This is a genomic window from Spirillospora sp. NPDC048911 (genome assembly GCF_043198015.1).
In the GTDB taxonomy this organism is placed as follows: domain Bacteria; phylum Actinomycetota; class Actinomycetes; order Streptosporangiales; family Streptosporangiaceae; genus Spirillospora.
This window is the reverse complement of record NZ_JBICUD010000007.1, coordinates 113,682-170,311: the sequence shown is the minus strand read 5'-3', so window position 1 is coordinate 170,311 and position 56,630 is coordinate 113,682. Positions and strand designations below refer to the sequence as shown.

At 69.6% G+C, this 56,630-nt stretch carries 51 protein-coding genes and 1 tRNA gene (2 of these 52 cut by a window edge); 30 read left to right on the top strand and 22 right to left on the bottom strand.

The genetic code is table 11. The features are described from left to right. The 3 genes in view from ACGFNU_RS30380 to ACGFNU_RS30370 are tightly spaced (at most 50 nt apart) and all read right to left on the bottom strand, a layout consistent with a single transcriptional unit that may run on beyond the window. A protein-coding gene (locus ACGFNU_RS30380; RefSeq protein WP_392599110.1) for a helix-turn-helix transcriptional regulator crosses the window boundary here: on the bottom strand, positions 1 to 1,694 show its 5' portion. The gene continues 1,159 nt to the left of window position 1, outside the view; the window shows 1,694 of its 2,853 coding nt (coding positions 1-1,694); the start codon lies at positions 1,692 to 1,694; its stop codon lies off the left edge, out of view. 50 nt (positions 1,695 to 1,744) lie between these two features. Further along, entirely contained in the window at positions 1,745 to 3,229 is a 1,485-nt protein-coding gene (locus ACGFNU_RS30375; protein WP_392599109.1) for a hypothetical protein, read from the bottom strand. Further along, positions 3,226 to 5,847, bottom strand: a complete 2,622-nt coding sequence (locus ACGFNU_RS30370; protein WP_392599107.1) for a hypothetical protein — start codon at positions 5,845 to 5,847, stop codon at positions 3,226 to 3,228. Before ACGFNU_RS30370 ends, ACGFNU_RS30375 begins: the two co-directional genes overlap by 4 nt. Positions 5,848 to 6,030: 183 nt before the next feature. Between ACGFNU_RS30370 and ACGFNU_RS30365 the strand changes: the two genes are divergently transcribed. Then, the gene (locus ACGFNU_RS30365; protein WP_392599105.1) at positions 6,031 to 7,266 is read left to right on the top strand and encodes an erythromycin esterase family protein; all 1,236 of its coding nucleotides are present in this window, start codon (positions 6,031 to 6,033) and stop codon (positions 7,264 to 7,266) included. Here ACGFNU_RS30365 and ACGFNU_RS30360 read toward each other — a convergent pair. Beyond that, a complete protein-coding gene (locus ACGFNU_RS30360; RefSeq protein WP_392599103.1) occupies positions 7,263 to 7,697 on the bottom strand; it encodes a nitroreductase family deazaflavin-dependent oxidoreductase in 435 nt (144 codons plus the stop codon). The genes ACGFNU_RS30365 and ACGFNU_RS30360 overlap by 4 nt on opposite strands. A gap of 143 nt (positions 7,698 to 7,840) precedes the next feature. Here ACGFNU_RS30360 and ACGFNU_RS30355 point away from each other — a divergent pair, with 143 nt between their 5' ends. Then, positions 7,841 to 8,182, top strand: coding sequence for an FAD binding domain-containing protein (locus ACGFNU_RS30355; protein WP_392599101.1), 342 nt, complete (start codon positions 7,841 to 7,843; stop codon positions 8,180 to 8,182). A gap of 245 nt (positions 8,183 to 8,427) precedes the next feature. Here ACGFNU_RS30355 and ACGFNU_RS30350 read toward each other — a convergent pair whose 3' ends face one another. From ACGFNU_RS30350 to ACGFNU_RS30310, 9 genes are all read right to left on the bottom strand, one after another. After that, positions 8,428 to 9,471, bottom strand: coding sequence for a DUF5937 family protein (locus ACGFNU_RS30350; protein ID WP_392599099.1), 1,044 nt, complete (start codon positions 9,469 to 9,471; stop codon positions 8,428 to 8,430). After that, positions 9,471 to 10,610 carry a M20 family metallopeptidase gene (locus ACGFNU_RS30345; protein ID WP_392599097.1) on the bottom strand — a complete coding sequence of 380 codons (1,140 nt, stop codon included), beginning with the start codon at positions 10,608 to 10,610 and terminating at the stop codon, positions 9,471 to 9,473. The genes ACGFNU_RS30350 and ACGFNU_RS30345 overlap by 1 nt, the downstream gene beginning before the upstream one ends. Positions 10,611 to 11,083: 473 nt before the next feature. Continuing rightward, entirely contained in the window at positions 11,084 to 11,248 is a 165-nt protein-coding gene (locus ACGFNU_RS30340; protein ID WP_392599095.1) for a hypothetical protein, read from the bottom strand. Positions 11,249 to 11,321: 73 nt separating this feature from the next. Beyond that, positions 11,322 to 12,107: a CPBP family intramembrane glutamic endopeptidase gene (locus ACGFNU_RS30335; RefSeq protein WP_392599093.1), complete on the bottom strand. Its 786-nt coding sequence runs from the start codon at positions 12,105 to 12,107 to the stop codon at positions 11,322 to 11,324. A 31-nt stretch (positions 12,108 to 12,138) separates the two neighbouring features. Beyond that, positions 12,139 to 12,735 carry a hypothetical protein gene (locus ACGFNU_RS30330; protein ID WP_392599091.1) on the bottom strand — a complete coding sequence of 199 codons (597 nt, stop codon included), beginning with the start codon at positions 12,733 to 12,735 and terminating at the stop codon, positions 12,139 to 12,141. After that, positions 12,732 to 13,658, bottom strand: a complete 927-nt coding sequence (locus tag ACGFNU_RS30325) for an ABC transporter ATP-binding protein (RefSeq protein WP_392599089.1) — start codon at positions 13,656 to 13,658, stop codon at positions 12,732 to 12,734. Before ACGFNU_RS30325 ends, ACGFNU_RS30330 begins: the two co-directional genes overlap by 4 nt. 120 nt (positions 13,659 to 13,778) lie before the next feature. Continuing rightward, positions 13,779 to 14,423 carry a response regulator gene (locus tag ACGFNU_RS30320; RefSeq protein ID WP_392599087.1) on the bottom strand — a complete coding sequence of 215 codons (645 nt, stop codon included), beginning with the start codon at positions 14,421 to 14,423 and terminating at the stop codon, positions 13,779 to 13,781. Next, entirely contained in the window at positions 14,414 to 16,153 is a 1,740-nt protein-coding gene (locus ACGFNU_RS30315; protein ID WP_392599085.1) for a sensor histidine kinase, read from the bottom strand. Before ACGFNU_RS30315 ends, ACGFNU_RS30320 begins: the two co-directional genes overlap by 10 nt. Before the next feature lie 135 nt (positions 16,154 to 16,288). Beyond that, positions 16,289 to 17,110: an IclR family transcriptional regulator gene (locus ACGFNU_RS30310; protein ID WP_392599083.1), complete on the bottom strand. Its 822-nt coding sequence runs from the start codon at positions 17,108 to 17,110 to the stop codon at positions 16,289 to 16,291. A gap of 166 nt (positions 17,111 to 17,276) precedes the next feature. On the opposite strand from ACGFNU_RS30310, the gene ACGFNU_RS30305 reads away from it, so the two are divergent. The 6 genes from ACGFNU_RS30305 to ACGFNU_RS30280 all read left to right on the top strand — a co-directional run bounded on the left by ACGFNU_RS30305 (position 17,277) and on the right by ACGFNU_RS30280 (position 23,641). Continuing rightward, the gene (locus ACGFNU_RS30305; protein ID WP_392599081.1) at positions 17,277 to 18,173 is read left to right on the top strand and encodes a U32 family peptidase; all 897 of its coding nucleotides are present in this window, start codon (positions 17,277 to 17,279) and stop codon (positions 18,171 to 18,173) included. A gap of 131 nt (positions 18,174 to 18,304) precedes the next feature. Further along, on the top strand, positions 18,305 to 19,543 hold the full coding sequence (locus tag ACGFNU_RS30300) for an aldose epimerase family protein (protein WP_392599080.1): 1,239 nt from the start codon (positions 18,305 to 18,307) through the stop codon (positions 19,541 to 19,543). Further along, positions 19,543 to 20,688, top strand: a complete 1,146-nt coding sequence (locus tag ACGFNU_RS30295; protein WP_392599078.1) for a sugar ABC transporter substrate-binding protein — start codon at positions 19,543 to 19,545, stop codon at positions 20,686 to 20,688. The genes ACGFNU_RS30300 and ACGFNU_RS30295 overlap by 1 nt, the downstream gene beginning before the upstream one ends. 7 nt (positions 20,689 to 20,695) lie before the next feature. Beyond that, positions 20,696 to 21,733, top strand: coding sequence for an ABC transporter permease (locus tag ACGFNU_RS30290; RefSeq protein ID WP_392599076.1), 1,038 nt, complete (start codon positions 20,696 to 20,698; stop codon positions 21,731 to 21,733). Further along, a complete protein-coding gene (locus ACGFNU_RS30285) occupies positions 21,730 to 22,575 on the top strand; it encodes an ATP-binding cassette domain-containing protein (RefSeq protein ID WP_392599074.1) in 846 nt (281 codons plus the stop codon). Before ACGFNU_RS30290 ends, ACGFNU_RS30285 begins: the two co-directional genes overlap by 4 nt. A gap of 16 nt (positions 22,576 to 22,591) precedes the next feature. After that, complete coding sequence (locus ACGFNU_RS30280) at positions 22,592 to 23,641, top strand: zinc-binding dehydrogenase (protein WP_392599072.1); 1,050 nt, start codon at positions 22,592 to 22,594, stop codon at positions 23,639 to 23,641. A gap of 9 nt (positions 23,642 to 23,650) precedes the next feature. Here the strand turns inward: ACGFNU_RS30280 and ACGFNU_RS30275 are convergent, their stop codons facing one another. Next, a complete protein-coding gene (locus tag ACGFNU_RS30275) occupies positions 23,651 to 24,190 on the bottom strand; it encodes a hypothetical protein (RefSeq protein WP_392599070.1) in 540 nt (179 codons plus the stop codon). A 133-nt stretch (positions 24,191 to 24,323) separates the two neighbouring features. After that, a complete protein-coding gene (locus ACGFNU_RS30270; RefSeq protein ID WP_392599068.1) occupies positions 24,324 to 25,064 on the bottom strand; it encodes a BTAD domain-containing putative transcriptional regulator in 741 nt (246 codons plus the stop codon). A gap of 284 nt (positions 25,065 to 25,348) precedes the next feature. On the opposite strand from ACGFNU_RS30270, the gene ACGFNU_RS30265 reads away from it, so the two are divergent. From ACGFNU_RS30265 to ACGFNU_RS30240, 6 genes are all read left to right on the top strand, one after another. Then, positions 25,349 to 26,542 (top strand): PP2C family protein-serine/threonine phosphatase, encoded by a 1,194-nt coding sequence (locus tag ACGFNU_RS30265; protein ID WP_392599067.1) that lies wholly within the window; start codon positions 25,349 to 25,351, stop codon positions 26,540 to 26,542. A gap of 670 nt (positions 26,543 to 27,212) precedes the next feature. Next, a complete protein-coding gene (locus ACGFNU_RS30260) occupies positions 27,213 to 27,581 on the top strand; it encodes a hypothetical protein (RefSeq protein ID WP_392599065.1) in 369 nt (122 codons plus the stop codon). Between the two features lie 60 nt (positions 27,582 to 27,641). After that, complete coding sequence (locus ACGFNU_RS30255) at positions 27,642 to 28,202, top strand: RNA polymerase sigma factor (protein WP_392599063.1); 561 nt, start codon at positions 27,642 to 27,644, stop codon at positions 28,200 to 28,202. After that, positions 28,195 to 29,100, top strand: coding sequence for a CU044_5270 family protein (locus ACGFNU_RS30250; RefSeq protein WP_392599061.1), 906 nt, complete (start codon positions 28,195 to 28,197; stop codon positions 29,098 to 29,100). Before ACGFNU_RS30255 ends, ACGFNU_RS30250 begins: the two co-directional genes overlap by 8 nt. A 93-nt stretch (positions 29,101 to 29,193) precedes the next feature. Next, positions 29,194 to 32,508 (top strand): S8 family serine peptidase, encoded by a 3,315-nt coding sequence (locus ACGFNU_RS30245; protein WP_392599059.1) that lies wholly within the window; start codon positions 29,194 to 29,196, stop codon positions 32,506 to 32,508. Positions 32,509 to 32,749: 241 nt separating this feature from the next. Beyond that, positions 32,750 to 33,913, top strand: a complete 1,164-nt coding sequence (locus tag ACGFNU_RS30240; RefSeq protein WP_392599057.1) for a lactonase family protein — start codon at positions 32,750 to 32,752, stop codon at positions 33,911 to 33,913. Positions 33,914 to 35,012: 1,099 nt separating this feature from the next. On the opposite strand, the gene ACGFNU_RS30235 is transcribed toward ACGFNU_RS30240, so the two are convergent. Together ACGFNU_RS30235 and ACGFNU_RS30230 are read right to left on the bottom strand one after the other, a co-directional pair. Further along, positions 35,013 to 36,002 carry an SUMF1/EgtB/PvdO family nonheme iron enzyme gene (locus ACGFNU_RS30235; RefSeq protein WP_392599055.1) on the bottom strand — a complete coding sequence of 330 codons (990 nt, stop codon included), beginning with the start codon at positions 36,000 to 36,002 and terminating at the stop codon, positions 35,013 to 35,015. Positions 36,003 to 36,033: 31 nt separating this feature from the next. Continuing rightward, positions 36,034 to 36,813 (bottom strand): aminotransferase class IV family protein, encoded by a 780-nt coding sequence (locus ACGFNU_RS30230; protein ID WP_392599053.1) that lies wholly within the window; start codon positions 36,811 to 36,813, stop codon positions 36,034 to 36,036. A 443-nt stretch (positions 36,814 to 37,256) separates the two neighbouring features. Here ACGFNU_RS30230 and ACGFNU_RS30225 point away from each other — a divergent pair, with 443 nt between their 5' ends. The 10 genes from ACGFNU_RS30225 to ACGFNU_RS30180 all read left to right on the top strand — a co-directional run bounded on the left by ACGFNU_RS30225 (position 37,257) and on the right by ACGFNU_RS30180 (position 44,915). Beyond that, on the top strand, positions 37,257 to 37,634 hold the full coding sequence (locus ACGFNU_RS30225; protein WP_392599051.1) for a hypothetical protein: 378 nt from the start codon (positions 37,257 to 37,259) through the stop codon (positions 37,632 to 37,634). A gap of 280 nt (positions 37,635 to 37,914) precedes the next feature. Further along, positions 37,915 to 38,262, top strand: a complete 348-nt coding sequence (locus ACGFNU_RS30220) for a hypothetical protein (RefSeq protein ID WP_392599050.1) — start codon at positions 37,915 to 37,917, stop codon at positions 38,260 to 38,262. A gap of 114 nt (positions 38,263 to 38,376) precedes the next feature. Then, positions 38,377 to 39,102, top strand: a complete 726-nt coding sequence (locus ACGFNU_RS30215; RefSeq protein WP_392599048.1) for a GntR family transcriptional regulator — start codon at positions 38,377 to 38,379, stop codon at positions 39,100 to 39,102. Between the two features lie 123 nt (positions 39,103 to 39,225). Continuing rightward, complete coding sequence (locus ACGFNU_RS30210; RefSeq protein WP_392599046.1) at positions 39,226 to 39,651, top strand: plasmid replication, integration and excision activator; 426 nt, start codon at positions 39,226 to 39,228, stop codon at positions 39,649 to 39,651. Next, positions 39,651 to 39,920, top strand: a complete 270-nt coding sequence (locus tag ACGFNU_RS30205; RefSeq protein WP_392599044.1) for a hypothetical protein — start codon at positions 39,651 to 39,653, stop codon at positions 39,918 to 39,920. The genes ACGFNU_RS30210 and ACGFNU_RS30205 overlap by 1 nt, the downstream gene beginning before the upstream one ends. A gap of 83 nt (positions 39,921 to 40,003) precedes the next feature. Continuing rightward, the gene (locus tag ACGFNU_RS30200) at positions 40,004 to 41,509 is read left to right on the top strand and encodes an FtsK/SpoIIIE domain-containing protein (protein WP_392599042.1); all 1,506 of its coding nucleotides are present in this window, start codon (positions 40,004 to 40,006) and stop codon (positions 41,507 to 41,509) included. Between the two features lie 145 nt (positions 41,510 to 41,654). Beyond that, complete coding sequence (locus ACGFNU_RS30195) at positions 41,655 to 41,876, top strand: KOW motif-containing protein (RefSeq protein ID WP_392599040.1); 222 nt, start codon at positions 41,655 to 41,657, stop codon at positions 41,874 to 41,876. Then, a complete protein-coding gene (locus tag ACGFNU_RS30190) occupies positions 41,873 to 43,522 on the top strand; it encodes a replication initiator (RefSeq protein ID WP_392599038.1) in 1,650 nt (549 codons plus the stop codon). Before ACGFNU_RS30195 ends, ACGFNU_RS30190 begins: the two co-directional genes overlap by 4 nt. Then, positions 43,519 to 43,749 carry an excisionase family DNA-binding protein gene (locus tag ACGFNU_RS30185; RefSeq protein ID WP_392599036.1) on the top strand — a complete coding sequence of 77 codons (231 nt, stop codon included), beginning with the start codon at positions 43,519 to 43,521 and terminating at the stop codon, positions 43,747 to 43,749. The genes ACGFNU_RS30190 and ACGFNU_RS30185 overlap by 4 nt, the downstream gene beginning before the upstream one ends. Before the next feature lie 80 nt (positions 43,750 to 43,829). Further along, positions 43,830 to 44,915 carry a tyrosine-type recombinase/integrase gene (locus ACGFNU_RS30180; RefSeq protein WP_392599034.1) on the top strand — a complete coding sequence of 362 codons (1,086 nt, stop codon included), beginning with the start codon at positions 43,830 to 43,832 and terminating at the stop codon, positions 44,913 to 44,915. Positions 44,916 to 44,971: 56 nt separating this feature from the next. On the opposite strand, the gene ACGFNU_RS30175 is transcribed toward ACGFNU_RS30180, so the two are convergent. The 4 genes from ACGFNU_RS30175 to ACGFNU_RS30160 form a co-directional block, all read right to left on the bottom strand. Continuing rightward, positions 44,972 to 45,042 (bottom strand) — tRNA-Gly (locus ACGFNU_RS30175). A 63-nt stretch (positions 45,043 to 45,105) separates the two neighbouring features. After that, positions 45,106 to 45,747, bottom strand: coding sequence for a family 16 glycoside hydrolase (locus ACGFNU_RS30170; RefSeq protein ID WP_392599032.1), 642 nt, complete (start codon positions 45,745 to 45,747; stop codon positions 45,106 to 45,108). A gap of 3 nt (positions 45,748 to 45,750) precedes the next feature. Further along, entirely contained in the window at positions 45,751 to 46,911 is a 1,161-nt protein-coding gene (wecB, locus tag ACGFNU_RS30165) for a non-hydrolyzing UDP-N-acetylglucosamine 2-epimerase (RefSeq protein WP_392599030.1), read from the bottom strand. A gap of 92 nt (positions 46,912 to 47,003) precedes the next feature. Beyond that, positions 47,004 to 48,299 (bottom strand): glycosyltransferase family 2 protein, encoded by a 1,296-nt coding sequence (locus tag ACGFNU_RS30160; protein WP_392599028.1) that lies wholly within the window; start codon positions 48,297 to 48,299, stop codon positions 47,004 to 47,006. Positions 48,300 to 48,853: 554 nt separating this feature from the next. Here ACGFNU_RS30160 and ACGFNU_RS30155 point away from each other — a divergent pair. Next, a complete protein-coding gene (locus tag ACGFNU_RS30155; protein WP_392599026.1) occupies positions 48,854 to 50,680 on the top strand; it encodes a DUF2334 domain-containing protein in 1,827 nt (608 codons plus the stop codon). A gap of 150 nt (positions 50,681 to 50,830) precedes the next feature. Here the strand turns inward: ACGFNU_RS30155 and ACGFNU_RS30150 are convergent, their stop codons facing one another. Continuing rightward, the gene (locus ACGFNU_RS30150) at positions 50,831 to 51,925 is read right to left on the bottom strand and encodes a glycoside hydrolase family 113 (protein WP_392599024.1); all 1,095 of its coding nucleotides are present in this window, start codon (positions 51,923 to 51,925) and stop codon (positions 50,831 to 50,833) included. 558 nt (positions 51,926 to 52,483) lie between these two features. Here ACGFNU_RS30150 and ACGFNU_RS30145 point away from each other — a divergent pair. The 5 genes from ACGFNU_RS30145 to ACGFNU_RS30125 form a co-directional block, all read left to right on the top strand. Further along, positions 52,484 to 52,744 carry an acyl carrier protein gene (locus ACGFNU_RS30145; protein WP_392599022.1) on the top strand — a complete coding sequence of 87 codons (261 nt, stop codon included), beginning with the start codon at positions 52,484 to 52,486 and terminating at the stop codon, positions 52,742 to 52,744. Next, positions 52,741 to 53,373, top strand: coding sequence for an SGNH/GDSL hydrolase family protein (locus ACGFNU_RS30140; protein ID WP_392599020.1), 633 nt, complete (start codon positions 52,741 to 52,743; stop codon positions 53,371 to 53,373). Before ACGFNU_RS30145 ends, ACGFNU_RS30140 begins: the two co-directional genes overlap by 4 nt. A gap of 182 nt (positions 53,374 to 53,555) precedes the next feature. After that, on the top strand, positions 53,556 to 54,539 hold the full coding sequence (locus ACGFNU_RS30135; RefSeq protein WP_392599018.1) for an SGNH/GDSL hydrolase family protein: 984 nt from the start codon (positions 53,556 to 53,558) through the stop codon (positions 54,537 to 54,539). A 124-nt stretch (positions 54,540 to 54,663) separates the two neighbouring features. Then, entirely contained in the window at positions 54,664 to 55,083 is a 420-nt protein-coding gene (locus ACGFNU_RS30130) for a nuclear transport factor 2 family protein (protein WP_392599016.1), read from the top strand. 27 nt (positions 55,084 to 55,110) lie between these two features. After that, a protein-coding gene (locus ACGFNU_RS30125) for an acyl-CoA dehydrogenase family protein (protein WP_392599014.1) crosses the window boundary here: on the top strand, positions 55,111 to 56,630 show its 5' portion. The gene runs 289 nt beyond the window's last position; only the first 1,520 of its 1,809 coding nucleotides appear in the window; the start codon lies at positions 55,111 to 55,113; the stop codon falls past the right edge of the window.

Sequence of the window (56,630 nt, the reverse complement as noted above, 5' to 3'; positions counted from 1 at the left end):
CAGGCGAGCGTCAGCAGCGCGCTGGCCTTGGCGAGCGGGTCGCCGACCTCCGTCGCGACGGCCAGTGCCTCTTCGGCGGCCGTCATCGCCTCCATGTTGGCCGTCCCCATGAACACGTACTGCGCGAACCCGGCGAGGGCGCGGGCCCGGGCGACGGTCGGCGGCTCGACCGGGATCAGCGAGATCGCGGTGCGCAGGTCGCCCAGCCACTCGCGGTGGCCGGCCCGGTGCTTCATCTGGCCGCGCCGTTCGAGCAGGAACGCCCGCCGGTGCGGGTCGTCGACCTCGCGGAGGGCGGCGCTGGCGAGCTTGATGCCGCGTTCGCTGTCGCCCGCCCAGTCGGCGGCCATGACGGCGTACTCGAGGATCTTGTCGTACGGCTCGCCGATCTTCGCGGCCGCGTCCGGGACCCGTTCCCACAGCTCCAGGACGCGTTCGAGCATGCGCAGGTCTTCGGCGTAGGCGGCGGCCCGGTCGGCCTCCTTCGCCGCCCGCCAGGCGCTGATCAGCGCCCATTCGACGTTGTGCGCGGCGTGCCAGTGGTAGGCCAGCTCGGCGGCGGCCCGGCCGGGCGGGACGAGCGAGGGGTCGGCTTCGAGCGCCTCGGCGTAGCGCGTGTGCAGCCGGGTGCGCTCGCCGGGAAGCAGGTCGTCGTGCAGCGCCTCGCGGATCAGCGCGTGCCGGAACGCGTAACCGTCGCCGTCGACGGCCAGCACGTTCCCCGCGACGGCGGGCCGCAGGTCGCGCGTCATCCCGACCTCGCCGAGGCCGCTGACCGCGGCGAGCAGCCGGTGCTCGATGCGGGCGCCACTGGCGCTGGCCACCCGCAGCAGCTCCTGGGTCTCGTCCGGCAGGCGCTGGACGCCCGCCAGCAGCAGGTCGCGCAGCGACTCGGGCAGCTCGCAGGCGATCTGCCCGTCGGCCTCCATGAGCGCCTCGACGAACAGCGGGTTGCCCTCGCTGCGGGCGTAGAACGCCTCGATCTGCTCGCCCGCGGGCTCGCCGCCGCGCAGCCGCCGCATCAGCTCGCCGACCTCGCGCCGCGACAGCCGGCCGAGCTCGTGCCGGCCGACCCGGTCGACGCGGTCGAGCTCGGCCAGCATCGGCCGGAGCGGATGCGAGCGGTGCAGCTCGTCCGACCGGTACGTCACCACGATCATCAGCGCGGCGACGGCGCCCAGGTTGCGCACGAGGAAGGCCAGCAGATCGCGGGACGACCGGTCGGCCCAGTGCGCGTCCTCGATGATCAGCACCACCGGGCCGCGCTCGGCCAGCCGGTCGACCAGGGTGAGCACCAGCTCGAACAGCCGTGCCTGGAACTGCCCGCTGCCGTCGTCGCCCGGCTCGCCGAACTCCGGCAGCAGCCGCGCCAGCCCGGCCGTCCGGCCGCCGACGAGCTCGGCGACGCCGTCCGCGCCGAGCTCCCGGACGAGCCGCCGCAGGACGGCCGTGAACGGCGCGAACGGGAACCCGTCGACGCCCAGCTCCAGGCAGCCGCCGGTGAGGAGCCGGGCGCCCTGGGCGCGGGCCCGCTCGCCGAACTCCCGCATCAGCCGCGTCTTGCCGACCCCGGCCTCGCCGCCGACGAGGACGGCGCGGGCGTGCCCGGCACGGACCTCGGCGAACGCGGCGTCGAGCTCGCCGAGCTCGGCACCCCGCCCGACCAGCACCGGACTCACCACATTGACGCTCACTCCTCAAATATGCCATCCGGCGCCGGCAGCTCGGCCCGCGACAATGATCATCAAGGCTCGGCCGGGCCGACGGCGAAGATGTCGGCGGCCCACTCGTCCAGGGCGACGTACAGGCCGGGCTCCATCAGCTCGTCGCCCGCCCGGTCGTACGTGACGTCCGTCATCAGGCTCCGCAGCCGCCATGTACGCCCGCCGAGGTCTCCCCAGGGCAGCGGAACGCGGGCCTGGGCGGGCGCGGCGGTGAAGTTCACGACCACCAGGTGCCGCGACCTGCCGGTGGCCCACGTCCACGCCAGGACACCGAGGTTGGAGCGGTTGTCGGGCCATCCGGTGGTCTCCAGCAGCCGCCAGTCCCCGGTCCGCATGCCGCTGTCGCGGACGGCGGCCAGCAGTCGCGTGTGGTACGTGCGGAGATCGACGTCCGGCGGCTCGTCCGGGCGCCGCCCCAGGAAGACCGGCACCCTGACACGGCGGCCGTCCAGTTGCCCCTCGTGCCAGAGCGGGGCTCCGGGCAGCGTCGCGACCACCACGGCCGCGGCGCGCTCCTGTTCCTGGCCGAACGTGGCGGCCGCGCGGGGCTCGTCGTGGTTCTCCAGGAACCGGACGAGCCTGCGCTGGTAGTCCAGGTCCGCGCGCAGATGATCACGTACGGCGCCGGGCTCCCCGGCCGCCAGCCGGTCGTACAGCCGCTTGTCGTAACAGAAATCGAACCCCTGCCCCTGCAACTGGAACTCCAGGTCCCAGTAGGCCTCCGCCATGAACGTCATGTGCGGATGGCGGCCGCGGACCTCGGTGAGGACGGCCGGCCAGAAGTCGTCCGGCGGCGGCGTCCCGGCCCGCGTGCCCCACGTGCGCGCGAAGACGTCGTTCATCATGAGCATGGCCATGTCGCAGCGGACGCCGTCGCACTGGTCGCCGATGTCCGACAGCACCTCGGCGGTGGCCGCACGGAGCTGCGGCGCGAAGGCGTTCAGCTGGACGACGTCCGGCCAGGGCGGGAAGAACGGGTCGCGGCCACGCGCGTACACGTGCCCGCCGAGCGCGATGTAGGCCGCCGGATCCCGGTCGTGGTCCGCCTGGTCACCCCGCACGAAGTAGTCGGGATGGTCGGGCAGCCACGGATGGTCTGGCGCGACATGGTTGGGCACGTAGTCGAGGTAGAGGCCGAGCCCGCGCCGGTCCAGCTCGGCCCTGGCGACCGCGAGCCCGTCCCGCCCGCCGAGGCGCTCGTCGGCGACGTACCGGCGCACGCAGTACGGGGATCCGGCGATGTCGTCGTCGGCGAGGTCGGGAAGCGCCGTCCGGAAACTGTCGAGCAGCCCCGGGTCGGTCAGCGCGATGCTGCGCCCGGCGGGGCTTCGCTCCCACACTCCCATCAGCCAGACCACGTCCGCGCCAGGGACGGCCAGCTCGTCCCAGGCCTCCTTGGGCAGATCACGGAGATCGAGGTAGGCGCCGTCACCGCCGAGGCGTCGCTTGACGTCGTTCAGCCAGACGAGGGTGTTGACCTCGTGGACGACCGGCGGCGCGTTCATGGCGTCCGCGCGTAGAGCAGCATGAACGTCCCGACCAGAGCGGTCCAGCCCGTCTGGTGGCTCGCGCCGATGCCCGCGCCGTTGTCGCCGTGGAAGTACTCGTGGAAGAGAACGAGGTCGCGCCAGTGCGGGTCGTTCTGGAAGACGTCCTGCCCGCCGTACACCGGCCGGCGGCCGTCCGGACCGCGCAAGAAGATCGCCGAGAGGCGCCGGGAGAGCTCCTCGCCCACCTCCAGGAGCGTCATCCGCCGGCCCGAGCCGGTGGGACACTCCACGGTGAATTCATCGCCGTAGTAGGCGTGGAGGTTGAGGAGCGCGCGGATGATGAGCGCGTTCATGGGCACCCACACCGGCCCGCGCCAGTTGCTGTTGCCGCCGAACATCTCGCTGTCGGACTCGGCAGGGAGGTAGGCCACGCGGTACACCTGCCCGTCCACCGGGAACTCGTAGGGGTGCTCGGCGTGGTGCCGGGAGAGCGACCGGACGCCGTACGGGCTCAGGAACTCCCCCTCGTCGAGCACCCGCGCCAGCACCCGCCGGAGCTTGTGCTCGTCCACCAGAGACAGCAGCCGCCGCCCTCCTACTCCGGGGGTCCCGGCGGCGGACATCCGTTCGGCGAGCTGCGGATGGCGCTCGGCGAACTCACGGATCTTGTCGAGCAGGTCGCGCCGCTCACCCTCGGGACGCGGCGTGAAGACGGTCGAGGCGCACAGCGGCAGCAGCCCGACGAGCGAGCGGACGCGCAGCCGCGTGGCGTCGCCGTCCGGCAGGCGCAGCACGTCGTAGAAGAACCCGTCGTCCTCGTCCCACATCTCGTCCTTGACGTCGCCGACGCGGTCGACGGACGCGGAGATCCACAGGAAGTGCTCGGCGAACTTGACCGCCATGTCCTCGTAGACCGGGTTGCCGTCCGACAGCTCCATCGCGATCTGCGTCATCGACTGCGCGTAGAACGCCATCCACGCGGTGCCGTCGGCCTGGTCGAGCTGCCCGCCGGTGGGCAGGTCGTGGCTGCGGTCGAAGACGCCGATGTTGTCCAGGCCGAGGAACCCGCCCTGGAAGGCGTTGTTGCCGTCGGGATCCTTGCGGTTGACCCACCAGGTGAAGTTGAGCAGGAGCTTCTGGAAGACGCGCTCCAGGAAGTCCCGGTCCGCGCGGCCGGTCCGCCGCAGTTCCTCGCTGTGGATGTAGTGGGCTGCCCACGCGTGGACGGGCGGGTTGACGTCGCTGAAGTTCCACTCGTACGCGGGGATCTGGCCGTTCGGGTGCAGGTAACGGTCACCGAGCAGTAGCTCGACCTGGTGCTTGGCCAGGTCGAGGTCCACGGTGGCCAGGGCGACCGCGTGGAAGGCCAGGTCCCAGGCGGCGAACCACGGGTACTCCCACTTGTCCGGCATCACGATGATGTCGCCGGCCATCATGTCGAACCACTCGCGGTTGCGGTGGTCTGAGGGCGTCCACGGGTCGAGGTGATGCTCGGCCAGCCAGGTTTCCACGTCGTAGAGGTAGTACTGCTTGCTCCACAGCAGTCCCGACATGGCTTGCCGCATCACGAGAGCCTCATCCTGGCTGAGGCCGCCGGAGAGTTCGGCGTAGAACTCGTCGGCCTCCGCTTTGCGCTCGCCGAGCACTTGATCGACGTTGCCGCTCTGTGCGGCGTCGGTGTTGCTGAGGCGCAGGTCGATGGTCGCCTGGCCGCCCCCTGGAACGGTCAGCCGATAGTGCGCGGCTGCCTTCGTGCCTGTGCGGGCTGGATTGACGGCCTCTTCATCGCCGTGGACGACGTAGCGGTCGAACGCGTCCTTGACGTAGGGCGAGGTGTTCTGCCTGCTGGAGACCCGCTGGTGATTGGTCTCGTTCTCCGTGAAGAGCAGCTCCGGCCGGCCTCCGCAGTAAAGACGGTAGGTGCCGAGTTCGCGGTGCTCGGCCTTGATGATGCCTGGCCCGTCCTCGCGCAACGTCGGCTTGTAGGCATCGCCGTGGCCGCCCCACGACCAGGTATTGCGGAACCACAACGTCGGGAGGACGTGGAGCACCGCCTCGTCGGGCCCACGGTTGGCCACGGTCACCCGTACGACCAGGTCGTCCGGGCCGGCCTTGGCGTACTCGGTGAAGACATCGAAGTACCGGCCGTCGTCGAAGACCCCGGTGTCGAGAAGCTCGTACTCGAACGCGAGCTTGTCGCGCTCATCATTGACCCGGACGAGTTTCTCGTAGGGATACTCGGCCTGCGGGTACTTGTAGAGGTACCGCATGTAGGAATGGGTCGGCGTGCTGTCGAGGTAGAAGTAGAGCTCCTTGACGTCCTCGCCGTGGTTGCCCTCCGGGTTGGTGAGCCCGAACGGGCGTTCCTTCAGGATGGCGTCCCGTTCGTTCCACAGCGCCAGCGACAGGCACAGCCGCTGCTTGTCGTCGCTGACGCCGCCGAGCCCGTCCTCGCCCCACCGGTAGGCGCGCGAACGGGCGTGGTCGTGCGGGAAGTGGTTCCACGCGTCGCCGTTGCCGCTGTAGTCCTCGCGGACCGTGCCCCACTGGCGTTCACTCAGATACGGGCCCCACCGCCGCCATGGCGCGTCCGGGGCCGCCGATTCGCGCAGCCGTTCTCGTTCAGCGTCCATGCCCTCAGCCTCCGCCCGCCGGGCCCGAAGTGCCCGCCCCCCGTCCGCAACCGGCCGCCGGTCGTGGGTCCCCCTCGGACCGGGCGCCCTCCGGACGCTCGGTCGGCTGTCGCAGCCACCCCCATGAGCAGGTGTTTCGGCTGGCAGAGGGGGTAGAGCTCCCCTTTGGGGGAGGTGGGGGGAATGGTGCTCGAGACGGCACTTCCGCTGGAGGAGGAGTCCGACCTGGGTCCGCTGCTGGACCGGATCGGGGACGCCCGCTGCGTGCTGCTCGGCGAGGCCAGTCACGGTACCCACGAGTACTACGCCTGGCGCGCCGCGCTGACCCGGCGTCTCATCACCGAGCACGGCTTCTCGTTCGTCGCGGTCGAGGGGGACTGGCCGGACTGCTGGGAGGTCGGCCGGAGCGTGACGGCGGGCGCGCGGGACCCGGGCGACGTGCTCGACGGTTACCGGCGATGGCCCACCTGGATGTGGGCCAACCAGGAGACGGTGAACTTCTGCCGCTGGCTGCGCGAGCACAATGCCGGACGTTCGGACGGGGCTGGCTTCTATGGCCTGGACGTCTACAGCCTGTGGGAATCCCTGCGCGCCGTCGTCGGCTACCTGTCTGTCCACAGGCCCGACCACGTGAATACGGCCCTGGCCGCTTACCGCTGCTTCGAGCCCTACGACGAGGACCCGCAGGCGTACGCCTTCGCCCCTGCCGACTGCACCGACGAAGTGCTGGACATCCTGACCCGCCTGCGCCGAACGACATCGGCCACTCACCATGACCTGGACGCCCTGCAGAACGCGGAGGTCGCGGCCGGAGCCGAGCGCTACTACCGCGCCATGCTCGGCGGCGGCCCGCAGTCGTGGAACATCCGCGACGTCCACATGGCCGACACCCTGGACCGCCTGCTGGACTTCCACGGCGATCGTTCCCGGGCGGTCGTGTGGGCGCACAACACCCATGTGGGCGACGCCCGCGCCACCACGATGGCGGACGCCGGGATGGTCAACCTCGGCCAGCTCGTCCGGGACCGGCACGGCCGCGACCGGACGGTCATCGTCGGCTTCGCCGGCGGCTCGGGAGAGGTGGTCGCCGCCTCCCGCTGGGGCGCCACGATGGAGGTCATGCCCGTCCCAGGACCCCGCCAAGGTTCCCTGGAGGCGCTGCTCCACCGGGACGCGCCCGAGCATTCCCTGTACATCTTCAGCGACAGCCCCGGCGACTCCTGGCTGACGTCCACCCTCGGGCACCGGGCGATCGGAGTGGTGTACGACCCCAGGCGCGACTACCGCAACTACGTCCCTACCAGGCTCGGCGACCGCTACGACGCCCTCTGCTGGTTCCGCCGTACATCAGCGCTTGAGCCGCTCCACATGGAGGCCGCTCGCAACGGCGAGCTGGAAACGCTCCCTTCCGGGGTCTAGGACTCCAGCTTGAAGACCGGATGCTGGGCGGCCTCGGCGGCGAAGTCCTCCAGCGAGGCGTCCTTGTCCACGTCGAAGTAGGGGCCGACGGTCCGTGGATGTTCGGCCAGATACCGCTTGAGGATCGGCGCCGCCTCCGCGGGCTCCAGTTCGGTGACGGCGAGCGACTCGCTCTTGCTGCCCTTGCTCAACGTCACGCGCCCGGCCGCCCGGGCGTTCCGCGCCCAGCCATTCGGCCCGTACGGGGCGATCAGCCAGCGGCCCTCGGCGTCCTCAAGCGGAGCGACCGGAGTCGTGCGGGCGATCCCCGTCTTGCGCCCCGGAACGGTGAGCAGGTATATCCCGGGCGGCCCGACACCCTTGCTCAGCATGAACGTCATGACGCGGTCGCGAAGACGCCCGGAGAATGTCGACCGGTAAGTGCGAGCCATGATCCGACCTCACCTTCATCGCTTTCCCCCATCGTCCGCCCCGACCGCACCCCCACACAAGATCGGCCCCAATTCCCTCACCTGACTTCTGGGGAGCAATTGAGTGCGGGGTGTTTGGCCTGGTCGGGGGGCAGGACGGTGGTGTGGAGTTCGTGCGGGCCACCGACTGGCGGCGGGCGCTGGAGGTCAAGGCCGGGGGAGCCGGGGTGCTGCCGGTGGCCGGGGGCACCGACGTCATGGTGGAGGAATTGGGCGGGCTACTGCCTGGGCTGGCGCAGGCGGCGCGGACGGTGGGGTCCCGGCAGATTCGCAACCGGGGCACTCTCGGGGGCAATTTGGGTACCGCCGCCAATAAGGGCGTCTGCCATCCGTTGCTGTTGGCTTGTGACGCGCGTATCGAAGTGGCCTCGGTCAGCGGTGTGCGGATGATTGCGGCTGAGCATTTTCTATCGGCCTGGCGAGCGCACTGTGTTGCGAGCCGATGAGCTGATCCGCGCCGTGCATCTTCCGGTTGCGGCAGGGCCGCAGTACTTCGCCAAGGTCGGGACCCGCAACGCGATGGTGTCGGTGGTCTGCTCGTTCGCTCTGGTTCTGGACCCGACTACTTCGCCCGGCTGGTCGGCCAGGCCGCCGATCCTGAGGACGATATCCGGGCCAGTGCCGCTTACCGCCGCCATGCATTGGGTGTCATTGCATGCCGCACCTTGCGGTGGGCCTGGAACGACCATTGTTAGTGCTGCAAGGCGGTCGCCACGTCGCGGCCGATGCGTTCGACTGCTTCCAGGTCGAGGCCGTAGTGAACGTAGCGGCCGTTGCGCTCTACGCGGACGAGCCCTAGTTCACGCAGTACGCGGAGGTGGCGTGACACCTGGGGACGGGTCATCGACAGGCGTTCGGCCAGGTCGGCAGTGGTCATCGCCTGCCGGGCTATGAGGCGGCACAGGCGTGCGCGGCTGGGATCGGTGAGTGCCAGAAGGCGGCTGCGTGCCAGAGTGACGCTCACACCCGGGGCTTCCACGGGGAAATGGACGACGGGCGGCAGGCGTGGTTCGTTCTTGGCCAGCAGGTGCGGGGCGCCATATCGCGTTGGGATGAGCAGTACCGGTGTACGGGCCGGACTGATGACCGCGTGGTGCACCTTGTCGAAGATGACCCTCGTAGGGCCTTTCGATGTGGTGGCCAGTTGCGCGCTGGACGGGCTGAGGGAGACGAGGGCGGCCGCGGGACCTTCGTTTGCCAGGCGCCGCCGTAGGAGGTGGGCGGCGCGAGTGAGGGTGGGCTCGACGTCAGACCAGAGGTCGTTGAAGAAGACCTCTTTGCAGAGGTTCAGGAAGGTGTCGGTGTCCGCGCGTAGCTTCTCAGCGTCGTTCAACAAGTCTTCGGCCAGGCGCAGGTGTGGTGCGGGGAGCCTGGAGGCGGCTTGGCGAAGTGCAGTGGCTTGTGCCGGGTCGTGCAGGAGACGGCTGAAGTCGAAGCCGCGATAGCCGCTGACGCAGGTGTACGCGGTCAACTCCGCGAACTGGTCGAGCGAGAATGCGTTCAGGGCGGTCGGGGGGTAGAAGGCGCGCCAGCGCAGCGCGGTCCACAACGGCGCGAATCGCCGGAGTCCCGAACGGAACGGCGGCGGGGCGGTACGGATCGTTTCGGCGGCCCAGCCCGCGTGCTCCGGGTGGTGGGCGTGCTCGGTCAGCACATGCAGGCTCGCGGCCAGCTCCGCGAGGGGCGACACGGCGACCTTGAACCGGTCGGCGTCCACTCCTTCCACAACGATCACTACGGACATGGCAGGGCTTGCCTCTGCGCGGCGAACTCCGCCCGAGTGTCGCCCAAGAAGGCCGGTCGCGTGAGCAGATCGGTGACCACGCGGGCGAGGGCGGTGGCGGCGGCCTGGGTGCGTTCGTGGGCGAACGGCGTCGCCGCCGCCTCGTTCATCGCGGCGGAGTGGCCGGGCGTGCCGGTTTCGGCGATCTGGACGTACGGGTGGATGACCGGCAGCAGGACGGACAGGTTGCCGATGTCGGAGGAGCCGGCCGGACTGTCGGGCTCACCGGGCTCGATGTCCACGTTCAGCTCGCGCATGGTCTCCGCGAACCGTTCGGCGAGCACGATGTTGTCGCGGCGTTCGGCGTACATCGGACCGGTCTCGCCGAGCGTCGCCTTCGTGCCGGTGGCCAGCGCCGCGCCCTCGGCGGCGGCACGGACCCGCTGCACGAGCTCCCGGACGGAGGCCGCCGTACGGTCCCGGACGTAGAGGTCCACGGTTGCGTGGGCGGGCACGACGTTCGGTGCCTGTCCGCCGTCCGAGATGACACCGTGCAGCCGGACGGTGGGCGGAACGAACTGGCGCATCGCGTCCAGCGCCTGCATGAACAGTTGAGCCCCGGCCAACGCGCTACGTCCCAGCCAAGGAGACACTGAGGCGTGCGCGCTCACACCAGCGAAGGCCACACGAAGATGTGCGGCTGCCAGGCCGGGACGGAACGTCAGCGAGCGATCCCCTGGATGAAACATCACCGCCGCGTCGACGCCTTCGAAAACCCCAGCGTCGGCGAGCCGTACCTTGCCCGCGCCACCCATCTCCTCGCCGGGCGTACCGATGACTGCCACCGTGCCCGGATGCTCTGGCAGCGCCCGCACAACCGCGATCGCCGCCGCTGCTGCCCCGGCGGCGATGAGATTGTGGCCGCAGCCGTGCCCCACCTCGGGCAACGCGTCGTACTCGGCGAGAACGGCCACATACGGGCCGGGCAAGGCCCCCTGATGCTCGGCCACGAATGCGGTCGCCACGCCACCTGCGGCGAGCCGCACCGCAAAGCCCGATTCGGCCAGCCAGCCGGCGAGTTGCTTCTGGGCATGGAACTCGGCGAACTTCAGCTCTGGTCGCGCGTGAATGGCCAGGCTTACCGCGTCCATGCGAGACCGTAGGGCGGCAAGCTCGGCCGAAAGGGTTTCCAGCGGGGGCGCTGCGGCGGACATGAGGACTCCCGTCGTACGCGACACCGTAAGTTGGACGTCTTGTCGCGTACGCCGAGATTACGAAGGCACTGGCGCGTACACCCTCAAGTTGCCGTGGGCCAGGTAACCGTCCGACCCGTCCGGCCGCTCCTGTCCGAGCAGCGCGGCGATCACCGAGACGATGAAGCCGATCATGTTCTCTCCTTCCGTCCGGAACAGCGCGGACGGGCATGTTCCGATGGCCACCTGCCCTGGCCGGAAAGGGACAAACCGCCTGGCCTGCCTATACCCCGGACGGTTATCCGGTCCGGGTGTCGCTCCAGCGATGCCCGTGCGCGTGGATGGTGTGCACCTGGAAGCCGTGCCCGATGGCGATCCGCTCCACCCGTTCGCCGAGCCGGGCCTCGTAGGCCGGGGTGTCCGGCCAGCGCTTAATGCCAGTAGCCGGCGCTCCCGCCGTCCCAGCTTCCGTCCCGTCGCCGGTACGGCGCGTGCGTGCGCCAGGTGTACGTGCGCTGTTGCCATGGCGCGACCGTGCCGGCGCCCAGCAGCACCGACCGCCGCGGGACCGGAGAGCCGACGACCTCACGTTCCATCTGTGCCCCCTGTCGTCAGCCGGTCCCGCCGTCCGGCGCCGCGGCCGTACGCGAGGGCCCCAGGTTCGGCGTCTCAGCTCAAGACGCTCTCGACGGGCGCTTGACGAGGCGCCGGCGCGGCGGTCCAGAACTTGCGGTCGAAGACGAGCAGGGCGGTGGCCACCAGGACCCAGCCCAGAACGAAGAGCCAGGCCTCGCGTGTGTTGAAGGTCCCGTCGGGCCACAGGTCGTCGGTGTTGACGCTGCCCTCGGTCGCGTGGGCGAGCACCGTGATGAGCACGCTGCCGCCGGTGCGGTTGAACAGCCATCCGAACCAGAAGGTCACCGAGACGGTGGCGAGGATCTCGATCGGTGCCAGTTCGAACTCGGGGATGAAGAACAGCGGCAGGTGCCAGAGCGCGACCATCAGGGCGAGGATCGACGTGGCGTGCAGGGGTGAACGGCGGGTCTGGAGGCCGGGCTGTGCGAAGCCGCGGAAACCGGGCTCCTCGCCCAGCGGCCCGTTCAGCGGGTTGATCATGGCGATCCCGATCACCAGGAAGATCGAGTACCAGGCGCTGTACTGGTCCAGCGAGGGCGCCGCCGCGCCCAGGCCGACGTTGGAGCCGATGGCGAACAGGTGCACGGTCAGCGGCACGGCGACGGCCATCGCGTACCACTTCCAGCCCAGCCGCCAGTGGATCAGGCGTGCGCCCAGCCTGCGCAGGCCGGCCTTGCCGTCGGTGAGCGGGATGACGATCAGGGCCGCGACGAGCGGCCCGAACGGCAGGAAGGTGCCGAACGGCAGCATGCACCACGAGACCGCGAAGGCCAGCACGAAGAACGTGACGAGCGGATGACGTTTGACGAGGGATGACATGACGGTGTCCCTTCTTCGGACGGGAAATCGATCAGGAGATGTCGCGATGGGCGACCAGGCACGCCGCGAGTGCGCCGAGCCCGGCGGTCACGCCGGCCAGGGCGGGCACCGCGGCCGCGTCGCCGATCGCGCGACCGGCGAGCTGCTCGCCGGCGAACGCGCCGGCGATGACGAGGACGGCGGCGGGCCGGTCGCGGCAGATCGCGCCGGCGCACACACCGATCAGGGCGAACAGCACGACCGTGAGCAGCGCCGCGCCGATGAGCGACGGCGACAGGCCGAGCGAGAGTCCCTCGGCGGCGAGCGGCCAGGCGATGCCGATGCCGGCGCCGAGTGAGGCGGTTCCGACCAAGAGGGCGAACGTCCCGTAGGTGATCAGGGCGGCGGCGAGGACACCCGCCCGGCGCGGCCCGGCCAGGAACCGCAGCGTGATCGTGCCGTGCCGGAACTCCCCGCCGACCCGGGCGGCGGCGAACAGCGAGAGTCCGAGGGCGACGATCACGCCGCCGCCCGCGACCAGTCCGGCACCTGTCATGACGGCGCCGAGCGCGATCAGCGACGCGGCCACTCCGTACGTGCCGCGCAGCGTGTGCAGGCCGAGCGCGTACGAGCGGATCAGCGCGGTCATGTCCGGGTCTCCTCGCCGGTGAGCCGCAGCAGGGTCTCCGCCAGGCCGGGTGATTCGGCGGAGATCTCGTAGAGGGGAAAGCCGCGGTCGAAGGCGAGCTGCCCGACGGTCTCCTGGGCCGCGCCGGCGACCGTCAGCGTCCCGGTGCCGTCCTGGACGGCGAGCAGCCCGTCCGCCCGCAGCGCCGCGGCGAGTTCCACCGGACGCGGCGAGCGCACCCGGATCCGCCGGCCCGGGCCGATGACCCGGTCGAGCGGCGCCTGGGCGACCAGCCGGCCGTCGTCGATGACGATGACCTCGTCCACCAGCTGGGCGACCTCGGACGGCACATGGCTGGTCAGCAGAACGGTGCGGCCCTCCGCGGCCAGCGCGCGCAGGAGGTCGCGCAGCCGGCGGACGCCCTCGGGGTCAAGGCCGTCGGCCGGTTCGTCGAGCACGAGGATCCGCGGATCGCCGATCAGCGCGGCGGCCAGTCCCAGCCGCCGGCGCATAGCCGACGAGTAACCGCCCGCCCGGCGGCCGGCCGCGGCGCGCAGCTCCACCAGGTCCAGCAGCTCGTCGGCGCGCGACGACGGCATCCGCGCCTCGGCCGCCACCATGCGCAGGTGGTCACGTGCCGTCCGGCCGGGATGCGCGGCCGGTTCCAGCATCGCGCCGACTTCGCGCAATGGGTGGCGCAGCCGGCGGTACGGCATGCCCGCGATCATGGCGTGGCCCGATGTGGGCTTCACCAGACCCAGGACGGAGCGCAGCGTGGTGGTCTTGCCCGAGCCGTCCGAACCGAGGAGACCGGCGACGACACCTTCCCGGACCGCGAAACTGAGCCGGTCGACGGCCCGCACGTGGCCGTAGTGCTTGGTGAGCTCGCGTACCTCGATGACCGCCGCGGGGGCGGGCTGGTCCTGGATGATCCGGGTCTTCATCGGCGCTCCTGGACGGCCGGCTGCGCACTTCGACTGGCTGGACACGTCGAAGGTGTCACCGGCCGCGCGCCGTGAGAGGCCGGAAAACCCGTCGGCAGGGGTTCGGGTTTCTGGCCTATCTCAGGAGCGGAGGAACATCAGCACCGCCAGGACGCGGCGTGACTCGCTCCCAGTCGAGGGGAGCCCAAGCTTGCCGAAGATGCTGGAGACGTACTTCTCCACTGCGCGCTGCGTGATGACCAGGCTTTCGGCAATCCCCTGATTGGAGCCGCCAGTAGCCATCAACTGCAGAACCTCGCGTTCCCGTGGGGTCAGCGTGGTGAACGGGGTGTTGTCGCGATGGCGGTTGAGGAGCGTCGACACGATGGTCGGGTCGACCGCCGAGCCGCCGGACGCCACCCGCCGTATGGCCGCGACGAACTCCGGCACGTCGCTGATGCGGTCCTTGAGGAGGTAGCCCACTCCTTCGGCCGAGTCCGCGAGCAGCTTCATCGCCAAGCCGACCTCGACGTACTGCGAGAGCACGAGCACCCCGACGGCCGGATACTGCTCCCTGATGCGCAGCGCGGCCCGCATGCCCTCGTCGCTGTATGTCGGCGGCAGCCTGATGTCGAGGATCGTGATGTCGGGCGCCCGGCCCCGGAGGCGCACCATCAGGTCGTCGGCGTTGTCGCAGGCGGCGATCACCTCGAAGCCCGCGTCGGTGAGGATCCGGGTGATGCCCTCGCGCAGCAGCACGCTGTCCTCGGCGATCGCTACCCGCATGGGATCTCCGCCTTGACGCGGGTGCCGCCGCCGGCGGGCGACCAGACCCGCAGCCGGCCGCCGAGCGCCTCCACCCGGTCGGCGAGGCCGCGAAGCCCCGAGCCGCGCTCGGTGTCGGCGCCGCCCACCCCGTCGTCGACGATCTCGACGACCACCTGCCCCGCCGTCCGGGTGACCGCCACGGTGACCGACCTGGCGTACGCGTGCTTGCCGACGTTGGCCAGGCCCTCGCACACGACGAAGTAGGCCGCCGCCTCGATCGGCTCGGGCAACCGGTCGTCCAGGCGCGTCACGAGTCGCACGGGCACCGCCGACCGTGCGGTCAGCGATTCGAGCGCGACCACCAGCCCGTGCCCGCTCAGCACCGCCGGATAGATCCCGCGGGCCAGGTCGCGCAGTTCCCCGAGCGACACCGCGATCTCCTGCTTGGCCCGGTCGACCCGACGGCGCGCGTCGGAGTCCGCGGCGAGGCTCTCGCCGAGCAGCGACAGCTCCAGCGACAGCGCCACCAGCCGCTGCTGCGCGCCGTCGTGCAGGTCCCGTTCCAGCCGTTGCCGCTCCTTCAGCCCGGCTTCCAGCACCCGCATCCGCGAGCCCCGCAGCTCCTGGAGGCGGGCCTTGAGCTCGGCCTGGAGCCTGCCGTTCTCCAGGGCGAGTGCCGCCGCCGCCGCGACGGCGTCGAGCAGCTCGCGCTCGTCCTCCAGCGCGGGGTCGAACAGCAGGGCCGCCACGGGCTCGGCGCCACGACGGATGATCATCTTTCCGCGTCCCGTCGCCGGGAGCGTGACCGCGGCGCCCTCCTCGTCCGACCAGGTGTCGAACTGGGGCAGCCAGTAGACCAGCGTCAGCGAAGGATCCCGGAGGGCCTGGGCGAGCATCGCGCGCAGATCCGGCGCCGGGTCCGCCTGAAGCCGGACGATCAGATCGCCGACGCCCACCCGCACCAGCCGGGCGTCCAGGAGCGCGACCAGGAACGCGATCGGCGCGAGGCCCAGGGCACCGAACGCGGCCAGCCGGATCGGCTCGAACCACGGCAGTTGCAGAGCACCCGCCACGTAGAGCGCCGCGAGCATCACCAGTGCCAGAGCGAAGGAATCGATGAGCAACATCGTCGTCCGGCGCGGCCGTCCCGACCGCCTGCGGCCGAGGGCGAGCACCAGGACGCCGGCCAGCATGATCGTGCTCAGCCCGAACAGCTGGACGTTCTCCAGGACGGCCGCGGCGCGGGGAAGGTCCGCGATCACCAGCGGATTCTCCGGATCGACTCCGAGCAGGGTCTTGGCCACCTGGAGCCCGATCGCCGTGCCGTATCCGGTCAGCACCAGCGCCCGTTCGATGCCCCGTTCCAGCCGCCCGGTGGGGAAGGCGAGGAAGACGTGCAGGAAGAGGACGGCCGGCAGCATGTCGAACTGGTGCCCGATCAGATGCGGCACCGGATCGTTCGCCCACTGGAGCAGGCCCAGCCACATCGCCAGGCCCGCCGCGATCATCAGCGGTCCCAGCCGGCTGACCGGCCGCCGCCACCAGGCGACGGCGCCCGCCCCGATATACGGGATCATGATCCAGATGGCGAGCAGGGCCTGCGTGCCCGGCCGTTCCACGTGATCGCTCGACCGCGCCAGGACGACCGTGGACGCCCCGGCCGCCACCCCCGCCGCCCCGACCAGCCATAGCGCGCGCCGGCTGGGCGGGCGAGGCCCGCCCTCGACAGCATGACCGGAGGACACCATGCGCGCCCCTCCCCACGGCCTGGGCCATCAGGCTGGAAGGCGTGGCCGCTCTACCGCTGAACCGCTGATGAGAAACTCGCACGAGACGGCCCCTAAGGAAAGGGATCGGTCCTGGTGTGGCCTTTTGTGGCGCGACTACGGCTGCCGGGTGGTGCTTCCCTGGGAGGGCGGCGGCCGGTGGCCCAGGCGGCGCGAGAGGACGGCCGCCCCCTCGCGCACGAGGTCGCCCCACTCCCGCTGCCGCTGGTTGCTCCAGCGCAGGGACGGCACCGAGATGCTCATCGCGGCGACCATGTTGCCCGTGTGGTCGTAGACCGGGGCCGCCACGCAGTGGACCGCCTCATTGGACTCGCAGTCGTCGTAGGCGAGACCGCGCTCGCGGATCTCGGCCAGGTGAAGCCGCAACCGGGTGGGTGAGGTGATGCTGCGCGGCGTCATGCCCGCCAGGGCACGGTCGCGCGGATAGCGGGCGTCGAGCGCCTCGTCGCTGAGCCCCGACAGCAGTACCTTGCCCAGGCCGGTGCAGTGCGCGGGCAGGCGATGCCCCAGCGCCGACACGAGCCGGACGGGATGGGTGCTGTCGGCCTTGGCGATGTAGACGACGTCGGTGCCGTCGAGGATCGCGACCTGGACCGTCTCGTCGCAGCGCGCGGCCACCATCTCCGCCTCCCGCCGGGCCTCGTGGGCCAGGTCGAGCTGCTCGGCGACGACGCTGCCGAGCTGGAAGAGCCGCAGCCCCAGCACGTAGCGCGTGGGCTGGCCCGGGACCGGGACGAGATACGAACGGTCGGTCAGGGTGCGGAGCAGCTCGTGCACCGTGGTGCGGGGCAGGTCGAGCCGCTGGACGATGTCGGCCGCCGAGAGAGGCGCGCTCTCGAGGAAGAGCTCCAGGATGTCGAGGGCGCGGGAGACGGCGGGTACGGCACGGCCCACGTCGTTCCCCTCGTCGGACGGCATGCGGGATATCGAACCAAGCCTAGGGAGCCGTCCCGGGCCCGTCAAAGGCAGAAAGCGGCCAAAATGGTCATGAAAGAGGCCGTTGACGGTGTCTCGGAGCGGGCTTACGTTTCAGGTCCTGCCGCATATCTCGAACCGCGTTCGAGATATCGAACAAGGAACCTGTATGCAGTCGACCAGGGACTTTCTCGCCTCATTGGGGCTGCCCGGACGCGATCTCGGCGATCTGCCGTCCTCGGCCAAACGGTTCCCCGACGGTGCCCAGTACCGGGTGGAGATCCCCTCGGTCGAGGGGCCCGAGCCGTTCCACGCCGTCCTCGACGCGGCCAAGGAGCACGAGATCCGTGTTCACCGCGTCAGCCAGGGCAGCGGAATGATGTTGCTGACCGACGCCGAGATCGAGGAGATGGTCGAGCTCGGCCGCGAGCACCGGATCGAGGTCTGCCTGTTCGTCGGCCCCCGCGCGTCCTGGGACGTCGGCGTCCAGATCACCGCGCCGTCCGGCCGGGTGGCCGCGGGGACGCTGCGCGGCGCCGACCAGCTGGTCTACGGCATCGAGGACATCGTCCGGGGGTGCCGGCTCGGGGTCCGCAGCGTGCTCGTCGCCGATGTCGGGCAGCTCTGGGTGCTCCGCCGGATGCGGGACGCCGGGGACCTGCCGCCGGACCTGGAGTTCAAGGCCTCGGTGTCGTTCCCGTCGTCGAATCCCGCGACCGCGCGGCTGCTCGCCGAGCTGGGCGTCACCACCATCAACGTCCCGACCGACCTCACGCTCGCGCAGATCGCCGCGATCCGCCGGGCGGTCGACGTGCCGCTGGATGTCTACGTGGAGGGCGCGGACGACTTCGGGGGCGTCGTCCGCTACTACGAGGTGCCGGACCTGGTCCGGGTCGCCGCGCCCGTCCACCTGAAGTTCACCGTCCGCAACGCGCCCGGAATCTACCCCTCCGGACATCACCTCGGCCCGATCGCCGTCTCCACCGCGCGCGAGCGCGTGCGGCGCGCGGCGATCGGACTGTCAATGCTGGGCCGCTACTACCAGGAAGCCATAGCGAGCCCCTAGCACCACCCGCCATAGCCCGTTCCAGCCGCCGAACGCCCGCGAGATCCGACCGCACCACGCTCGCGGGGTCACGAGCCGCACCAACCATCGGGGCATGCCAGCGCGACCACCCTCCCAGGAAGGGAATGCCCATGCTCAGACGCTCAGCACGGTCCCTGCCTCTCCGTACGCTGCCCATCCGCACATCCGGCATCCGCACGTCCGGCATCCGCACGTCCGGCCGGATCTTCGCGGCGGCCGCGCTCGCGGTCTCGGCCATCGGGCTCGGCTCGGCCGCCTCCGCCGCGCCCGCCGGTACCAAGGGAGGGCGGCCGACCATCGAGAAGGATCTCTTCGGCACCGTCGGCGGCACCAAGGTCTGGCGCTACACCCTGACCAGCGGCAAGGTCCGCGTCAGGATCATCACCTACGGCGGGATCGTGCAGACGATCGAGACGCCCGACCGGCGCGGCCGGACCACCAACGTGGCGCTGGGGTTCCGCACGCTCGCCGACTACGTGGCCAACAACAACCCCGGCCCCTACTTCGGCGCCCTGATCGGCCGGTACGCCAACCGCATCGCCAAGGGCACGTTCACCCTCGACGGCGTGACGTACCACCTGCCGATCAACAACGACCCCAACAGCCTGCACGGCGGCGACAAGGGGTTCGACACCAAGGTCTGGACGGCCACGCCGGGACAGACCCATGACGCGGTGTCGCTGCGGCTCGACCTCACCAGCCCGGACGGCGACATGGGCTATCCGGGGACGCTGAAGTCCACCGCGACGTACACCCTGTCCGGCTCGGCGCTGCGCATCGACTACCGGGCGACCACCGACAAGGCGACGGTCGTCAACCTGACCAACCATTCGTACTTCAACCTGGCCGGCGAGGGCACGGGGACCATCTACGGCCACCGGCTCAGGCTGCCCGCGAGCCGCTACACGCCGGTCGACTCGACGCTGATCCCGACCGGGCAGCTCGCTCCGGTGGCGGGCACGCCGCTGGACTTCAGGCGGGCCACGGCCATCGGCGAGCGGATCCGCGACGGGCACCAGCAGCTGGTGTACGGGCGGGGCTACGACCACAACTGGGTGATCGACGGGTCCGGGTTCCGGCTCCACGCGCGGGTCAGCGAGCCGGGCAGCGGCCGGGTGCTCTCGATGTACTCCGACCAGCCCGGCATCCAGTTCTACTCGGGCAACTTCCTCGACGGCACCCTCTACGGGACCAGCGGCCGCGCCTACCGGCAGGGTGACGGCTTCGCGCTGGAGACCCAGCACTTCCCCGACTCGCCGAACCAGCCGCAGTTCCCCTCGACCGTCCTGCGTCCCGGCCAGACCTACAAGACCTCGACGGTCTACGCGTTCTCCACGGAAGGCTCGTGATGAAGAAGATCGATCCCACTGTCGAAGAGGCCGCCGAGACCCTCGGCCTGAGCGGCGTGGCGCGCCGGCGGCTGCTCAGCGGCGCGGGGCTGGTGTCCGCCACCGCCGCGGCCTCGGCCCTTCTCGCGGCGTGCTCGGATGACAACAAGGCCAGCGGCGAGAAGACGGGGGGCGGTGGTTCGGGCGCCGGAGACTTCCCGGAGACGCCCAAGTGGAAGTTCGTGTTCGTCAACCACGTCACCACCAACCCGTTCTTCACCGCGACGCAGTACGGCGCGCAGGACGCGTGCGCGCTGCTCAACTGCGAGTTCCAGTGGACGGGCTCGAAGGAGTCGGTGGTGCCGGAGATGGTCAGCGCGACCAACGCGGCGATCTCCGCCAAGGCCGACGGGCTCGCGGTCGCGGTCGTCGACAAGACCGCGTTCAAGCAGCCGGTGGACAACGCCCTGAACGCGGGCATCCCCGTCGTCTCCTACAACGCCGACGGGGCGCGCGGCGAGCCCGGGACCAACCGGCTGGCCTACATCGGGCAGGACCTGTACGTCTCGGGCTACCAGCTCGGGACGCGCATCGCCGCGCTGATGTCGGGCGGGGACGCGGTCGGCTTCATCGCCACCCCGGGCTCGCTCAACATCCAGCCCCGCATCGACGGCGCCAAGGACGCGATCAAGGCGTCCGGCAAGTCGATCAACTTCAAGGACGTGGCGAGCGGGGCCGAGCTGCCCAAGGAGCTGTCCACCATCGACGCCTACGCCCAGGGGCACACCGGCCTCAAGGGGATGTTCGCCGTCGACGCCGGCTCGACCGAGGCCGTCGGGAAGACCATGGCCAAGTACAAGCTCAAGGAGAAGGGGGTCGCCGCCGGCGGGTTCGACCTCAACCCGTCCACGCTGAACTCGATCAAGGGGGGAAGCCTGGACTTCACCATCGATCAGCAGCCCTACCAGCAGGGTTTCCTGCCCGTGCTGTTCCTGTGGATGTACAAGCTGACCGGCGGCCTGATCGCCCCGCCCGACACCAACACCGGCCTGCTGTTCGTGACCAAGGACAACGTGGACCCGTACCTGACCACCAAGACCAGATACGAGGGGTCGAGCACCAAGCAGCAGCTGCTCAACCGGTCCGGCCCGATCCCGCACAAGTGACCCGGCCATGAGCGACACGATCAGCGGCAAGAAGGAGCAGGCCGAGGTACCCCGTGCACCCGGGCGCCGGGTGCACGGGGCGACCCGGGTCGCCTTCGACGGGTTCATGCGCCGCCGCGAGGCCACGATCCTCGTCGTGGCCCTCGGTCTGGTCGTCTACTTCCAGTACTCCAAGTCGGTGTTCCTCAGCCACGACAACCTGGTGAACATCTCGCAGAGCATGGCGCCGTACGCGATCCTGGCGGTCGGCGAGGTGCTCCTGCTCGTCAGCGGCGAGATCGACCTGTCGGCGGGGATGGTCTTCACGCTGTCGCCGTTCCTGATGCACTACGCGATCGACTACTACGGGGTGTATCCGATCCTCGCCATCGCGCTGTCCGTTCTCACCGGCGCGGTCATCGGCCTGGGCAACGGTCTCGTGGTGGTGGTGCTGCGGGTGCCGTCGTTCGTGGCGACGCTCGGGTCCCTCTTCCTCATCCAGGGCATCACGCTCACCACGTCGCACGCCTACCCGGCGGAGATCCCGGCCGCGGCGGAGAGCCTGGCGTCGTGGTTCGGACGGGCGGACTGGGCGGACCTGATCTGGTGCCTGGCGATCGTCGCGTTCTTCCACGTGGTGCTGACCCGCACCCGCTGGGGGCTTCACACGATCGCGGTCGGCGGCAACCCCCACGGGGCCAGCGAGGCCGGCATCCGCACCGGGCGCATCAAGGTCGGCAACTTCATGATCATGGGTTCGCTGGCGGCGCTCGCCGGGATCCTCGAGGCGTTCCGCACGCAGACGATCGACCCCAGCTCGGGCGGCACCGGCGCCATGTTCTTCGCCGTGTCCGCGGCCGTGATCGGCGGCACCGCGCTGGCCGGCGGGTCGGGGACGGTCATCGGCGCCCTGCTCGGCGCGCTGGTGCTGGCGGAGCTGCAGAACGGCTTCAACCTCATCGGGATCAGCGCGAACCCGTTCAACCTGATCCTCGGTGCGGCGATCATCATCTCGATGATCGCGAACGTGCACCTCGCGAGGCTGCGGAGGGCGGGCCGAACGTGACGGACACATCGCGCACACCGGACACGCCGGGCCCGCACGACGGCCCGCGGGATGCGACGGGCACACCCGCCCTGCGGGTGGACAACATCGCCAAGCGGTTCGGCGCCGTGGCGGCGCTGACCGACGTGAGCCTGCGCCTGGGCAAGGGCGAGGTGCTCGGCCTGATCGGCGACAACGGAGCCGGGAAGTCGACCCTGATCAAGATCCTCAGCGGCTTCCACCGGCCGGACTCGGGCCGCATCGCCGTCAACGGCGACGAGGTGACGATCAAGTCGGTGGACCACGCCCGCACGCTCGGCATCGACACCGTCTACCAGGACCTCGCCCTGATCGACGAGCTGACCGTCTACCACAACATGTTCCTCAACCGGGAGCTGGTGCGCTGGCCGCTGCTCAGCAACCGCGCCATGCGGCGGCTCGCCCGGAAACATCTGGACGAGCTGGGGGTGCGCATCCCGTCCGTCGACGCCGAGGTGGCCAAGCTGTCCGGCGGCCAGCGGCAGGCCATCGCGGTCGCGCGCTCGGTCTACTCCGACGCCCGGATCCTGCTGCTGGACGAGCCCCTGGCCGCCATGGGCGCGAAGGAGGGGGCGCTCATCCTCGACCTCGTCCGCGACCTCAAGGCGCGCGGCGAGGTGTCGATCATCATCATCGCCCACAACTACGCGCAGGTGCTGGAGGTGTGCGACCGCATCAACCTGCTGCAACACGGCCAGATCACCTTCGACAAGGCGACCGCCGAGACCTCGCTGCAGGAGCTCACTGATCTCGTCGTCGCCGAGTACCGCGCGGCCCGCAACGGCGGTGACAACGGCGACAGCGGCAAGGGGAGCCGCTCGTGAACCCGGAGCCGACGCCATGACCGGTCCGATCTCCCGCTCGGTGGTGCTGGAGGCTCCGCATCGGATGCGGCTCGTCAGCGATGAGGTCCCGCGGCCGGGGCAGGGCGAGGCGCTCGTCCGCGTCTCGGCCGCGGGGATCTGCGGCAGTGACCGGGAGCTGTACGAGGGGACCCGGCCCGAAGGGTTCAGGAAGTACCCGATCGTGCCCGGCCACGAGTGGTCCGGGGTCGTCGAGGCGTCCGGGCCCGGCGTGGACCCCGGCCTGACGGGATCGCCCGTCGTCGGGGAGGGCTATCGCAACTGCCAGACCTGTGACCGCTGCCGGGAGGGCGACACGAACCTGTGCACGACGGGATACGACGAGACCGGCTTCACGCAGCCGGGCGCCTTCGCCGACCATCTCGTCCTCCCCGCCCGGCTGCTCCATCCGCTGCCGCCCGGCACCGATCTGCGAGCGGCGGCGCTGCTGGAACCCGCCGCGGTCGCCGTCGCGGCCGTCCTGCGGACCGGCGTGCGCCCGGGGGAGCGGGTGGCGGTCGTCGGCGGCGGGACGCTCGGGCTGCTCGCCGTCCAGGTGCTCGCCGCGTACTCCCCGGCGCAACTGCTGGTCGTCGAGCCGCGGGCCGGCCGCACCGCGCCCGCGCGAGGCTCCGGCGCGACCACCCTGGTCACACCGGCGGACGCGGCGGCCCTGGGGCCGTCGTTCGACGTCGTCGTGGAAACGGCGGGCGTCGCCGGCTCGGCCCGCGCCGCGGCGGCACTGCTGCGCCGCGGCGGCAGGCTCGCGCTCGCCGGTATCCCGGGCGGCCCGTCCGAGGGACTGACCCCCAGCCTGATCGTTGAGGGGCAGCTCTCCGTCGGCAGCGTCTTCGGCATGCCGTCGGCCGCGTGGGTGCAGGCCGTGCGCATGTTCCGCGCGGGCCTGCTGCGGCCGGGCATGCTGATCAGCCACGAGCTGGAGCTGGCGGACTTCGCGAAGGCGCTGCGGCTGGTGGCCGACGGGCACGATGACGACGGCCTCGACGTCGGCAAGGTGCTGCTGCGCCCAGAGACCGCCCCCGAGTGAGCGCCCGGGTCAGCGCCACTGCGAGCCCTTCAGCGCGGAGATGAACTCCCATCCCTTGGAGATCGCCGGATTCGGTTTCGGTGACGGCCGGTGCTCGCCGCGACGTTCCCAATACTTGTCGGCCGCCTTCGGCAGCTGCTGCGCCAGGACTTCTGACTCGGTGCCGGGGCCGGCCTGCAGACGGGGTGTGGTGCCCCGGTCGACGATCCGTGCGGACGTGATGGTGAGCTCGTAGTGGGCCCACTGCATGGCGGCGTTGACCAGGCGGCGGGGCGTGGCATGGATGAGATGGACGTCGGACAGGGCTGTGACGATCAGCAGGATGGGCGCGCCCCGGTCGAGGTTGGCCGCGGTGGGATCGGAGGGCCAGACGGCCACGCGCAGGCGCCGGTCGTCCATCACGCGCAGCTCTCCCCAGTCCGGCACGCAGACGCGGGAGTCCCCGTCCGGAGCCCTGGTGATCATGAGGATGGGGTGCTGGCGAGCCTGGGAGCCGGCGATCGCCTTGATGGCCGTCGAGAGCATGTCGGGCGAGGTTGTCATCGGCATGTCCGCCTTACGTCGAAGGTGCGGATGGCCTGCGGGGGGCCGATCACCGCCGTGACCGGCTCGAAGGACCCCCGCTCATCTCGAACATACATTCGATAATAGCCGATGGGTAGGACACCGTGGCCGGCGTTCTTCACGGTGTTCGCGCCTGGAGCAGGGAGGCGTGGATGCGGCGCAGTTCCGCCGAGGGCTCGATGCCCAGCTCCTCGTCCAGGCGGCGGCGCAGTCGCTCATAACCGGCCAGCGCCTCGGCCGGACGGCCGCAGCGGCCGAGCGCGACGAGCAGCCGCGCCCAGAGCGACTCGCGCAGCGGATGGTGCGCGGTGAGCCGCAGCAGCTCCGCGGTCAGCTCGCGGTGCCGGCCCTCGGCGAGGTCCAGATCGATCCGCCGCTCGAGTGCGCCGAGATACGACTCGACCAGGTGGGCCGACTCCGCCGTGCGCAGCCAGTCCGACTCGATGCTCTCGAACGGCGGGCCGCGCCACAGCGCCAGCGCCTCCGCGACGAGCGGCCGTTCCCCGGCCGCCCCCCGTGCGCGGCCCGCCTCGGTCAGCAGCCGGCGGAATCTCAGCACATCGACCCGGTCGGGCTCGACGTCCAGCCGATAACCCTCGGGCATCGTGCGGACGACATGCGCGCCCAGCCCATGCCGGAGCCGGGTGACGAGAGTCTGGACGCTGCGCCTGACGTTCACGGGTAGGTCCTCGTCCCACAGGGCCGACGCCAGCCGCCGCACCGGAACGGTGTCGTTCGCCGAGACGGCCAGCACGGCCAGCAGTGTCCGTACGCGGCCGCCGGCAAGGCGCACCGGGCGCCCGTCCTGCCGCACCTCCAGCGGTCCCAGCAGAGCGATGGTGATTCCTCGATCGTTCACGCGCTCACCCTCGGCCACCGGAACACCCTCAGGCGTCCGCCCGGCGGCGACATGGGGAGTACGCCCCCCGACGCAAACGCGCCGAGGGACCTGGTGTGAACGGAGTACCTCAGGCGTCGGCGGACGCGGTCGTGAGCACGACCTTGGAAAGACCACCCGCCGGCGACTCTGGCCCAGGTCGAATTTCTCAGGGACGCCTGCCGGGGCTGTGGTGTGCAGCAGACTGAAGTCTCACCGGCACAGGCGGGAGCGAGGCCATCAAGGAAGACCGTGGCGTTGAGCTGATGTTGACCGGGCTGCTGGAGGCCAGCCACCTGGCGGCGGTCGAGCAGGTGCCGGATCTGGTCGCCCGGTACGCCCGCCAGGCGGGCATGGACGAGGTGCTGATCTACTTGGCCGATCTGCAGCAGACCGTGCTGCGGCTGCTGCCCGGCCGGGCGGGCGCCGATCCCGAGATCGCCGAGCTGAAGATCGACACCACGCTGGCCGGACGCGCCTTCCAGGACGTGCGCATCCTGTCCAAGAACGACCCCGACGGGTGGGTGGAGTACTGGGTGCCGCTGCTGGACGGCACCGAGCGCCTGGGAGCGCTACGCGTGCGCACGGCCGGGAGCGACGTGACCAGTCCCATGCGCCATCTGGCCTCGCTGGTGGCGTTGATCCTGGTCAGTTCCCGCACCTACAGCGACTCCTACGCCCGGCTGGTGCGGACCCGGCCGATGAACGTGGCCGCCGAGACCCAGTGGAACCTGATGCCGCCGCTGACCTTCGCGAGCCCCAGCGTGGTGATCGGGGCGGCGCTGGAGCCGGCCTACGAGGTCGGCGGGGACGTGTTCGACTACGCCATCGCCGGCGACACCGTGCATCTGGCGGTCTTCGACGCGATGGGCCACGACGTGGCCGCCGGGCTGGCGGGCAACCTGGCGATGTCCGCCTGCCGCAACCAGCGCCGCCAGGGCATGGGCCTGGCCGACAACAGCGAGGGCATCGAACGCATCCTGCTGCGCGAGTTCGGGCGGGACACCCGGTTCGTCACCGCGATCATGGCCGATCTCGACACCACCACCGGCCTGCTCACCTGGATCAACCGCGGCCATCACCCGCCGGTGGTCATCCGCGGCGGCCGCTGGAGCACCAAGCTGCCCTGCCCGCCGTCCCACCCCATGGGCCTGGATCTCGGCCGCCCCGTCACCGTGTGCACCGAGCAGCTGGAGCCGGGCGACCGGGTGCTGCTGTACACCGACGGCATCACCGAGGCACGCAACCGCCACGGCCAGGAGTTCGGCCTGCAACGCTTCATCGACTTCGTCATCCGCCACAGTGCCGACGGCCTCCCCGTCCCCGAGACCCTGCGCCGCCTGATCCGCGCCGTGCTCTCGTACCACGACGACAAACTCCAAGACGACGCCACCGTCCTCCTGGTCGAATGGCACGGCCCCGCCACCACAGCCGTTGACCGGCAACAATCACCCAGTTGACCCCTGAAGCTCACGCTGCGAACGGCGTGGCTGGGTCTTAAAACGTTTTCGATTCCATGGCAGCCCCTGTCCTTCCGTAGCCGCGTATTTCGCCGCTTGTGAGTGCGTCCAGCGTCTGATCTGGGGGTTGACGTGTGGTTGTCGCCACACCTACGACGCTCACGCTAAATGGCAGGTGATTAAAACGTTTTTAAACGGTCCGGCCTTCGCTGAAGGAGTGAGTAGTGACAATCGGCAGGAGACCGGCATGTTCCGGCGCGGCACTGGGCCGTCCCGCTGGCGGCGCGTCACCGTCGGCCTCTCGCTCACCGCGCTGGCATCCTCGATCCCGGCGGGCGCGACGCGGCCGCGGCTCCTGTGGGCACGGACCGGTTCGCGCAGGAGTTCTCGGCGGGGCCGCGAACGTCCGGGGCCATGTTCCGCTGGTGGTGGCCCTCGTCCGCGAAGGCCTCGACCGCCGTCGCGCAGCTGCGCCAGGTCGCCGCCGCGGGCTACAAGGGCGTCGTCACCACCACGACCAAGATGTCGCCGCCCAGCTACGAAGGTCGCCGACGACGCCGGCGCGCTGGCCGAGCTCGCCAGGCGAGGACTGCGCCCCGACGCCGACATCGCGGACAAGGGCGTTACGGCGGTCGTTCGCCATGACGGCCGCAACACCTGCTACGTGCTGGTGAACCGCACGACGAAGGCGATCACGACCACCGCAGCGCTCACCGGCGCGCCGGGCACCGTGCCCTACGCGCTGGACCCGTGGACGGGCAAGATCACGCCCATCGGCGCCCGCACGTCCGTGACCGTGGCACTGCCGGCGGGCGCAGCGAAGATCATCGTGCTGGCCGGACGCACGTTCGCCGCCGGCCGGCCCACCACCACGACCGACCTCGCCTCCCAGCAACTCGGAAACTGGACGCTGGCGCTCGACGAATGGCTGCCGGGCGGCCCTGGCGATGCCTCCTCGAGGAAGAGTCCTCTGCCTGGGCGTTCGTGGTGCGGTGCGCCGTTCGGAAGACGATCCGCGGGTGCGACGGAGTACAGGTGATCGTTGATCGCTCCGCTCGGAGGGAAGCCGCATGAGAGACACGAGACGTTGACCCCAGGCGTGGGGGAGCAGACGTCCGACGCCGAGCTCGCCGCCCGCTTCAAGCGGGACCCTGACTCGTTCACCGATGTCTACGACCGCTACGTCCAGGACATCCACCGGTACGCGGCCGGGCGGCTGGACCCGCAGTCGGCCGAGGACGTCGCCGCCGAGACGTTCTGCGTGGCGTTCGACCGGCGGGATCGGTTCGACCCCGCACGCGGCCACCTGCGCCCCTGGCTGTTCGGGATCGCCACGCACCTGGTGGCCCAGCACCGGCGCAAGGAGGCCCGGCACTTCCAGGCGCTCGGCCGGGTGGGCCGCGAGCGCCCCGCCGAGGCCCACGACAACCGCGTCGTCGCGTCGGTCACCGCCCAGCGGATGCAGCCACGACTCGCCAAGGCCCTGGCCGGATTGTCCCGGGGGGAACGCGACGTCCTGCTGCTCGTGGCCATCGCCCAGCTCAGCTACGAGGAGGTGGCCGAGGCGCTCGGCATCTCCCCGGGCACGGTCGGCTCCCGCCTCAGCCGCGCCCGCTCGAAGATCCAGAAAGTGATCAAGAAGGAGGAGCTCCATGGATGACCTGCGAAGGGTGGCCGACGCGCTGGCGGCACCGGACCTGTCGCCGGACGCGGTGGCCAGGGGCCGGCACCGGTTGTCGAATCGGATGCTCGGTCCGGCCGCCCGCAGGCGGCGCCCTCGCGTGCTCGCGGCGATGCTCGGGCTGGCCGCCACGGCCGCTGCGGCGGCCGTCGTCGTCACGACGCTGGGCACCACATCGCCCACCGGGACCCCGAACGGCCCCCCGTCCGAGCAGTCCGGGCGGCAGCTCCTGCTCGTCGCCGCCACCACGGCGGCGTCCCAGCCCGCGGGATCCGGCACGTACTGGTACGTCAAGACGATCGAGGAGAACAAGAAGACCTCGTCGAAGCCCTGGCGCGGCGTCCTGGAACTGTGGACCCGGCGGGACGGGGCGCAGTGGAGCGGATGGAAAGGCACCGTCCTGAAATCCGACGGCGACGACGCACCCTCGGTCTTCCAGGTCGCCCGCACCGAGCTGACCTACGACCAACTCCAGAGGCTGCCGGCCACCGCCGACGGGCTCACCGCGTGGATCAACAACTCCGTGGGCGGCGGGCTGCCTGCCGGAGGCGAGCGGACGTTCGTCCCGGACACGCTGATCGAGCTGCTGTACCGGTTCCCCGCTCCGCCGAAGGTCCGCGCCGCGGCCTACCGGGCGCTCGCCGCGCTTCCGAACGTCAAGGGCGCCGGGGCGGTCAAGGGCGGCCGCGGCCTGCTCATCAACGCCGGCACCACGGACGAGCAGAAGCTGGTGTTCGACCCGAAGACGTCCCTGGTCCGCAGCGTGAACACCACCGGAACCACCCGGTACCACCGCGTCACGGTCCTCGCCGCGGAGTGGACGAACACCCTTCCCAAGGTCACCCCGCACCCGACGCTGCCGCCGGGCCGCGGCTGACGCGAGACCGACATCGCTCCGGAGAGGGCTTGGGCCTTCGGCCCCTTCCGGAGCGATCGCATGTCCAGACCCGAACATCCCTAAGGAGAGTGGATGAGATTCATTGTGAGAAACGCCCGGGGAAGGGTGGTCACCGGAGTCGGCGTCGCCCTGCTGGCGGGCACGCCGGCCGCCGCACCGGCCGCGCCGGCGTCGGCCGCCGGCCCGGTGGCCGCCGACAGGGTCGCTTCGAGCGGAGGACGCTGGGTGACCCTCGTGACCGGAGACCGTGTCCTGGTGGGCACGCGAGGGCGAGGCATGGCCCGCGACGGGATCGTGAAGGTGGTGCCCGGCGAGGGCCGCACCGGGATGCGGTTCCGGCGGTACATCGACCGGGGCGACACCTACGTCGTGCCGATGGACGCGCTGGCGCTGATCGGCCGCGGGCTCGTGGACCGGCGGCTGTTCGACGTGACCGGCCTCATCCGGGCCGGTCACGACGACCGTGCCCGCCAGGACGTGCCGCTCATCGTCACCGGGACCGGCAAGGGCGTCGCCGCGGCGAAGTCCGGGACGTCGGCCGCCGGGGCCGAGGTCGTCCGCGAATTGCCCAGTGTGGCCGGGGTGGCGGTGAGCCAGCGCAAGGCGGGTGCGGCACGGTTCTGGGACGCGATGAAGGGCGGATCCGGCCAGGCGGCGCGGCGCGGCCGGTCAGCCGGCGGCCTAGCCCCGGAGCTGACCAGGATCTGGCTGGACGGGCCGGTGCGGGCCGCGCTCGACAAGAGCGTCGCCCAGATCGGCGCGCCCGCGGCGTGGAAGGCCGGGCACACCGGCAAGGGCGCGACGGTGGCCGTGCTGGACACCGGCATCGACGAGACCCACCCCGATCTGACCGACGCCGTGGCCGCGTCCAAGGACTTCACCGGCGCGAGCACCGGCGTCGCGGACGGGCACGGGCACGGCACCCACGTCGCCTCGACGATCACCGGCAGCGGCGCCGCCTCGGACGGCGAGCACGCCGGCGTCGCCCCCGACGCGAAGCTGCTGGTCGGCAAGGTCCTCGGCGACAGCGGCAAGGGATCGGACTCCCAGATCATCGCCGGCATGGAATGGGCCACCCGGCAGCACGCCTCCGTGGTGAACATCAGCTTGGGCAGCACCTTTCCCGGCGACGGCACCGGCGTCCTGGACCAGGCGGTGGACCGGCTGACCGCCGACACCGGGACGTTGTTCGTGGTCGCGGCCGGCAACGACGGCCCGAGGGCGCAGTCGGTGGCCGGCCCCGGCACCGCCGACGCCGCGCTGACCGTGGGCGCGGTCGACGACGCCGACGGCCTGGCCTCCTTCTCCGCCCGGGGGCCGCGCAAGGACCGGCCCGCGATCAAACCGGAGATCACCGCGCCCGGTGTCGGCATCGTCGCCGCACGCGCGAAGGGCACCGCCATCGGCGAGCCCGTGAACGACCGGTACACCGGGCTGTCCGGAACCTCGATGGCCGCCCCGCACGTCGCCGGGGCGGCGGCGATCCTGGCCGCCGCTCATCCGGACTGGAAGGCCGGGCAGCTGAAGGCCGCGCTGACGGGTTCCGCCAAGCCCGGCGCCGGACTCAGCGTCTACGAGCAGGGCGCCGGACGGCTGGACGTCGCGCGCGCCGACGCCCAGCGGGTGCGGGCGACCCCCGCCACCGTCGACGGCGGCATCGCGCAGTGGCCGCACGCCGACGACAAGCCCGTCACGGTGCCGATCACGTACCGCAACGACGGAAGCGAGCCGATCACCCTCGACCTGGCGCTGGACGTGCGGGACCAGACCGGGGCCGCGGCGGCCGACGGCATGTTCACCGTCTCCGACCGGCGGATCACGGTCCCGGCGGGCGGCGAGGCGAAGGCGACGGTCACCATCGACACCACCGGCTCCGGCAGGGACGGCCTCTACGGCGGCACGCTCACCGCGACGGGAGACGGCGCCGTCGTGCGCACGCCCGTCGGGATCACCAAAGAGGTCGAGAGCCACGCCGTGACGTTCACGACCAAGAATTTCGACGGCGCGCCCACCGACCTGTACGGCGTCTGGCTCGTCGACGAGAAGAACCAGAACTACTCGCCCTACGACCCGTCGGGCGCCGTGACGGTCAGACTGCCCAACGGGACGTACTACCTCAGCGCGACCGTGTTCTCCGGCGAGGGCGAGGACTACCGGCAGACCGCCTTCGTCGAGCCGGCGTTCACGGTGTCCGGCGACACCACAATTGAGCTGGACGCACGCGACGGAAAGCAGATCGCCGCAACGGTGGACCGCCCCGGCCTGCGATCCGGGGGCAACTCCGCCATCGGCTACTTCCGGACGTTCCCTGAGGGAGCATCGGTCGCGGAGACCTACAGCATGGACTCCCTCGACGGCTTCCTCGTCCGGCCCTCACGGACCAAGGTGCCGGCGGACCAGTTCACGTTCGCGGCGAAGACCCAACTGGCCGCGCCCACCCCCCAGGGCTTCACCGGCCCGTACCTCTACCACGTCCAATGGACCGAGACCGGGAGCATCCCCAACGACCCGGTACGGCACATCGCCGACAAGGAACTGGCGAAGGTCGAGAGCGAGCACGCCGTCACCTCGGGGACGGCCGGCCTCCGCGACGGCATGGTCTCAGTGCCTCTTCCCGGCCGCCTCACCGAGTACTACACGCCGGACGTGTCGTGGGTGGGCAGCTTCCGCGAAGGTGACTTCTCCTACCAATCGGGAAACAGCCGGACCTTCCAGAAGGGGAAGACGTACCGCGAGCGCTGGAACTCGGCGGTCTTCGGCCCGGCGGACCCGTCCGTCGAGCCGATCATCCGGCGCGGAGGCGACACGCTGGCCGTCGAGATCCCGCTCTTCTCCGACCAGACCGCCAACCACGTGGGCGTCGGCGCCACGGACGAGGCGGGCATGACGCTGTACCGCGACGGGCGGAAGATCGATGAGACGTCCGACGCGTTCTACCACGACTTCACCCTGCCCGCCGACCCCGCGTCCTACCGGCTCGACGTCGCGGCCGCCCGGAGCGTCTCCAACCTGTCGACCCGCGTGAACGCCACCTACCACTTCGGCTCGCAACACATCCCAGGCAAACTGACGCCACTGCCGATCCTGGGCATCCGCCTCGCGCCCCGCCTCGACCTGCGCAACCAGGCACCCTCAGGCACACCGTTCAGCTTCCCCGTCCACATCACCCGGCAGACAGGCGCGAGCACGCTCAAGACGCTCACCGTCGAAGCGTCCTTCGACGACGGCCGCACATGGCAACCCGTCCCCCTCACCGGCCAGGGCGACCACCGGACGGCCACCCTCACCCACCCCAAGGCCAAGTACGTCTCGCTACGCGCCAAAGCCACCGACACAGAGGGCAACGGCACAGAGCAAACGATCATCCACGCCTACGCGCTGAAGTAAACCCGAGAAACACGAACGCCCAGGATGCCGCTGCCTGGGCGTTCGTGGCGTGGATCGGCAATCGAACCGCAAAGACAACGGCCCGACAACCGAACGGTCGGCCCGCGCTCGCATGTGTCCGCAACACCGTGAAGCCCGGGGCGAGCGGTGTAGCCGTGAAAGCCGCACCTGGCGGTGGAACGGCTTGGAACGCCTATGAGGGTGTCGTCGAATCAAGGAGACATTCGTGTCATCCGTATTCATGAGAGCGCGTGCTGCCGTCCTGGCCGCCGCGCTGCTTTGCGTCCCGGCTCTGGCCCCGTCCCAGGCCGCCGCGGACCCGGTGTTGCCACCCTCGGGCGTGCTCTACGTCACCAACGCGGGTTCCGGTGACGTCTCGTCCCTGGCGATCGGCCCGCAGGCCACCCTGTCGCCCCTGAACACACCCGTGTCCACCGGTGGCTGCACCCCACAGAACACAGGCCCTGGCTGCACCCCGCGAGGCATAGCCCTCACCCCGAACGGGGCCACCGCGTACGTCGTCAACAGCGGCTCGAGCACGCTGGCGGTGTTCCGGGTGGGAGTGCGGGGCGCGCTCCAGCCGCATCCGCAGCTGTTCAAGACCGGTAAGGAGCCGTGGGGCGCGACCGTCGCGCCCCACGGCCGCACCCTGTACGTCACCGACACCGCCGACGCGACCATTTCGGCGTACCGCATCGGCGTCGACGGCACGCCCAGCCGGTTCGGCGTATTCCGCACCACCTCGGACTCTCCGAAGCAGACGGTGCTGTCCCCGGACGGGCGCTTCCTCTACCTGTCGTACGCGAACGCGGACGAGAGCGAAGACAGCCCGTCGCGGCCCATCACCAGATACACCGTCCTGCCGGACGGATCGCTCGGCCCCCCGCAGGACGTGGCGAAGGTCGGGCCGGCCAACTACGGGATCACGATGAGCCCGGACGGCGGCCTGCTGTACGCGACCTCGAACGTCGCGCAGAACGTGCAGGGGTTCCGGGTCGCCGGTGACGGCTCGCTGAAGCCCGTGCCCGGGTCGCCGGTCACCGTGCGGGACCCGGTCGGCCTCAAGGTCACGCCCGACGGGAAGCACCTGTACATCGGCGCCAACTTCGACCCCGGCTCGCCTCCCGACAGCGGCCTGGTCGGCTTCACGATCCAGCCCGACGGCTCGCTCACGCCGGCCGCCGGCTCGGCGCCCGAAACCGAGGGCACCTCGACGGTCGCGATCACACCGGACGGCCGGGACATCTTCGCCAACATGCAGGACGCGAGCCGGGTGGTCGCGGCCACGATCGGAGCCGGCGGCACGCTGAAGCCGGCCCCCGGATCGCCGTTCCTGACCGGCGGAAAACACCCGCTGAGCCAGTCACTAGCCGTCCGCCCGGCCCCCGCGACCATCCCGCGGTAGGGCACGGAAGCGGAAATCGGCCTGAGAAGTGCGAACGCCCAGGTGGAGGGATCATGGCCTCTACCTGGGCGTTTGTCATGGGAGCGGGCGACGGGAATCGAACCCGCGTAGCCAGTTTGGAAGACAACGGCGCACGATCTTGTAACCAGCTAGCGCCCAGCTCAGCGCCACACACCCATGATCCGCCAGTGACTGTGATCCCCGTAGATGACCGACCTGACGGGCACGATCAGGGCACGTCCATCGCGCTGATCCGGTGAGGAACCTAGGCTGTCACGGCAGCGTCTCTCTAGAGAGATGACAACAAGGACGAGCGATGCGTAGACCGAGTCCGGAGCAACGGCGGACAGCCCTTGTGGTTGGACTTGCCGGGTGGCTTGCCGCTCTCTCGGCCGTGGCTGGCTACATTGAGGACGACGGGGCACGCGTTCTGGTGGTTGCCCTCTTCGCCATGTCCAGTGCTGCGGCGGCTATCCCTTTCAAAAAAACCCGCAAGCGATGTCTTCTACTATTAAAAAAGCGCGAAAGGCACATTGGTAGCAAGGTGCGCGTCTAGCCGTGAGAGGCGTGCGGCGTAGCCGCTGTTCTTCCCCTCACCTTCCTCCCCCCGCCCCGATGAAAGCCGCACTTAGCGGCGGACAGGTTCCGTCAAGGGTCGAGCTTGCTCGATCACGCAGTGACGCCCTTGGGCGCCCTTGACGGGTTCTGGCTGCCGCTCACTCTGAAGAGATCGGGTCGGGGGGCCACATGCATTCCAGCCCAGGCTGCAACGTCCCTTCGCTATGGGGTTAGGCGCCTTCGGCCGTGACTACGTGAGCGGGCTGCCGTCCAATGTCGTAGGCACCCGTAGGGCGAGCAACGCGAGTTGGCCGGCGGCCTGCGCCCGTTGATCAGAAGCGTTGGCGGTGGCGCGGCCTGGTGACTGCCGTTCAGCCGGGTGACAAGTCGGGGCGTCGCCGATGCGCGGCCGGGCGCGCGCCGCTGGAGACCGGCGCCCACGCCGCACGCTCCGGCGGCGCTGGCGGCGGGCCGCGCCAACGGCGCGAGCGCCGCCGCCCTTGATACCTAAAAGCTCAATTCGGCAATGATCGCTGGCTGTTTAGCGCTGCACGCTGAGCAGGGCGCGCATGGTTTCGGTGGGGGTGACGCAGCGAAAGCCGGTGTCGTCGTCGAGCATGTCGGCGGAAGCGTCATTGAAGGTGGAGGGTGTGCAGCGTAGGAACGGGCTCGTGAAGGCGCTGCCCTTCAGCTCATGGCGACCGGGTGTGGTTTCGGTGGCGCACCATTCCCAGGTGTTGCCGCACATGTCATAGATCCCGTAGGGGCTGACGCCAGACGCGTAGCAGTCAACGGGCGTGGTGGCGCGGATGCCGTGTTCGCGACAGTTCACCTTGGCTGGCGTGCGCTGGCTTCCCCAGGGGTAGATGTCGCCTCGCGTTCCTCGGGCTGCCTTCTCCCATTGCTGGCTGGTGGGGAGCGTCTTGGCGGACCACTGGGCATAAGCGTGGGCGTCGTGCCAGGTGACGAAGACGACCGGGTGATTGAGGAGGTCGCCGGGTGGTTCGCCGTTCTCCCAGTGCTGGGGCGGCTTGTGGTCGGTGGCAGCGACGAAGCGGGCGTAGTCAGCGTTGGTGGTCGGGAAGACGTCGATGTAGAAGCCGGGCACGTAAATGGGCTCGTTGTCAGGTCCGGCGAAAAACACTCCGGCCTCGACCAGGGCCATGAGCTTGCCGTCGATCGGGTGGCGTGCCTGGTGCTCGTCGCCTATGGGGATGTCGGCATCGGGGGAAGAATCCGCAGGGGTGTCAGCAGAGGACAACGCGTTCTCCTGTGTTGGCGCGGCTGGCACAGTGAGGCCGATCGACTCGGCGAATCTGACCTGCTCGTCTGGCGTGCATGCTGCCAGGAAGGTATCCAACGCTCGCTGGTTAACTGCTCGGGGGGTGATGTTCTCGCCTCCGGCCTCCCACTTGGAGACCATGCGTTCGCTCACGCCGAGTTTGGCGGCAAAGTCCAGGAGGGTATGGCGGCCTGCATCGCGGAGGGCTCGGATCTCGCGGCCGGTCCATCGCTGCACGGTGATGGGCATCTCGGGGGGCTCCGTTGGGGGGAACGGGTCGTCAGAGTGCTTCGGGCGGGATCTCTTCGTACTCCTTGCGGAGCGTGTCGAATATCGCGTGTTCGGCAGGGAACTCCACGTCATTGATGGCCGTGATCGCACGCACGCCAACGGTGGTGTTGGTTGCGAATGCCGCTTCCATACGTGGCAGATCGGAGACGTTGACCGGGCCGAGTGAGGTGCGGTCGTGTACCTGCTGGAGAAGTCGCATGGTGACGCCTTGTAGCACTTCGGCGTTGGGCCAGATGACTTGGTCGCCGTCGAAGAAACCGATGTTCCACGTTGCGCCTTCGGACACGAAGCCGTCGTGATCGGTGAAAAGCGAATCGTCAAAGCCGTCTAGCTGGGCGTTGCGGCGGTGCCAGATGGCCCCGAACAGGCCGACGTGCTTGACCTCGGGAAGATCGCGGACGTAGGTAGCTGTCTGCACGCGTTGCGGCGGCATGGGCAAGGCGCCAGCGGGACGGGTGGTGACGAGCACGCTGGGCTCGGCGTCGGCGCCGGGGCGACCAAGTTCAAGGCTGGGGTCGTAGATGGTCACTCGGGTGACGAAGGAACCTTCTCGGCCAGAGATCGCCTGTCGGATGAGCTCGCGGACGTGTTGGCGGTCCAGCTCGGAGCCGAAGAGTGTGCGGCAGTCGCGGACGAGCCGTTCGAGGTGATGGGAGAACCCGCGGATTCGCTGGTTGTCCACACGCATGGATGTGAAATGTCCGTAGTTGACCAGGGCGAGCGATTTCAGCTCGTCCGTTGTTACTGGGGCGCCGTTGAGTTCCGCCATGTGCCCAGTTTGTCAGCAGGCTGGCTCGACTTCACAGCCCAGGGTGCATTAGCCCTGGTCAGAGGTCTGGGTGCAGTGAAAGTTCGGTGCTGAGGCGGTGCCGGGACGTGGGAAAACACTTGATCGGCTACGAGTCTAAGTGTCATGAGCAATGACCGAAGGGCTGACAAGTGTCCCCATTGCGGCGATCGGGGCTGGAAGTTCATCAGCGCTCGGCGGGGTGTTCTTGTCGGCCTGCCTCGTCCAGGTCAGGGCCCGGAGCCTGACCGGATCGACTGTCAGTGGTGCAGGCCGGGGCGACGGGTCTCGGCGGCGTGATGAAGCTGCGGGACCGGTGACGCGGACGGCCGATCTGTGACCCTGTTCGTCTTCGGGCTGCTGGGGTGATCGACGGCCTTCCCCACGCATCACCGGTCCCGCTTCCATTCCAGGAGGTAGGGACGATGAACGACACGGCACGGTCGGCGGCCACGCATGCGGCTTGGCGCGGGTACGCGGCGGCTTTGGTCCTCGACCTGGAGGTGCGGGGCCTGGCGGGCCAGGTGTTGGCGCATGGCGCGGTACAGGCGAGCAACCCGGCGGGTGAGCCGGACAAGGATGACCCGCGCGGCCAGTTGATGAGCGTGGGCATGCGCCAGGAAGTGTTGTGCCGTCCGCACCCCGAGGACGGCGAACTTTGGTGGTGGTGGGCCTGGTCGGGGCCGACCCGCAAGTCTGCTCCGGAATTGGAAGCGTTGTGCCCGGCTGAGGAGACCAGCCGCGCGGCGGAGCGGATCGAGTGCGTCTTGAGGGTGCCGTTTGCCGGTGGTGTCGAGCGGTGAACGAGCCCCGAAGCGGAGAGGCATGGCAGCCGGTCGCTGAGCAGATCGAACAGGAGTTTCCCGGCGTCAAGGCGTGGTACGGGGCGGCGACGGGTTCCTGGTGGGCGCTCACCGGTGGCCGGTTGGTGGAGGCGATTACCTCCTATGAGTTGCGGTCGGCGGTTGCGCGGCCGGGAGCGTGGCCATGGCCTCGGTAGACGGTGTGGAGCAACGGGAGCATGAGCCCGGCCATGACGGGGTCACGCCACAGTGCCCGGTCTCGTGCCTGGGAGTGGCGACGGTGGCGGACGTGGTCACGGTGCTGGCCATGGCGGGACGCCTGATGGCTACGGCGGATGAGGCCGCTGCGTTGGACGACGGGGCGGTTCCGCATCGGCATGAACGCATCGGACCGGACTGCCCGCTTGATTGCCTGGACCTGTCGCCAGCGGTGCCCAACGCGCTGGAGTGGCGTTTCAAGCACGGGAAGGGCCAGAAGATACGGACTGTGGGCGACCTGGTGCTGTTGGTAGACAGCGGGGAGTTGCGGCGGGTGCGGATGATCGGGCCTCGCCGTCACGGTGAGGTGTGCACGGCGTTGATCGCTGCGGGGTTCTCGCTCTATATATCTCCCTCGCTGCGGCGCTGAACGAGCAAACCGGCCCCTGTGGTGGGGCGGGGGTCGTGACGTTCTTGCATGTCACCGCTACAGTGCTGCTAGTGCACTCATGCACTCAAGCAGCGGAGTCGTCAGGCGGTCGAGATGTCGAGCTTGGAATTCGAGCCCCCCAAGTACGCGCGTGTGGTCCTGGAGCTGCGGCGGCGTATCGAGAACGGGGATTACCCGCCCGGCTCGACTCTGCCGTCTGAGACGCAGCTCGTTCGTGAGTTCGCGGTCGGCCGGACCACCGTTGTGCGGGCGTTGCAGATGCTCCAGCAAGACGGGTGGATCGAACGCGAGCATGGGCGCGGCTCGTTCGTCAAAGGCATCCCGAGCGCCAAGGACGGCGGCACTCGTCCGGGCCTGGCGGTCCTGGACCAGCCCGAGACGCGCGAGTCGGTGACGCTGGTCCACGTCGGCCAGGTCGAACCTGCACCCCCGGTAGCGGCGCTGCTCGGTGACGCGCGGCTCCTCATGCGGCGGCGGCTGGACCTGCGGGACGGGATTCCCTCGGAGCTGGTCACCTGCTGGTTCCCGCAAGAGCTGGCCTACGGCACCGACCTTGACCAGGCCGTCCCCCTTCCGGTCGGCGTGCGGGCCCATCTGCGCACGGTCAAGGGACTGCGAGTCGACCACATCACAGAGCGGCTCACCGCGCGGCTACCCGGTTCGGACGAAGTGAAGGCCCTGAAGATCAAGAAGTCCGATCCGGTGCTGGCCATCCTGGCCACCGTGCATGACGCTGCCGACGCGGTTCTGTTCGCGGTCGAGGTCGTCATGCCCGGTGCGCTGCATGAGCTGGAAGACGTGTACCCGGTCTCTAGCTGATCACCGCGAGAGTGTGACGCAGCTCACATAGATCACCACTTGTCCGGACGAGCGGGCGAGGTACTCTCAAGTCATGCACTCGTCCGAACAAGCGGACGGGCGGACAAACAGAGGTGATCACGGATGGCGATTCAGGGTCGTATCCCGGTGGCGTTCGGGGACGTGTTCCCGCACGGGGTGTTCGCGACGGGTCCGGCTGAGCGGCTGGACAACTTCGAGACCAAGCGGCAGGAGAAGGACAAGGTCACCGGTCAGCCGGTGTGGGTGGTGGACGTCTACGACGCTGACCCGGAGGCCAACGCCAAGGCGTCGGCGATCCGCGTCAAGGTGCTGGCCGAGGTGTGCCCGGTTCTGCCGGAACCGGCGTGGGGTCCGTTCCGGCCGGTGGAGTTCACCGGTATGTCGGTCACGCCGTATGTGGAGGAGATGGGCCGCGACAACAACGGCAACGTCCGGACGCGCGTCGCCTACTCGTTCCGCGCGACGGGTGTCCGTCCTGCTGGTGGTCCGGCCAAGGCTGCTGCTCGTCCGGCTAAGGACGCTGCCTGATGGCGCGGGGCACGGGCCGTTCCTCGGCGCTGTCGCTGCCGATCGGCCAGAACGCGACCAGTGAGTTCCGTTCGTTCGCGGCGCGTACGCCGCTGCTGACGGTGTCGGCGGGCGGGCTGCTGGTCACCTTGACGCTTCCCGAGCGGCTGCGGCCCGAAGACGTCGAGTTCGCGCGGTGCCTGGCTGAGCAGACGGCGGCGTACGCGACCGAGGTGGAGCGGTTGTTCCGCTCGGGCCGTCGCCTGTCGGGCAAGCGGCGGGCTGCCTGATCTGGGTGGGGCGGCTGGAGCTGGTACCTCCGGCCGCCCCGTTCTCTTCCCCCTGCAAGTGACAAACAAGAGGTGTCTTCATCATGGCATGGGAGTTCCGCAAGGTCGGGCCGGGCGAGAACGTCGCGGTCGAGGCCCAGAAAGATCCGTTCGCCGCGCCCAAGTGGGCGCCTCCGGTGTGGCACATGCCCGAGATCCTGGTCCTGCTCGTCAACGCCGTCCGCGTCCTGGTCGCGGTCGTCGTCTTCACCGTCCGCAACATCGTCCCGGTGTCGGTCCTGGGCGGGCTGGGCTGGCTCGGCTACGCCTATGGCTGGCCTGCTCCGGCGCTGGTCGTCGCTGCGGCGCTGTTCGCCCTGGGGGTGTGGGCGCTGGCCGACTGGCCATTGTTTGTGGCTGCGGTGGCTCGTCCGGCTCGCGCCAAGTGGCGGTATCTGGCGGTGTACCGGCGGGACTGGCAACCGGTCCTGGTCACCGCTGGCCTGACCAAGATGCACAAGGGCCGCGAATACCTCCCCTCGATCAAACGGGTCCGCTGCGGGCCGACGGCCGATCGCGTCCTGGTCCGCATGCTCAAAGGGCAGGCGCCTGACGCCTGGGAACGCGTGGCGGTCAACCTCGCGCACGGCTTCGGCTCGGAGTTGGTCCGCGTCCGGCAGGGCACCCGGTCCCGGTGGTCCTGGGTGGATGGTCGGCCGGTCCGGCGGACGGTCCCGCGTCCGGGTTCGGTGTGGCTGGAGTTCGTCCGCAAGGACGCTCTCAAGGTTCCGCTGGCCGCGCTGCCCCTGGCTGACGACGTCGATCTAGAGGCGGTCCCGGTCGGTGTCCGTGAGGACGGTAGGCCGTGGCTGCTGCGACTCCTCGGGACGCATGTCCTGATCGCGGGTGCGACGGGTTCGGGTAAGGGGTCGGTGCTGTGGTCGATCGTCCGTGCGGTGCTGCCCTGGATGTTCCTCGGCCTGGTGCAGGTGTGGGCGGTCGATCCCAAGCGGATGGAGCTGTCGTTCGGGCGGCGGCTGTTCGAGCGCTACGGCCGGTATTCCGATGACCCCAATGGCGGCATGGTCGAGCTGCTGGAGGAGGCGGCCGAAGACCTCAACAAGCGGGCGGCCATGTTCGCGGGAAAGCGGCGCTCGTTCCTGCCCTCGCTGGAGCATCCGTTCCGCGTCATCATCGTGGATGAGCTGGCGTTCCTGACCGCGTACTGCCCGAGCCGGGACCTGCGCAAGCGCGCCGAGCAAGCCTTGGCGGTGCTGGCGACACAGGGCCGCTCGGTCGGGTACTGCCTGGTCGGGGCTCAGCAGGATGCCCGCAAAGAGGTCAACAACCTGCGCAACCTGTTCCCCGACCGGATCGCGCTGCGGCTGGATGAGTCCGAGCAAGTCGACATGGTGCTCGGCGACGGGGCGCGGGACCGTGGCGCGCTGGCCGATCAAATCTCCTCCATCCCCGAAATCGGCGCCGGGGTCGGTTACATCCGCCTGGAAACCACCCCTGACCCGGTGCGTGTCCGGGCGGCCTATGTCTGCGATGCCGACATTGACGAGATGGTCGCGCTCGGCACGGCCAACTTCGGGGAGGCAGCGTGAACGTCCCCGAGGTTCGGCGACGTGAGCGGGCTGCCGTCCAATGCCGTAGGCACCCAAAGGGCGAGCAATGCGAGTTGGCCGGCGGCCTGCGCCCATCAACTCCAAGCGATCAGGCGGCCACATCCCTCGACGGTCAGGTGATCGCATGACCGCGCGCAAGCTCCGGCCGGAGGTCGGCAACTGGGTCGAGGTCACCAGCGGACCGGACAAGGGCACGCACGGTCAGGTGACCGGCATCGACAAGACCGACGGCCGGACGGTGGTCCTGGTCCGTGTGGCCAAGCAGAGGAAAGCGCGGTCGTATCCGCTGCGGTCGGTGACCGTGCGCGCCGTGCAACTGGCATTCGACGTCATGGGGGAGGCATGAGCGAGCCGCAACCGGCCGCGCGGGTCAAGACCCTGCCTCCGCTGGCACAGGGCGTCGTTGAGGCCGTCGCTATCGATCACGGGGTGTGCATCCGCCCGGTACCGATGCGGCGCGTTGACCTGGAGACCGGCGAAACTGAGGTCGTGTCGGTGCCGTGCGGCCACACGCGCGCCTCGGTGTGCCCGCCGTGTGCGGAGAACAAGCGGCGTATCCGGGCTCAGCAGTGCCGGGAAGGCTGGCACCTGGAAACCGAACCGATCATCCAACGCGCCGAGCCGGATGAGACGCAACGGCACCTGGTGGAACTGCGGGCGCAAGCCCAGGGACGGCGCGACCAGGCGGACCAGGACGGGGACGCGGACGGCGAGGATGTCGAGTTCTGGGATCGGCTGGTCCGGGACCTGGACAACGAGATCGAACGCTCCGGCGTCGCAGGCACCTTGAAGACCGCTGACGGACAGGACGGTCCCGGACGGCGTATCCGGTCCACCCGGCGCCGTCAGGATGTTCCGGACCTGCCTCGGCGGCCGGTCGAGAAACGCACCGTGGGCAAGACCTACACCGCTGCGGACGGCAAGACCTTCCGGCCCTCGCTGTTCCTCACACTGACGCTGGACTCCTACGGCCGGGTCCGCTCGGACGGCACCCCCGTTGACCCGTCCAGCTACGACTACCGGCGGGCCGCTCGCGATGCGCTGCACTTCGGCAAGCTCATCGATCGGTTCGTGCAGAACCTGCGCCGGTTCGTCGGCTACGACGTGCAGTACTTCGCCACGGTCGAACCACAACGACGCCTGGCCCCTCATCTGCACATGGCAATCCGCGGAACGATATCGCGCGCTGAGCTGCGACAGGTGGTGGCGGCGACCTATCACCAGGTGTGGTGGCCCTCGACTGACCGCGTCGTCTACCACGGGGAGCGGCTGCCGGTCTGGGACGACTCGGCCGGACACGACGGACAAGGCGGCTACGTCGATCCCGCTTCCGGGGCGGTGCTGCCGACGTGGGATGACGCGCTTGACCAGCTCGGCCTAGACGAGAACGCCGAACCGCTGCACGTGGTCAGCTTCGGCCGTCAGATCGACGCACAGGGCGTCATGGCGGGCGGCGCTGACAGCAACCGCTGTATCCGGTACCTGACCAAGTACCTGGTCAAAAGCGTCGCCGAATGCCACCAAGCCGAGACCGACCGCCAGCAAGCCCACGTCGAACGAATGGCCGACGCGCTGCGGTACGAGCCGTGCTCTCCTACCTGCTCCAACTGGCTGCGGTACGGCATCCAGCCCAAGAACCCCCGCAAGGGCCTGGTGCCCGGCTTCTGCAAGGGCAAGGCACACCGACGCGAACACCTCGGCTACGGCGGCCGCCGCGTCCTGGTCTCGCGCAAGTGGTCCGGCAAAACCATGGCCGACCACAAAGCCGACCGAACCACATGGGTGCTCGCTCGCCTGGCCGAGGCCGGGATTCCGGCAACCGGCCCTGCGGCAGGTGATCGCCGGTTCCTGTGGGAACGCGCTGGGCCTGGCGACCCAGACGTCAAACCGATCACACACCGGCTCCTGCTGCTGATCGAAGAACGCACCCGGCGACGCGACCAGCTCGCCCAAGCCCTCAACGACACTTCGGCAACTGGGGAGGCAGCGTGACCAGGCGAACAGACATCACTCCCGCTGAGCGTCTTCTGACCGTTGCTGAGGCGGCCGTGATGCTCAATACGTCCGAGCGGTTCCCCCGGCGGTTGATTGAGGAACGGCGCATCCGCTTCGTGCGGGTTGGCCGGTTCGTCCGCATCCCCGAATCAGCACTTCGTGAGTTCATCGCGGCCGGGCTCGTCGAGCCTGTGACCGTCCATGGTCAAAGGAGGGCCGCCTGATGGCGGGAAAGAGGCGCTTCGGGCGCGTCCGCAAGCTCCCCTCGGGCCGATACCAGGCGCGCTACCCCGGGCCAGACGGATTGGACCGACCCGCGCCGCACACGTTCGCAACCAAGAAGGACGCGGATCAGTGGCTCGTCCTGAAGGAAGCGGAGATCAAGCGAGGGGAGTGGCTCGACCCTGACGCGGGCAAAGTGCCGTTCGAGGTCTTCGCCAAGCAGTGGGTCGATGATCGCGTGTTGAGGCCGCGCACGGAGGGCCTCTATCGCGGGCTCCTGAAGAACCACCTGCTACCGACTTTCGGCAAGTCCAACCTCTCCGACATCAAAGAGGCTGACGTCCGACGCTGGCGCAAGGAGCGCCTGAAGGTGGTCGGTCAGTCCACGGTGGCCAAGGCTTACCAACTCCTCAAGTCGATCATGAACACGGCGGTGGATGACGAGCGCATTCGCCGCAACCCCTGTCGGATCAAGGGAGCAGCGGTGCCTGACACGCCAGAGCGGGAGATGATCCCGATCTCGAAAGTGATCGAGATCTTCAACAAGGTTCCGGAGCGGTACCGCGCCCTCGTCCTGCTGGGCACGTTCGCCAGCCTGCGTTGGGGTGAGTTGGCCGCGCTCCGTCGTGAGCATCTCGACCTGGACGCCGGGACGGTCCGGGTCGTGGTGGCCGTGTACGAGTTGGACGGCGGCAAGCTCCTGGAAGGGCCGCCCAAGACGCGGGCCGGACGGCGGGTCGTTGCCCTTCCGCCCGAGATCATCCCCGATCTACAGGCGCATCTGGACGAGTTCGCCGAGTCGGGGCCCAAGGGCCGGGTCTTCGTCGGGCCTCGCGGTGGTCCGCTCCGGCGGTCGGGGTTCCGGCGGGTCTGGAACAAGGTGCGGGAAGACGTCGGCCTGCCTGATCTGCACTTCCATGATCTCCGCCATGTGGGCAACACCCTGGCGGCGGGGACGGGGGCAAGCCTCAAGGAGCTGATGGCTCGCATGGGTCATGCCTCGGTGCGGGCGGCGCTGATCTACCAGCACGCGGCCCAGGACCGTGATCACGTGATCGCCGAAGCGGTGGGGGATGCCTTCGAGGCTGCTCGTGGGGGCAAGAAGCCCAAGAAGCGGGCCAAGAAGGGATCGGGCACGCAACGGGCACGGAAGCGGAAATCGGCCTGAGAAACGCGAACGCCCAGGTGGAGGGAAGCTGCCTCTACCTGGGCGTTTGTCATGGGAGCGGGCGACGGGAATCGAACCCGCGTAGCCAGTTTGGAAGACTGGGGCTCTACCATTGAGCTACGCCCGCGTGGGTCGGGCAGGGCCCGATCACCGTGTCGTAGCGTACCGGGTTTCGGGGGCGGTTGTGTCGTCAGCCGCTGGCGGTGATGTCGCGGAACTCCACCTCGGCGTCTTCGGTGTAGAGGCCCACGGAGCCGCTGGTGTAGGGGCGTTCGGTGTCGGTGAAGGTCGTGAGGGTCCGGTTGCCGGCGCGGAGGGTCATGGTGGCGTTCTTCTGGTCTACGCGGATGTCGTACCAGCGTTTGAGGGCGAACGGGGGGAGGCCGGTGGCCAGGAAGCGCTGGCCGCCGGGGTAGGCGGGGTCGCGTTTGCCCAGCTCCCAGCCGTTCGGCTTGAGGGCCAGGTAGTAGAAGTGGTGGTCGTCGGTGTAGTGCCAGATCACCCAGGCCGCCTCCCAGGGGTTGGGGCGGGCGTTGCGCAGCTGGGCCACGGTGCGGGCGCGGACGCGGAAGCTCACGTTCTGGTAGGTCGCCAGGGAGACGATCAGGCCGGCGTGGGTCTCGGCGGGGACCGTGGCGGGCTTGGGGCGCAGAGTGATCACGTCGTCGCGGGTGCCGTTGCGGCCGTGGCCGTCGTAGATGGCGCGCCAGGGGCCGTGGACCGTGTCGTCGCGCCACTGGACGAAGCCCGTGTCGCGGTATCCGGGCACGACGACGACGGCCACGGCGGTGAGGGCGCCCGTCAGCGTGAGGGCCAGCGGCCAGCGGCTCATGTCTCAGTCGAGGGCCGGGACGAACAGGGCGTCCGGCCGCAGGCAGTCGCGGATGAGCGTCGTGATGATGCGGTTGGACGCCTTGCCGTCGCCGAACGGGTTGACGGCCCTGGCCATCCCGGCTCGTTCGGCGGGGTCGTCCAGCAGGCGGCTGGCGGCGGCCAGTACCCGGGCCGACTCGGTGCCGACGAGGCGGGCGACGCCCGCTTCGACCGCCTCGGGGCGTTCGGTGGTGGCGCGCAGGACGAGAACGGGCTTGCCCAGACTGGGGGCCTCCTCTTGGACACCGCCCGAGTCTGTCAAAACCAGATCGCAGGCCGCCAGGGTCGCGGCGAAGTCGGGGTAGTCGAGCGGCTCGCAGATGGTGATGCCCGGGTGGCCCTGAAGGGCCGGCCGGAGGGACTCGCGGACGGCCGGGCTCTTGTGGAGGGGAAGGAGGATCTCGCAGTCGCCCCGATCGGCCAGGCTGCGGAGGACGCCGGCCAGTTTGCGCATCTCCGTGCCCTGGCTCTCGCGGCGGTGCAAGGTCACGAGGATGCGGAGGCCGTCGGTGCGGAAGGCGGGCTTGCCCTCGTCCTGGTCGAGCATCCAGTGCAGGTTGTCGATGACGGTGTTGCCCGTGGTGATCACCTGGCGTTCGGGGACGCCCTCGGCGTGCAGGTGGGCGGCGGCGCGGGTGGTGGGGGTGAAGTGCCAGCGGGCGATGCGGCCGATGAGCTGGCGGTTGAGCTCCTCGGGGAACGGGTTGGCGAGGTCGCCGGTCCGGAGCCCCGCCTCGACGTGGGCGACGGGGACGCGCTCGTAGGAGGCGGCCAGCGCGCCGCACAGCGCCGTGGTGGTGTCGCCTTGGACGATCACCACGTCGGGCTGCCGGTCGCTGATGGCCGCGTCGAGGGCGTTCACCAGGCGGGACGTCAGCTCGGACAGGCGCTGCCGGTCCCGCATGACGGCCAGGTCGGTGCCCGCCTTGATGCCGAGCGTCCGGAGCATGGGCAGCAACATCTCGCGGTGCTGCCCGCTGTTCACGATGATCGGGTCGAACGCGGGGGAGGCGTTCATCGCTCGCACGACGGGGGCGAGCTTGATCGCCTCGGGCCGGGTGCCGAGGACGACCATCGCCCGGATCGGGCCGTCGGCGAGCGTGTTCAGGGCAGGGTCGATCATGGCTGCTCCTCTTTCGGCTGGGACGGCGGGGAGTGCGAGGACCGCAGGTCAGGGGTGCGGCGCCGGCCGGCTCCGCACCGGGAGGCGGCCGCTCAAGTCCGTGCGGTCTTGAGCCAGGTCTGCTTGCCGGTGAGGGCGCGTGCCAGGGCCCACCACCCGCTGATGAACCAGATGTAGCCGTAGATCACGTAGATGTGGCCGAGCAGGATGGCGAACGCCCAGGTCACCGGCTCGCGCTTGCGGTAGACGAACGCGTACGCCGCGGCCATGCCGAACGTCATCACGTAGAACCAGGGGAGCCACCAGGGCGAGAGCAGGCTGTGCCCGGCGTGGACGGACGCGACGACCGTGTCCCCGATCATGATCAGGAACGCGACCGGCAGCAGCGAGGTGAGCAGCAGCAGCGCCGGGCTCGACAGGTGATAGATCAGGTCGATCGCGGACCGCGCCGGGATCCGCCGCAGGATCAGCGGGACCAGCCGGAACGCCTGCAGATGCCCCTGGAACCACCGGGATCGCTGCCGGAGCAGCCGGCCGAGGGTGAGCACGGCCTGCTGGTGGACGGCGGCGGTGGGGCAGAAGCCGTTGACCCAGCCCTCGGCGAGCATGCGCACGCCGAGGTCGAGATCCTCGGTGAGGCAGTCGCTCCACGGCTCGCCCGGCAGCGACTCCAGCGCGGCGAGCCGCATGAACTGGCCGTTCCCGCCCATCCCGACGCTGCCGAGATGACGTCGCGCGTTCTGGAATATCTCGCCGTAAACGACGAATTCCATGTCCTGGAGGCGGGCGAGCAGGCGCCGGCGGCGATTGTACATGCGCACGCCGACCTGGACGGCGCCGATTTTCGGGTCGTTGAAGAACGGGTCGACCTGTTCCACCGCGTGACCGTCGAGGCGGCCGTCCGCGTCGACGACACAGACGATGATGTCGTTCGCGTCTTTGCCGTGGAGCAGGTTTGAACCGCGCAGCCAGCGCAAACCCGCGTTGAGCGCCGCGCCCTTTCCCTTTCGGGCGTCCGGAAATTCGCGCCGGTAGACATGGACGTAGGGTGATGCTATATCACGGACGGCCGCCGCCGTTCCGTCATCGGACGCGTCGTCCACTACGAGGACCAGTACGTCCGTCAGCGGAAGCCGGATTATTCGCGCCAGGCTTTCGGCGATCACCTTTTCCTCGTTGAGGCATGCGAGCAGGAAGATATAGGTGCGCGAGCCCGTCGGGGCGACCGGTTTTTCGGCCCGGCGCCGTGACAGCGCGAACATTCCGCTGTTGTACGACACCGCCAGGACGATGATCGCCAGACTGCCCGCGACCGCGATCCGCCCGGTCAGCGAAGTGTCGAAGCCGCTGTTCAGAGCGCTTCCGGCGAGGACCTCGAGCCGGATCATGAACGTTCCCCCGTGGTTCGCCGGCCCGCCGGATCACCGCTCAGCCGGCCCCGTACCCGCACGCAGAGACCGGCGAGGAAAAGGCCGATAGCGGCCACGCAGTAGATGCCGAATCCCACCCCGGTGGCCTGGAGAAGAATGCGCGCGGCCTTGGCCGCCGGTGACGCTCCAGGTGGTGCGATGACCCCCGCGAAGATGAGAAATGTGCTGACCGACAACTTGACGTACACAGCACGGATCCCCCGTTTCATCTGCCCATGTCGAGCTGGAATCCCGCAAAGTGCGTAGGCCGCCTACGTCCGATGCAGTACTTCCCCGTGAGGCCCCGAATCGAGGCTCCCCGGCTGTTCCGAAGGCACCGTATCTCGAAGTAAAGTCCTTGCAAAGTCGGGGGAGAGTGAACACATGGTGGCGCGGCTCCACCAGTCAAGATCGAGTTTTGTTTAACCCGAACTTCATGCCTTGTTGGAGCCGTGTACCCCATTTCTCATTACCTCGTTCCAGCAAGGGTGGAGGGGCACTTCATGAGGATGAGATGGCGTAGTCGGCGAGCGATGGCGCTGCTGACCGCCCTGGTGGCGATCTTCATGCTGGGGGTGGTGGCCGGTTCCGGCGCCGGGGCGGCGGACGGCCGGAACGCCCGTGGCCCGGGGCTCGGCGATCACGGTCGTGGCCCCGGCGCGGCCGATCCCGGCGACCCCGGCCGTGCCGAGGCGCTGCCGCGGCGGCCGGCCGCCGCGCTCAAGCTGAAGGACTGGGCCAAGCAGCAGGTCAGCGCCGACAAGCAGCGGCGCAAGAACCCCAGAGCGGTCAAGCCGATCTCCGGCCTGAAGATCAAGGCGAAGCCGCGCGGCCCGGCCGCCCGCACCGTCGACGAGACCTCCGCGCTGGTCCTGTACGACACGGCCGGACCCTACGGGTTCCTCGGCGAGCTCTACGCGATGGCCACGGCCAACCTCGCCGGGCGCTTCGGCGCGGTGACGACCAAGCCGGTCTCGCAGTACACCGCCGGCATGGTCGAGCAGCACACGGCGACGATCTACATCGGCTCGACGTACTACGGCGGAAGCATCCCGGACGACGTCCCGGACGCCTTCTACAGCGACGTCGTCACCACGGCCAAGCCGGTGATCTGGATGAACGACAACATCTGGACCCTCGCCAACAAGGTCGGCATCTCCAACTTCACGACCAAGTACGGATGGGACCCGACCAACTCCTACTTCGGCTCGGGGAACGTGACGCAAGTCGACTACAAGACGCAGCCACTGACCCGGACCATCCCGGCCGGCGGTGACAACGGGGTCCTGCAGCCGTACGTCACGAACCCGTCCCTCGTGACCTCTCTCGCGGTCGCCAACGACACCAGCACCACGCCGGCCATGACCTTCCCGTGGGCGCTGCGGTCGTCCAACCTGACGTACCTCGGTGAGATCCCGTACTCCTACGTCAACGAGACCGACCGCATCATCGCCTGGCACGACCTGCTGTTCGACGCGCTCGCGCCGAACACCCCCACCCAGCACCGCGCGATCCTGCGGCTGGAGGACATCAGCCCGAACAGCGACCCCGGCGAGCTGATGAACATCGCCACCTACCTGGACGGGCAGAACATCCCGTACGCCTTCCAGGTGATCCCCGTCTACACCGACCCGAACGGCGTGTACAACGACGGGACGCCCGAGACCGTCACGCTGGCGCAGCGACCGCAGGTCGTGGCCGCGCTCAACTACATGCTCGCCCACGGCGGACGCATCGTCGCCCACGGCTACACGCACCAGTACTCGAACGTGAACAATCCCTACAACGGCGTCAGCGGCGACGACTTCGAGTTCTTCACCTCGCACATCGACGCCAACGACTACGTGATCTTCGACGGCCCGGCGCCGGTGGACTCCGAGCCCTGGGCGGCCGGCCGGCTCACGGCGGGCAAGGCGGCGTACGGGTCGGTCGGGCTGCCGGTGCCGACGATCTGGACGACCCCGCACTACGCCGCGTCGGCCCTGGACTACGGCGTCATCAAGCAGGAGTACGCCGCGCGCCTGGAGCGCAGCCTGTTCTTCTCGGGCCAGCTCTCCGGCGGGCCCATCGACGGCCAGCGCTTCATCGGCCAGTTCTTCCCGTACCCCGTCCGTGACATCAACGGCGCGACCGTGCTGCCGGAGAACCTCGGCAACTACGAACCCGAGGCGATGAACCACCACCCGGCCCGATTCCCCGCCGACATCGTCCGTGCGGCCCGCTACAACCTGGCGGTCCGCGACGGTTTCGCCAGCACCTTCTACCACCCGTACTTCCCGGTGGGGCCGCTGAGCGAGATCGTCGACGGGATCCGCGACCTCGGCTACACCTTCGTCGACCCCGCGACCCTGATCCCGTGACCACGATCCGGTAATCCGAAACCCACCGCTTCACGCGAGCCCGCCGGTGGCGCACCGAGCCTCACCCGGTGCGCCACCAGCGGGCACAAGCCCACTTGGCGCGCCCCAGCGAGCGGTGAACTCGTCTGGCGTGCCTGGCAGCACGCGAGCTCAGCTGGTGCGCCACCAGCGGCGCAGGACCTGTTCGGCGGGCTTGCCGTGCGGGCTGTACGCGAGATTCGCCGGGGTCTCGGCGGCGTCCGGCCAGTCGTCCCACATCCACCAGAAGACGCCCGCCCACCAGCGCCGCCCGGCGCAGCTCGCCAGCAGCGCCTCGTAGGCCGCCGCCTGTTCGGCGTTCCCGTTCGTCCTGCTGAGATCCCACGCGTACGGCTCGGTGGTCGTCCCGCGCTGGCTCACGTACCCCGCCTCGGTGAACAGGACGGGCCGCCGCCGTTCGGCCGCGAAGCGCCCCACCTTGTCCAGGATCGGCGACCAGGCCCGGCGCAGCGCCGCGACGTCGGTGGTGGGACGCGACGCCAGCGGCCAGTACGCGTCGATGCCGATCAGGTCGACGGCGTCCCAGAACGCGACGTCCTCGAACTCGTCGTAGTTCGCCGCGTAGACCAGCGGGCCGCCGAACCGCGCCCGCACCGACCGCACCACCGCGAGCCAGCCGGAACGGTCGCCCGACATCCCGGCGAGTTCGGTCCCGACGGCCAGTTCGGCGACGCCGGTCTCGCGCGCCAGGTCTGCGTACCGCACGATGAACCGGGTGTACGCGGCGTACCAGCGCGCCCGGTCGCCCCGCCGCGGCCGGATCGCCGCCCGGTCCTGGTCGCCGGGCAGATTGACGTGCGGTTTGAGCAGCACCTTGAGCCCGGCTCGCCGCGCGAGGCCGATGATGTGCCGCAGGCTCGCGTCGCTCGCCGTCTCGTCCGTCGTGTGCAGCTCGGCGGCCCTCGGCGAGTCCTGGTACCAGGTCGGGTTGAGCTGGATCCAGCGCGCGCCGGTCGCCGCGATCGCCTCGACGTAGGAACGCGCGGCGGGGCTCGCGTAGTCGTCGGTGTTCCATGCGGGCAGGGCGATCCCGCGCCGCTCCCCACCCCCCGCGCGGGCGCCGGTGCCGGGACGTCCGGCGGCTTCTTGACCGGGTTGCGGTGATTTTTTACCGGATCCGGCGCCGGAGGCCGTGCAACCGGCGACGATTCCCAGGATGATCACCAGGCCCGCCGCCCGGCCGCCGCGACCACGTTCCGTCCCCATCACTCGCCCTATTGCAGCATCCGGACAGTGGCTCAGACGTAAGACTTACCCGACCCCTTCCGGCCACGGCCCGAGGCGGTTGTGACAGTGGAGACAGCGGGGGGCACGGGGAGTAGCCGTCACTTGCGTGGTCGACCGTGTCCCAAATACCCCCGGTGGGACGCGCCGTTTGGGGCCCTAGCGATCGGCCCGAGTCGATCGATCGGCACGCCTCGTCGCCGTGTTTTCGCTGGTAGACAAGCTGCCATGGCCCGCCGGAGCGTGACCCCGCCGTCCGGACGCGAAGGACAGCCGTAGCTGACTGTGGTTGAGGCAAGCCAGCTTCGTAGCTGACTGTGCCCGATCCAAGCCAGGTATCGGCAACTGGTGGCCCGGATTAATTCACTGACCCTTATTCGAGCGGTGACGGATCGATTTACAAGACGGCAGAACAGCTGTTTCGCGGAGTTAACTTAGGGGTGTGTACGAGGCATTCGTTAGGCGGTATGTTGCGTTGTGCTCGTCCTCCGGTGGCCACCGCGATCGATTCAAAGCACGTTCCGGTAAAGGAGGAACGCTGTGGGAAGCACGGCAACAATTTCCAACGGTGAGCTTCAAACGTGGCTCATTGACAGGATCGCTTTCTACCTCGACAAGCCGATCGAAAGCATCGACCCCGCCGTCGAGCTGGCCCGATACGGCGTCGACTCGGTCTACGCCATCAGCATCATCAGCGACATCGAGGACCACCTCCAGGTCGAAGTCGATCTGAACGAGGCACGCCGGCGGGAGACGGTCGACGCGCTGACCGATTACCTCCTCGACCTCATAGCGCGATGAACGGCTGGCCGGACGACTACACGGCCCGCCGTCACCTGGTGGTCTTCGGCGACAGCGTCGCCGAGGGGCAGAACGACCCGGATCCGGCCGGCGGCTGGATCGGGTGGGCCGGCCGCCTGGCGGGCCATCTGGACATGCCGCGCGGGCACGTCGCGAACGTGGCGCGTCCCGGTGCCACCATCGCCGACGTGGTCCGCGACCAGTTGCCCCTGGTCGGGCACCTCCGGCCGGGCCTGGTAGTGATCAACTGTGGCATGAACGACGCGCTCAACGGGTTCCAGAACGCCGACGTCGCCGACCGCCTCAAGGAGGTCTTCGACTGGTCCGCGAGCCTGGGCGCCGGGGCCATCGCCGCCCCCGTACCGCACCCGCCGCTGCTCTACCGCGGCCTCATGTCCGACTTCCGAAAGAAACGCGTGCTGCAAAGAATTCACGAGTTCAACGACGCACTCAGCCGGAGTACGAAGGCCAGCGGGATGACATTTCTCCCGCCGGAGGCGGTGCCCCGAGTGGACCATCCCTCGCTGTGGAGCCCAGATGGAATCCACCTTAATTCCGATGGGCACGCCTATGTCGCGGAGGTGATCGCGGACATCGCCAGAGACCTGCTCAGCGCACGGACGATCTGAACCGCCGATCGACCCGACGATCCACGCGAAAGATCCGTATCCGATGACCGGCTGTATCGATGACCGGCCTGCCGATCTCCGGGGCGGATCCGAGCGAACGATCGGAGTTCACGATCCTTTTCGCGCGACGAGCTGAGCGGACGACCTGATCCTCGGGGGACAGTCACCGTCTGGGGTTAGAGATGAAGAGACCATTCTCCTTCGCCCGCGTCACCCGCATCCCGCAGTCGATGATGTTCATGCTGCTCGCGCCGATCCTGCTCGTCCAGGCTCGCCGGACGGCCCGCAACACGCCTCGCCTCGACCCGGCGACCGGCGCCGAGACCGGCGTCACCAAGGTCGGCGGCACCAACCCCAAGCCCGCGTTCCGCCTCCTGGTGATCGGTGAGTCCACCGCCGCGGGGGTGGGCGCCTCGGACCATGCCGAAGCGCTGCCGGGATTCCTCGCCGACGCCCTGCGCAAGCACCTCCGCCGCAGCGTCGCCTGGTCCGTCACCGGCAAGAACGGCGCCACGGTCCGCAGGGTCATCACCGATCTGGTGCCGAGCTCGAACGGCTTCACCTCGAACGTCTACGCCGCGGACGGCCACACGTTCAACGGCCTCACGTTCACCGGCCACGCGTTCAACGGTCACACCGCGAACGGTCACACCGCGAACGGTCACACCGCGAACGGTCACACCGCGAACGGTCACACCGCGAACGGCTATGCCGCGAACGGTCACGGCCCGGACCTCGTGGTGGTCACCGTCGGTATCAACGACCTGATCCGGCGCCGTCCCCTGGAGCGCTGGGCCGCCGATCTGGCCGAGCTCATCACCGCGCTGCGCGCCAGATATCTCAACGCCAGCGTGCTCGTCGCGGGAATGCCGCCCGTCCACCGGTTTCCCGCGATCCCGCAGCCGCTGCGCATGGTCCTCGGCGCCCAGGCGCGGGCCATGGACAAGATCATGCGCGAGGTCGCGCATGCGCACGGTGCCTTCCACGTCCCCATGGACGAGGCCATGGCACGCGATCGCCGCCTCTTCGCCTCCGACGGGTTCCATCCCTCACCGGCCGGCTACCGGGTCTGGGCGCACGATCTGGCCCAGGCCATCTCCTCGCCCGCGTCCTACCCGCCATGGCCTCCGCCCCGTCCCGCCTACACAGTGCAATCGGCGCTCTGAAAGGCGCGCCACGCTCCGCACAACACAGCATCGGCGTTACCTCCACAGCACCGGCGCCCCGCACGGCGCCGGGCGATCCGCACGCGCGCCGTGCTGCGTCGCTTCACGCAAAGGAGCAGCGAACGTGATCACCCCTGAGACATTCCGTGCCGCGGTGGAGTCCAAGGACCTCGTCGCGATCCTCGGGACGCTGGACCCGGCCATCGAGTTCCACAGTCCCGTGATGGTGAAGCCCTACCAGGGCCGGGACGCGGTCACCGGGCTGCTCCGGGTCCTCATCGAGGTCTTCGAGGACTTTCACTACACCGACGAGCTGGTGGGCTACGCCCCGGCCGGCCGGCCCGACCGGTCCGGCGGCCCGCCGGCCCAGGCGCTGATCTTCAGTGCCCGGGTGATGGGCAAGCACGTGCAGGGAGTCGACCTGATCAGGTTCAACGATGCCGGGCTCGTCACCGGCCTGACCGTCATGGTCCGGCCGCTGCCTGCCGCGATGACGCTCGCGCGGCTCGTCGGAAGGCGGATGGAGCAGGACGAGTTCGCCTGACCCAGACCAGCAAGAGGGAGTCGAAAGATGGACAGCCAGGTCCCGACCCGCGCGAGATCGTACCGCGCGGCGCTGAGCCCGGCGCACCGGATCGCCGCCGATCTGGACGCCTACCTGGGCGATCCCATGGACGATGGTGCCGCCCCGTTCTCGTACCAGGCCATCGTTGAATCCGAAGAGCGCGACGAACTGCCGCCCGGCGCGGTCGAGGCGGTACGGGACTGGGGTTTCCCCGCCTATCTGGTGCCGTGCCATCTCGGCGGGCGCCTGGAGACATTGGAAGAGCTGTTCTTCGTCACCCGCGGCATATCGCGGCGCAGTGTCACGCTCGCGGTGATGTACGGATCCGGGTTGCTCGCCGTGAACCCCGTGTGGCTCTGGGGGGACGAACGTCAGCAGCGGACCGTTGCCGACGGGGTCCTCGACGGTGCCCTCGCCTGTTTCGGGGTCTCCGAGGCTGATCACGGCAGTGACGTCATGGCGTGCGAGGCGGAGGCCGAACCGCTTGAGGGCGAGCTGGTGCTGTCCGGCACCAAGTGGCCGGTCGGCAACGCGACCCGCGGGCGGTTCGTCACCACGTACGCGCGGACGGGCTCGCGTGACTTCTCCTTGATCCTTGTCGACAAGGAGGCGCTGGATCCGGCGACCTGGTCGGTGCTCCCGCCGGTCAGGACGGTGGGGCTGCGCGGTCACGACCTCAGCGGCATCGTGTTCACCGGAGCGCGCCTTCCGGCCGACCGGGTGATCGGGCGGCGGGGCTCGGGCCTCGTCCAGACGTTGAAGACGTTGCAGATCACGCGGACGGCGATCGCGGCGCTGTCGGTCGGCACGATCGACGCGGTGACGCGGATCGGGATGGAGTACGCGCGCCAGCGCACGCTCTACGGCGCCGACATCTACCAGATCCCCGTGATCCGCGATCATCTGGTGAAGGCGCATCTCGACCTGCTGATCGCCGAGTGCGTCGCGATCCCGGTGACCCGCAGCCTGACGGTCGCGCCCGCGCGCCTCAGCCTGTGGTCGTCCATCGTCAAGTACTTCGTGCCGGTGCTGGGAGAAGAGGTCGTCGCCAGTATTGGCACGGTCCTAGCGGCTCGCGGGTACCTCCGGGAGGGCGTGGCGCACGGCGTCTTCCAGAAGCTCCAGCGCGACCACGCGATCGCGAGCATCTTCGAGGGCACCACGCACGTCAACCTGTCCAACGTCGCCGGCCAGCTGCCGTACCTCGTCACCTCGCCCGAGGCGACGGGCGAGGAGGACGAGCTCCTCGCCGACCTCTTCCGCTGGACCCGCACGCCACCGCCATGGCACCCCGACGGCCGGCGGCTCCAGCTGACGAACGAGGGCCTGGACGAGATCGGGCAGCGGTTCGACGCGACCGCGTACGAGGTCCTCACCGAGGCCAAGGTCCACGCGGCGCCGGGCGTCGCGCAGGAACTCGCCGAACTCCTGGACCGCATCGCCGATCTGCGCACCGAGATGCACGCCGGTGTGCAGGAGGCCCAGGGCGACACCACCTCGGTGGCGGCGCTGGGGCGGGCGCGGCG

Bases quoted from the DNA above. Each gene is read 5' to 3' on its own strand.
- ACGFNU_RS30235 (WP_392599055.1), bottom strand. From the start codon at position 36,002: ATGCCCATCACCGTGCAGCGATGGACCGGCCGCGAGATCCGAGCCCTC.
- ACGFNU_RS30265 (WP_392599067.1), top strand. From the start codon at position 25,349: ATGTTGACCGGGCTGCTGGAGGCCAGCCACCTGGCGGCGGTCGAGCAG.
- ACGFNU_RS30195 (WP_392599040.1), top strand. From the start codon at position 41,655: ATGACCGCGCGCAAGCTCCGGCCGGAGGTCGGCAACTGGGTCGAGGTC.
- ACGFNU_RS30240 (WP_392599057.1), top strand. From the start codon at position 32,750: ATGAGAGCGCGTGCTGCCGTCCTGGCCGCCGCGCTGCTTTGCGTCCCG.
- ACGFNU_RS30200 (WP_392599042.1), top strand. From the start codon at position 40,004: ATGGCATGGGAGTTCCGCAAGGTCGGGCCGGGCGAGAACGTCGCGGTC.
- ACGFNU_RS30370 (WP_392599107.1), bottom strand. From the start codon at position 5,847: ATGGACGCTGAACGAGAACGGCTGCGCGAATCGGCGGCCCCGGACGCG.
- ACGFNU_RS30190 (WP_392599038.1), top strand. From the start codon at position 41,873: ATGAGCGAGCCGCAACCGGCCGCGCGGGTCAAGACCCTGCCTCCGCTG.
- ACGFNU_RS30340 (WP_392599095.1), bottom strand. From the start codon at position 11,248: ATGGAACGTGAGGTCGTCGGCTCTCCGGTCCCGCGGCGGTCGGTGCTG.
- ACGFNU_RS30250 (WP_392599061.1), top strand. From the start codon at position 28,195: ATGGATGACCTGCGAAGGGTGGCCGACGCGCTGGCGGCACCGGACCTG.
- ACGFNU_RS30280 (WP_392599072.1), top strand. From the start codon at position 22,592: ATGACCGGTCCGATCTCCCGCTCGGTGGTGCTGGAGGCTCCGCATCGG.
- ACGFNU_RS30230 (WP_392599053.1), bottom strand. From the start codon at position 36,813: ATGGCGGAACTCAACGGCGCCCCAGTAACAACGGACGAGCTGAAATCG.
- ACGFNU_RS30335 (WP_392599093.1), bottom strand. From the start codon at position 12,107: ATGTCATCCCTCGTCAAACGTCATCCGCTCGTCACGTTCTTCGTGCTG.
- ACGFNU_RS30310 (WP_392599083.1), bottom strand. From the start codon at position 17,110: ATGCCGTCCGACGAGGGGAACGACGTGGGCCGTGCCGTACCCGCCGTC.
- ACGFNU_RS30375 (WP_392599109.1), bottom strand. From the start codon at position 3,229: ATGAACGCGCCGCCGGTCGTCCACGAGGTCAACACCCTCGTCTGGCTG.
- ACGFNU_RS30215 (WP_392599048.1), top strand. From the start codon at position 38,377: ATGTCGAGCTTGGAATTCGAGCCCCCCAAGTACGCGCGTGTGGTCCTG.
- ACGFNU_RS30155 (WP_392599026.1), top strand. From the start codon at position 48,854: ATGGCGCTGCTGACCGCCCTGGTGGCGATCTTCATGCTGGGGGTGGTG.
- ACGFNU_RS30135 (WP_392599018.1), top strand. From the start codon at position 53,556: ATGAAGAGACCATTCTCCTTCGCCCGCGTCACCCGCATCCCGCAGTCG.
- ACGFNU_RS30365 (WP_392599105.1), top strand. From the start codon at position 6,031: ATGGTGCTCGAGACGGCACTTCCGCTGGAGGAGGAGTCCGACCTGGGT.
- ACGFNU_RS30205 (WP_392599044.1), top strand. From the start codon at position 39,651: ATGGCGCGGGGCACGGGCCGTTCCTCGGCGCTGTCGCTGCCGATCGGC.
- ACGFNU_RS30150 (WP_392599024.1), bottom strand. From the start codon at position 51,925: ATGGGGACGGAACGTGGTCGCGGCGGCCGGGCGGCGGGCCTGGTGATC.
- ACGFNU_RS30330 (WP_392599091.1), bottom strand. From the start codon at position 12,735: ATGACCGCGCTGATCCGCTCGTACGCGCTCGGCCTGCACACGCTGCGC.
- wecB (WP_392599030.1), bottom strand. From the start codon at position 46,911: ATGATCGACCCTGCCCTGAACACGCTCGCCGACGGCCCGATCCGGGCG.
- ACGFNU_RS30275 (WP_392599070.1), bottom strand. From the start codon at position 24,190: ATGCCGATGACAACCTCGCCCGACATGCTCTCGACGGCCATCAAGGCG.
- ACGFNU_RS30300 (WP_392599080.1), top strand. From the start codon at position 18,305: ATGCTCAGACGCTCAGCACGGTCCCTGCCTCTCCGTACGCTGCCCATC.
- ACGFNU_RS30170 (WP_392599032.1), bottom strand. From the start codon at position 45,747: ATGAGCCGCTGGCCGCTGGCCCTCACGCTGACGGGCGCCCTCACCGCC.
- ACGFNU_RS30315 (WP_392599085.1), bottom strand. From the start codon at position 16,153: ATGGTGTCCTCCGGTCATGCTGTCGAGGGCGGGCCTCGCCCGCCCAGC.
- ACGFNU_RS30160 (WP_392599028.1), bottom strand. From the start codon at position 48,299: ATGATCCGGCTCGAGGTCCTCGCCGGAAGCGCTCTGAACAGCGGCTTC.
- ACGFNU_RS30290 (WP_392599076.1), top strand. From the start codon at position 20,696: ATGAGCGACACGATCAGCGGCAAGAAGGAGCAGGCCGAGGTACCCCGT.
- ACGFNU_RS30320 (WP_392599087.1), bottom strand. From the start codon at position 14,423: ATGCGGGTAGCGATCGCCGAGGACAGCGTGCTGCTGCGCGAGGGCATC.
- ACGFNU_RS30295 (WP_392599078.1), top strand. From the start codon at position 19,543: ATGAAGAAGATCGATCCCACTGTCGAAGAGGCCGCCGAGACCCTCGGC.
- ACGFNU_RS30325 (WP_392599089.1), bottom strand. From the start codon at position 13,658: ATGAAGACCCGGATCATCCAGGACCAGCCCGCCCCCGCGGCGGTCATC.
- ACGFNU_RS30210 (WP_392599046.1), top strand. From the start codon at position 39,226: ATGGCGATTCAGGGTCGTATCCCGGTGGCGTTCGGGGACGTGTTCCCG.
- ACGFNU_RS30345 (WP_392599097.1), bottom strand. From the start codon at position 10,610: ATGGACGCGGTAAGCCTGGCCATTCACGCGCGACCAGAGCTGAAGTTC.
- ACGFNU_RS30305 (WP_392599081.1), top strand. From the start codon at position 17,277: ATGCAGTCGACCAGGGACTTTCTCGCCTCATTGGGGCTGCCCGGACGC.
- ACGFNU_RS30360 (WP_392599103.1), bottom strand. From the start codon at position 7,697: ATGGCTCGCACTTACCGGTCGACATTCTCCGGGCGTCTTCGCGACCGC.
- ACGFNU_RS30225 (WP_392599051.1), top strand. From the start codon at position 37,257: ATGAACGACACGGCACGGTCGGCGGCCACGCATGCGGCTTGGCGCGGG.
- ACGFNU_RS30140 (WP_392599020.1), top strand. From the start codon at position 52,741: ATGAACGGCTGGCCGGACGACTACACGGCCCGCCGTCACCTGGTGGTC.
- ACGFNU_RS30245 (WP_392599059.1), top strand. From the start codon at position 29,194: ATGAGATTCATTGTGAGAAACGCCCGGGGAAGGGTGGTCACCGGAGTC.